The organism is Alistipes sp. ZOR0009 (assembly GCF_000798815.1).
In the GTDB taxonomy this organism is placed as follows: Bacteria; Bacteroidota; Bacteroidia; order Bacteroidales; family ZOR0009; genus Acetobacteroides.
In genome coordinates this window covers 1-49,993 of sequence record NZ_JTLD01000010.1, presented here as the reverse complement: position 1 = coordinate 49,993, position 49,993 = coordinate 1, and the positions used below count along the sequence as shown (strand labels likewise).

Genomic DNA, 49,993 nt, shown 5'->3' with positions numbered 1-49,993 from the left:
TCAAGAATTTGCTTACAAGAGCCAACTTATCGGTTCGCAAGAGCCAAGAATTCGCTTACAAGAGCCAACATATCGGCTCACAAGAGCCAGATATTTGCTTACAAGAGCCAACATATCGGCTTACAAGAGCAAAGGTATAGGCCTACAACGCACAACAAAATGCGCTGCAAGCGCTAGCTAACTGCTCGGATTGGGAGTAGTGCTCCGCTGCATTGAAGGTGGCGGCTCTTGCAGGCAGCTAAGCGTTGCTCGGCACGAGACTGCCAGTGGCGCCAATCAGCAGGGTGCTACTCGCTGGGGTTGGCGCTACGATGGCGATCTATTAGCCGCTTGCTCTTGCCTCTTACGGGAGTGGGGGCTAGGCTTTAATTTGGTTGGTGCTTTGGAGCGCTATTGGTACCACAACCTCTGTAGGCAAAGGGGGTAGTTTTATCTTCGTATTGGGCTCTTTATGTTTTGCGGACAGCATGGTGCTGCCTCTGCTGCGCAGGCAGGCGTGTGTGGCGGTAGTGGTCTGCAGCTCATTGTTTAACGTCTTTGGTATGCTTGCCTGTAGCTGCCTCTGCGAAACACCTTTTGTAAAACATAAAAAATAGTGGGGTAATCCTTTTCACTATTCAAAAAATATACCTTTATTGCAGTCGTAAATGAGGTTGCATTTTATCACTTTTAGTAGGGTTTCAGCTGAATTGTGTAACTTTTCTGCTGTATATTCTATCAAATTGATGTTTTAAGGTTGTTTTTTATTACAAAGAAGCATTTTTAGTCACATTATTAAGGAATAAACGAAATTCCCGATCAAATACAGCAGGTTTGCATCATTTGATCGGGTGCTTTTTTTTAGGGGCGGCCTACTTTTCGTCTCCCGAGGTAGGAGAACTCTTGTTGCCGAATTTGCCTGCTTCTTTTTTGCCTTGAGGCCGCTTAGCTTGCTGTGTAAACGGTAAGAAAAAGTTTGGGGGCGGGAGATATGACGGGATTTTTATTGTGTACGAATGGGCGCAGGCTAGGGCTGCAGGTATCGGTAACACCTGGCAATGGCTGGGCAGCAGGCCTCTTTGTTAGCCATCATCTATCCATATACACCTTGCCAGCTACAGTTGCCAGACCGCAGCTGCAATGAGCAGCAGCTCGCGTTTGTTTAAAAAAGTTACGCCCGCTCTGTTAAGCAATTTTAATTATACTTTTGCAGCATTAAAGGGTAAAATATTTATATATCATGGTTAATAATCGTTTTTTCTCTGCAATTATTCTTGCATTAGCCTTGTCGTCGTGCGTAAAGGAGGAGTACAACATGGATCGGATATCCTCGTCGGTTGATGTATCCACCTCTGTAGCCCTACCCGTAGCCAGCGGCTCGGTAAGCTTAGAGCAGCTGCTGCCTAAGAATAGCGACACCTCCAGCTTTATTTATGTAGATAACAGCAAGCTGCTGCACCTGGTGTACAACAGAACGCTCGATTCGCTTTCGTTTGGTAAATACGCCAACATCGTGAAGGATGTGCAGGGTAGCGTTTCTGCTGCTGCTCCTAGCGGAATCTCGTTCCCGAACACCACCATTACCGCACAAACCTCCTACAACCTGAACCTAAACTTAGAGCGCGCCGACCAGCAGATTGACGAGGCGCTGCTTAGCGATGGTACTCTTTCGGTAAGCAGTGCTGCCAACTTTTATGGTAGCTTTTCCTATACCATCGAGTCGCCCGATTTGGTAGATGCTGGTGGAAAAACGCTTTCACAAACTTTTCCACAGTGGCTCAACCTTAACCTTGCGGGGTATAAGGTTATACCCAATGGCGGAAAGCAGCTTCGCTTTACCATTAGGTATACCGTTACCAAGCAGGGCAGTAGCGCAACTCCCGATAAGATTACCTTTTCGTTGGGGCTAAGCTCACTAAAGGTAAAGGAGCTGGTAGGTAGCTTGGGGCAAATAAGCATTCCGCTTGGAGGTAACTCGCTTCCGCTCGATTTTAGCGATTACGTATTTAAGGTGGATAACTTTGATATTAAGGATCCCGAGGTAAAGCTGATATTTAAAAACCATGCGGTACTACCTTTCAGCTTTTCGCATAATGGGGTGGTGGCTAAAAAGGGAAAGGATACCTATCCTGTAACTGGACTTCCTTCATTAATTGATGTTTCGCCAGCAAATGTAGCCCAAAAACGAGCTATTAGTGAAGGGGTTATTAGCCGTATTTCTAACTTGGTAAATATTCTTGCTAAGTTTCCTAATACGCTCAGCTTTAACGGAACGCTGTTGGCTAACCCCAATACGCCACAAAATCCGGCGGTTAAAAATCGTATTAACGTAAACGATAAGCTTTACATTGGCGCTAAGGCCGATTTGCCGCTTAATATCTTGGCTAGCAACCTTGTTTTTACCGATACCTCCTCGTATAACTTTACCGATTTGGTGAAGGATAGCAAAAACGTGGAAAGAATGAAGCTGCAGCTGCAGCTTAAGAACGGCTTCCCTGTTAACATGGAGGTTAATGCCTACATTGTAGACGAGAAGGGTAATGTGCTAGATAAAATACTGGCCACGCCATTCATCATAAAGGCTGCGACAGTAAGCAATGGCAATATATTATCAACCGACTCGAAGGTGGATGCAGATTACGATCAGGTGCGCATTCAAAAGCTGAAGAATGGGAACCGAATTATTTTTGAGATAAAGGCCAGCACCGAGGGACACCAAAGCGGGCAGTTGATAAAGCTGCTTGCATCCTATAAGGTGGATATCAAGGTGATTGGTTTCGTTAAAGCAAATCTTAATAATCTGTAGCAACTGTACATATCGGTATAATGATGAAAAAATTAGCACTACTCGCCATACTTGCTGCCGCTAGCGTTGGCAGCTTCGCACAGGATAAAACCCTTTACTTTATGTCTAGGGTTCCGCAATCTACGTTTCTTAACCCTTCGGTAAACCCCGAGTTTACCACCTATGTTGGCTTTCCGCTTTTATCCAACTTCAGTATAGGCTACAACAACTCCTCGTTTGCCTTTACCGATGTGCTAAAAAAGGGAACCGGGCTGCGTAAGGATTCGTTGGTGTTTGATGTTAACGGCATTTCGAAGCAGCTGGGTAAGATTAACTTTATTCGTTTGGACAACCAGCTCGATATTATCTCGTTTGGATTTAGGGTGAGCTCGTTTTACGGCCACTTTAACATCACCTCTAAGACTTCAGCCGGATTTACCTATCCTAAAGGGCTTATCGACCTAAAGGATGGCAACTACGATTTCGAAACAGGCCGTCCGCGTACCATTGATCTTAACGACCTGGCCATTAATAGCGCTTCCTATGTGGAGACAGGCTTTGGGCTGTCGAAGGTTGTGAACGAGAAGCTTACTGCCGGTGCTCGAATTAAGGTTCTTAACGGGATAGCAGCCATAAAGACCAACCGCTTTAAGGCCAACATCGTTACCTCCGACGATTTTCAAAAATCGACCATTAATGTAGATGCCGAGGTCTTTATTTCTGCTCCACGGCTTAGCTTTACCTACGATGCAGAGGGTAAGATAGATGGCGTAAACTTTGAGAAAAGCGAAACTGGCACGTCGAACGATTACAAGTTTGGCTCTAACTTAGGCTTGGGGCTAGATCTTGGGGCCACCTACAAGCTAAACGATAAGTTTACCTTTTATGGTAGCGTAAACGACTTTGGTTTTATCCGTTGGTCGCAAAATGGCTACAAGCTGGTATCGAAGGGATCGTACGACTTTAACGGAGCAGACATTACTCCCGACGAAAACGGGAGCATCGACTTTGGTAAGGCGCTAGAGGCTATTGGCGATACGCTAAAAACAAAGTTTAAGCCAACCGACGAGCATGCCAAGTTTAGTACCATGCTAAAAACGAAACTTTACTTAGGCGGAACCTACCAAGCCTTAAGCTGGTTAAACTGTGGTGCCCTTCTACGTGGAGGCTTTTATGGTAGCTACTTCGATCCTGCCTTTACGCTTTCGGCTAATGCTACCCCTTTTAGGGCCTTGGCCTTTACGTTAACCTACTCCATCTACAACCGAAGCATGAATAACTTTGGTGCGGGGATTATTATAGGTGGTAAGCCTATTCAGTTCTATATTGTTACCGACAATATCCTCTCTAGGATGGTTAACCTGAAGTCTGATAGCGGTTCTTCGGTTGGTATTCCGGGTTACACCCGTAGCTTTAACTGCCAGTTTGGTATTAACCTTCAGTTTGGCTCTAGGGCTAAAAAGAAGGAGGTTGCTCCTCAGCTAGGCAGCTAGCTCGTATAGTTGAGGCGTTAGCCTAATAGCATATTTAAGCGCAGCCAGCATACGGCTGCGCTTGTTTTTTGTATACGCCGGTCCTTTAAAAGCGAGCTATGCCTTTGCAGGGGAGGGCTATTTTCTAAGAAAGATCTAATAGGGTATTAATTCTATTCTAATAGAATGAACCTATATTTGCTACTGCAAGCACGGTAAAGATGCTTGTAAAAACAATGGTAAATCTTTAAAATAAAAGTTATGAAGAAGATTTTTGCACTTGTAGCCATGGTGGCTTTTGCTGGTTCTCTATTTGCACAAACTCCAGCTGTAAAGACTGAAAAAGTAAAAGCTCCAGCAAAGAAGGAAGCTGCTAAGCCAGCAGAAAAGAAAGTTGCTCCAGCAGAAAAGAAGGTTGAAAAGCCAGCTCCTGTAAAGAAGTAGCTAGTTAGAAACCCGCATAGCTAGCTGCTACTAGCAGGCACAAATAATACTTGTTGTGCGGGTTTACATTGAACTGTACATTTTATTCAGATAAAGTAGTAGTTGTCATGAAGAAAGTTTTAGCACTTGTAGCCATGGTGGCTTTTGCTGGTTCTCTATTTGCACAAACTCCAGCTGTAAAGACCGAGAAAGTAAAAGCACCTGTAAAAAAGGAAGCTGCTAAGCCAGCAGAAAAGAAAGCGGCTCCAGCAGAAAAGAAGGCCGAAAAGCCCGTAGAAAAGAAAGCTCCAGCAAAGAAGTAACGTTGTGTAATTTTGCTGCTACTTTCATGGTTAAGGGAGATACCGAGGTGTCTCCCTTGCTGTTTTTTATGACGTCAGTCGTTGTTCGGTTAAAAGTGGATGGTCTTTGCCGTTTTCGATTTAGCCAGGTAGGCGTTTACTATTTTGATGGAGTTGCCGCTATCTAGTAGCGGGGTTGTTAGCTCGTGCAGCTCGTGTATGCCGCCACTTAGAAATTGGGTGCTGGCAAATCCGTACCCAACCAGCTTACCCTTTTCTACCTTTATAAAGGCTGTTTCGTCGGGGTTACGCCCTTGCTCCACCACAAAGAAGTTTCTGGAGATGTCGTTTAGGTATTCGATGGCTTGCTGTACGCGCTCATTGTAGAAATCGGGATCTTCATCGCCACGGCAAGCGCCCTTGCAGGAGCCTATTTGGTAGTGGAAGCACGCTCCTGATGTGTTGTATAGTCCGCAGATTTTTTGGCAAAGGGTAAACTTTTCGATTAGCTCGTAGAGCTTCTTCTTGGCGCGTTGTACCGACGGAAATTGGCTTACCAGTATTCCATTTTTCGACTTCTTTTCGATGGTAAGCGCCAGGTAGCCGTTTTCGTTGTACGCAGCGTATATGCCAAACTCGCTGCTTTTACGTCGTTGCACGCGGTTGTACTTTGGCTGGTGCCTTTTTATCTCGATATCTTCGAGTAGTAGGGCTAGGAGCTCGCTTCCGGTAATCTCGTAGCTGATATCGGCGGCGCGGAGGCACATCTCCATGCTTTTTTTGTCCTTATGGTTGGCAAAATGGGTGAGAACCCGTTTGGCAATGTTGCTGCTCTTGCCGATGTATATCACGTTGGCATCGGCGTCGTGAAGGAAGTAGACACCGGTCTCCTCGGGGAGAGTTTCGAACAGCATGCGGGCAATGTTGCTGCCAAAGAGGTGGGCTATCTCGGCGTTAGAGGGGATGTCCTCCTGGCTAATATGGTTTAACAGCAGCTTAAAGAGCTCGACGGTGGCGCGTGCATCTCCGGCTGCTCGGTGCCTATTTTCGATTTTGATGTTGAGGTCTTCGCAAAGGTTTCCCAAGCTGTAGCTTTTATGGCCGGGCAGGAGCTTGCGGCTCATTTTTACCGTATCAAAGGTCATTCGGCGGTAGCTGTAGCCGAGATTCTTAAACTCGTGCTGAATAAAGGAGTAGTCGTACCCCACGTTATGTCCTACAAAAACCGCATCTTGGGTAATCTCCACAATACGCTTAGCGACTTCGTAAAATTTGGGCGCATTTTCCACCATGGCATCGTCTATGCCGGTAAGCTTGGCAATGTAGCTGGGTATGTGGGTTTCTGGATTTATTAGCGAGGTAAATTCGTCAACTATCTCGCCCTTCTCGAGCAGGTAGATGGCAACTTCGGTTAGGCGTCCATTTTTTTTTGGATCGCCACCGGTGGTTTCTACATCAATAATGGCGTAGCGGTTGTCCGTTTGAGTGTTTGCTCGGATAGAGTCCATTTATTACGAAAGAGTTGACTAAATATACGACTTAATTGAAGACGATATTTAACTTGGATATGTATGGTTACAAAAAAACAGCAACCCACGCTTATATTCTCGTTTTGCATCTCGTATTAATATAGTCGATGTCGATGGTTATAAGCAGTAGGTTGCTGAGATTCTTTAGTATTGTTAGTTCAGGTCTACCTTTTCGCCCGATGCCTGCTTTTGCTCCCTATCTTCGAGCTCCTTTACGGCAGTAACATCTTTTACTAAAATGTATAACCCTTCAACCTTATCGTCCTTTTTAATAGGGAACTTACTTGTCGAAGTCCAAATTAGATCTCCATCTTTTCCTTCTATTTGCTCGAGCTTATCTACAACAGCAACGCCTGTTTGTAGAATCTCCAGCTCTTCCTCTGCCCAACTTGCTACAAATTTGCTGCCAAGAAGTTGCTCGTCGGTTTTTCCTATAATTTCGGCTTCGGAGGTAAAGCCGTGTATCAGGTACTTCGTCTTGTTTGCCTTGATTATCCTACGATCTACGTCTTTAAAGTAGATGAGCTCGCTCGAGGTGTCGAGCATGCTATTGAATAGGTTTTGGCTAAGCTGTAGCTCCATTACATCGGAAAAGTCTTTCGATACCCCAAAGGTACCAATAATGCTACCATTTGTATCACGTAGCGGCATTTTATTGGTAATAACCCAAGTTGTGTGGCCATCCTTGTGCTGCTCCTTTTCTATAAGGTTGAAAATGGGTTGGCCAGAGCGGATGATGTTTTGCTCATCGTTGTATGCCTTTTGCGAGTGTTCATCTACGCCAAATAGATCGAAATCAGTTTTGCCTAGAATTTCATTTTCGTTTTGCTTGCCATGAACCTTGAGCAGCGACTTGCTGATGCGGATTAGTCGGCTTTGCTCATCCTTAAAGTAAACCGCTTCGGGTACTGTTTCGAGGAAGTTGTTGAACAGCGCCTTTTCGAAATGAAGCGTTTCCTGGATATGCTTTTGCTCCTCCTGCACGCGGGCCATCTCTTCCTGAGTTGATTGTAGCTCCTCAAGATTTTGGCGCATCTCCTCTTCCTGTGCAGCCATCTCCTCGGCCTGCTGGCGGGTTTGGCTAAGCAGCTCGGCGGTATGCATGTTGATGCGTACGCTTGCAATGGTGGAGGCAATGCTTTCTGCAATTTTTTCTACAAACTTTACCTTGTAGTCATCTATTGGGGTTAGCGAGGCCAGCTCCAAAACGCCGTTAATCTCGTTGTTTATCTTAAGTGGAACTAACAGCAGGCATTTTGGGGTGGTATCTCCCAATCCGGAGGTGATGCTTATATAGTTATCTGGTATTTCGAGCAGGTAAATGGTTTCACCTTCAACAAAGCAGCGGCCAACGAGCCCTTCGCCAACCTCAAAGGTGCGCTCAACCATCTTTCGACGATTGTAGGCAAAGCAGGCGGTCATTTCGAGCTGCTGCTCCGAACTTTTATCTGCATCGGTTAGGACAAACATTCCCCCTTGGTTGATGTCAAGGTATTTAACCAGGTTGCTAACAATGCTGTGAGAAAGTTCCTTGATGTTGTCGTTGTTTTGGCGAAGCAGCTCCGAGAATAGGGCGTAGCACTGGTTGGCCCACATGGTTTTTTCTTCCTCCTTCTTGCGGTCTAGCTCCTTCTCGTTTGCCTTTACTAGGCTCGACTGCATCTCGCGAAGCGAAATGCCCAGCGTATCCTTCTCGCTTAGCAGCTGATGGTCGGCTTTTAGATTCCCATTGCCAATCTCCTGCGCAAACTGGGCTGTTTTGTTTAGCCCATCAACCAGCACGTTTAACGAGTTGGCTATTTCCTCCATCTCATCACCCGTTTTAATCTCGAGCTTTTCCTTGTCGCTTACCTCTCCTTTAGAGAGCTTTCTTATTGATGCGGTTAGATCGTGTAGCGGTTTGGTTACAAGCTTAGCAATGTAGTTGGTAACAAAGGTCATAACGAGTAGCCCAAGCAGACATACAAAAATTGCTATCAAAACGCTTTTTCTCGATTCTGCAAATATTTCGCTGGTTGGTATGGATACGCCTAGCATCCATTTGGTATGGCTACCAACGGTAAGCGGTACAAAAACGGTAAAGTAGTCTTCGTCGTTTATAGCGTTGTACAGCTTGGTTGGGTTAGCATCTGAAAGTATTTTTGGAAGATCTAGCTTGTTGTCGTCTCCAAATAGCTGGCTAAAGTTTTTACCAACCATCTTTTTATCGGTATGGCAGGCTATAAAGCCATTTTGAGAAACAAGGTAGGCTTGCGTTCCTGGATATATGTTAATTTCATCTACGAGTTTCTGAAAGTCTGACATTGGAATATCGACACCAGCCACCCCTACGGTTTGTGCATCATGTTTTATAGGGTAGGCAACCGTGGTAATTAGCTCCTCTTTATCCGAATTGTTGTAGTAGTTGTAAAAGTAAGGTTCCTTGATGTCGGGTTTTCCGCTGTTCTTTACAATGTAGTAGTGTCCTTTGGCGTCGTAACTCTCCATATCCTTATCCATCTCCATGTACGGAATGTTGGTAGAGGGGACAGTTAGGAAGGAGCGGCGCCCACTACTTTTTGTGTAGCCTGGTGTGATTGCCGAGTGCTCTAGCGACACCCAAATACATTTGAAGTTAGTGTTATTTTTAGCGCTATTGGTTAGCTGCTCCTTTATAAGCTCCGAACGGTTGGTTAGCTGCTGGTTAAACATGTACACAATAGAAGAGGCTAGCGATTCGCTAAAACCGTACGCCTGATTGGTGATTCCTACCATCTCGTTGGAGTATCCTTTTACGAGCTCTTCAGCCATCTTCGTGGCATTCTCTCGCGTATTGCTCCTTAACGTAAAGATGTAGAACGAAAAAGATATTACCATTATTAGCGCAACCGATATCCCAATATAAAGGTGCATCTTCGATTTAATCGATGTGGACTTCATCCAGTACAGCCAGTTCATACTATAAACATTATGTTATCACGTTGCAGCAAACTTATAAAAAAAAGAGGTTCCTATTAACGTTTATAAAATAATAAGGATCAAACTTAACATTGCGTGTAAATGAAGACGCAAAAAGTTGCATCTAATTAGGTGCAACTTTCAGGGATCGTGTGTTATAGGACTATTTTACGGTTGTTAAGGATTTACTTGGCTGCCTTTGGCAGCTTCCAGCTCTTGGGTTAGCTTCTCAATTTTTCTTAGATGCTCCTCGTTCTGCTGTTTTTCGGCGGCGAGCGTTTCCTCTAGCGCTTTTACCTTGGTAATGTTTCTAGTTATTCCAAATGTTCCTATGATGTTTCCATCCAAATCTCTAAGAGGCATCTTACTGGTTGATACCCACGATATGGAACCATCCCTCATTACCTCTTTCTCCTCCATATTCGAAAATCCTAGGCCCGTTTTTATAATCTCCTGCTCATCCTTATAGGCTTGCATCGAATGTTCTTCGGAGAAAAGGTCAAAATCTGTTTTACCAATTAGGTCTTGCTCGCTGCTAACCTTGTGTAGGCCAACTAGCGACTTACTAACCTTAATGAATCTGCTTTGCAGGTCTTTGTAGTAGATGGCGTCTGGGACTGCTGCCAAGAAGTTGGCAAATAGCGACTTCTCCTTTGATAGCTCCTCCTGTATAATTCTTTGTTCGTTTTGAATTCGTGCCATTTCTTCCTGGGTGGATGTTAACTCCTCTAGATTTTGCCGCATCTCTTCCTCTTGTGCAGCCATCTCTTCGGCCTGCTGTTGGGTTCTTGATAGTAGCTCGGCGGTTCGCACGTTTATTTTTACGTTGGATATTGTGGAGGCGATGCTTTCTGCTACTTTTTCTACAAAAAGGACCTTATACTCTTCTATGGGGGTTAGGGCTGCGAGCTCAATAACTCCGCTTACTGTTTCGTTCAGCTTTAGGGGCACTAGCACCAGGCAGCTTGGGCGGCTATCACCTAGTCCAGAGGTGATGTGTATATAATCTTGAGGGATTTCTAGCAGATAAACTGTTTCTTTTTCCGAAAAACATCGGCCAACTAATCCTTCTGTTGTTTCAAATATAGTATGATGTAACTTCCTGCGGTCGTAAGCAAAACAAGCTGTCATCTCAAGATGTACATCATTTTCATCATTGTCGTTAATAATGAAAATTCCTCCTTGGTTAATGTTTAGATATTTTACCAGCTGGCTTATAATACTAAACGAGAGCTCTTTTATGCTGTTGTTGTTTTCGCGTAGTAGCTCCGAGAATTGAGCAACACCAAGGGTAGCCCATGTTTGCTTCTCCTCTTCACCTCTCCTCTTCACCTCTTCCTCTTTACTTTTAACTAGGTTTTGGCGCATTTCTATTAACGATAGTCCTAGATGATCTTTATCGCTAAGCGGTTCGAATTCCGATGATAGATTACCAGCTCCAATTTCTTCAGCAAAGGTTGATGTTTTATTAAGGCCATCAATGAGGCTATTTACCGAGTTGGCCATCTCACCAATTTCGTCTTCGCTAAAGTTGCTCATTCGTGTTGTTTCGGATATTTCTCCCTTTGCTAACCTTTTTATGGAATTTGTTAATTTAATGAGTGGTATGGTTAGTCTATTCGAGAATATGTTTACCGAAATAATTACCACTACTAAGCCAATTAGGCATAGGAGTGCAGCCACCATGGAAACCCGATTTGCCTGTTGGTATATCTCCTTTTTGGGGATTGATAATCCGAAGGCCCAGCTTTTACTCCCTTCTGTTATGGTTATGGGGATGATGTAGGTGTAGTATGCTTTTCCGTCTATTGCTTCGTCGCTCGAGTAGCTTTTCCCATTGGTGATTTTGTCGAGTATGGTTGCTTGTTTTTTGGGATCTTCTCCAACTTGCTCGAAATTTTTGCCGACTAAAGAGTTGTCGGTGTGCGATAGAATATATCCGTTTGATGCAGCAAGAAAAGCTTTGCTGTTTTTGTAAATACCGATGTTGCTGGTTAGCTCGGTGTAGGAGTTAAGGTTAAAGTCCACGCCTGCAATTCCTGCAAAACGTCCATTTATAAATATTGGGGCAATTACGCTGGTTACAAGCTGGTTGTTTCCGGTAGAACTCTGGTCGATATACGGATCTAGTATCGTTATTTTCGGATTTTGGCGGAGCTGATTGTATAAGTTTTCTGTTTCATTTTCGTCTATCTTCTTATAGTCTACCGTGTAAACCATTTTCCCATTAATCTGCTCGGCCGAAAATAGCTTTCTTTCTAAGTTTTGGTTATTTTTAGGATCGAAAGCGCTGGCTTCGAGTGTTAGCCAAACCGCTTTGTAGTTGGGATGGTCTTGTTGTAGGCTTGTTAGCATTATTCTCATCAAAGAATCTTTATCTGCTTTCAGGTTATGGCAGTAAAATTTGGCCGAAGATGCTACTGATGAAGCAAAAGAAATGTCTTTGTTGATGTTTTTATTTATGTCTTTTGCGTGGTTTAGTACCATCTCGTTGGTGAGTTCTATTGCCGAACGTTTCGAGATCTCATTGATCGAAAAAACAAGGTAGGTGGAGACTGCAAGCAAAACTAGTCCTGTTATTGATAGTACGTAGAATCTAATTTTTGCTTTTAGGCTCAGCTTTTGAAAGGTGTGTCGAATTTTAGCCATTAGTTTTTAGAATTTGGTAGTATTAGTTTGAAAGGAACCGAAATATAATATAAAAAGACTTAATAATGTTAATAAACACAAAACAAAAATGGGCAAATGGGATTGCATTGTCGATCTTTTTGCTTGTTGGTGCAGGTGTTGCTGTTGTTGCTCAGCCAAAACCTGTGGAAAAGCTGTTTTTAGCCGGTCCATATACGGTAAACATGCCTGCGTTTGCAAACGTTGCTAATGTAAAGGGCGATGTATTTGATGTTGGCAAAGTGCTTGATGCAGGGTTAGGTAAGGATACTTACGCTCTTGTAGATGGAAAGGTATTTGCCTTTAATGGTAAGGCCGCTTCTCAGTGGAATGCTGCCGATGTTAAGGATGGGAAAATAGAACTTTCCTCAAAGCCAGAACAACCTCAGCTGGGCTATGCTCTTTTCTTTTTAGATGCAACCTCTTTTGTTAAAGGTTCAGTTAAGGTAACTTCTCCTTTAAGGCTTGAAGTTTATGTAGATGGAGTTAAGCAAGCTACTAAATCTACCCAAGAGGGTAAAGCTGCAGAGGCTAAGTCGGCAACTGCGCAGCTAAAGCTTACCCGTATGCAGCATCAGGTATTGGTAAAGTACTTGATCCCTAAAGGTGGGCTCGATTCTGCTTATGTAGCCGTTACGCTCGATGCGCCAAAAACAGGCGTTGAGTTGGCTGGTGGTAAACGAATCCTCACCATTAACGATGTGCTGGAGGGAACTAAGGTTGCAGGAACTTCAATTTCCCCTTCTGGTAAATTTGTGAAAATCACCTACTCTAAGGTCGACCCATCTACAGGTCGTGCTGCTTACTCTTCAAAAATGTATGAGGTTGCTACTGGCCGTGAGGTTACGGTGCCTAGCGATGCGGCTAAAGGGAGCTGGATGCCAAATGGTAGCCGTCTATTTTGGGTTGATACGGCTAACGATAATTCGTTGCTAGTTCTCGACTTGGAGAGCGGTGTTCAAAAGGTGTTGTGCTCAAATTCTCCCGCAAAGAGTGGCATTGAGTGGGCTCCAAACGAAAGCTACTTTGTTTATTCTGTTGAGGATGACGAGAAGGTGGAGGAGAAGGGGCCTATGGTGCAGATTGTTTCTCCCGAAGATAGACAACCTGGATGGAGAAGTAGATCTTTCCTATATAAGTACGATATATCAACTGGCGTTAACTCACGTATAACATACGGAAATAAGTCTACCTACTTAAATGGTATATCTAATGATTCGAAGTCGATTTTTGTTGGCGTTCAAACCGAGATTTATACCGAGCGTCCTTTTTCGACTTCTAGCTTTTACAGGATAGATGCCGATACCTATAAGGTCGATACGATTTGGAAGAACCAAAAATTTGTAGGCGCCGTTTCGCTATCGCCCGACGGTAAGACAATTCTTGCATTAGGCGGGCCCGAAGCCTTCAGCAAGGTGGGGCTGAATCTAAAGAAATCTCCTATTGCCAACAGCTACGATAATCAGGCCTTTTTGTACAACGTTGCAAGTGGTGCCGTAGAACCTATTTCTAAAGATTTTAATCCTTCGATAGACAATGCAGTTTGGAGTGGCGATGGCCAGACTATCGTAATGATGGTAAGTGAAGGCGATCGAAACCTTTTGTACGCTTACTCTGTGAAGGGGAAAAAGTATACGCTTATTCCAACCAGCTGCGATGTGGTTACTAGCTTTGATCTTCCTAAGGTTGGCTCGTCTTTGGTTTACTTCGGACAAAAGTCGAATGCACCTGCTTCTGCTTATGCCTACGATTTTGCCGCCAACAAGACCCTGCTGCTGGCTAACCCTTCGGAAAGTAAGATGGCCCAAATAAGCTTGGGCGAGATGAAGGATTGGAACTTTAAGGCAAAGGATGGTAGCGTTATTGAAGGCCGCTTCTACTTACCACCTAACTTCGATCCTAGTAAGAAATATCCGCTTATCGTTAACTACTATGGCGGTACAACTCCAGTGGAGCGTACTTTCGAAAGTCGCTATCCGCTCCACCTATATGCTGCAATGGGCTATGTGGTGTACGTGCTTCAGCCTAGCGGTGCCATTGGCTATGGGCAGGAGTTTTCTGCTCGCCACGTGAATGCATGGGGAAAGAAAACTGCTGACGAGATTATAGAGGGAACGCAGAAGTTTATTAAGGAGCACTCTTTTGTCGATGCCGCAAAAGTTGGCTGTATTGGGGCTTCGTATGGTGGATTTATGACCATGTACCTGCAAACGCGTACGGATATCTTTGCTGCGGCCATTTCGCATGCCGGCATTAGCGATGTTACGAGCTACTGGGGCGAAGGCTACTGGGGCTATACCTACAGCGCGGGAGCTAGCGCCAACAGCTATCCCTGGAATAATCCAGAGATGTATATCAAGCAGAGTCCGCTGTTTAGCGCCGATAAGATTAAAACGCCGATTCTGTTTCTACATGGACAGGTGGATACCAACGTGCCCATCGGCGAGAGCATACAGATGTTTACCGCAATGAAGATACTTGGTAAAACGGCCGAATTTGTGACCGTGGAGGGCGAAAATCACACCATTGCAGGGTATAAGGCCCGCATTGCTTGGAATAACACCATTTTTGCTTGGTTCGATAAGTACCTCAAGGGCGAAGATGGCTGGTGGCTTGATCTCTATCCAAAGAAAAACCTATAAACCAGAAGAGAGGCGAAAGCCTCTCTTTTTTATTAGTTAAAACTACGGTATTTACGTTTACGGGGGTTGATGCAGATGAACGGCATCTCTGCAAACATCGGGTTCTTGCGGTAGTCGTGGTAGTTTAGCGTGGTGGACATTATGTAGTTTGCCTCAATCTTGTTGGCAAAATCGTAAATGTCGTCGATGAAGCTCTTCATCTTGCTGGCCGTTTTTATTCCGTACACGATGTCGTTATTGTCTAGCACCTGCTTGGTGAAGTAGATGTTGTTGATAAGCTCCTTTTTGGGCTGCGCATCGCTTAGTATGGGTTTCACAAAGTCGAAGTTGCAGTGGTATTTGCGCGAGAATAGTATCACCCAGTCGATGGTATCCTTGAATTCGGGGTGGTACTCCATGGGCACAACAACCTCCAGCGTTTCGTGCTCCTGTCGTGGCGCATTGTTGGCTATGATAATCGGAATGTCAATTTCGCCGTAGCTCGAAAACTCGTTTAGGATGTTAACCTTTAACCCCTTGTGGATGCTGATATGCTCGGGGCATACGATTAGCGAGCAGTGATGCTCGTCCAGAAGCTTTTTAACTGCCGATTTGAAGTTCCCCAAGGCAATGGTCGTTTTGGGCAAAAGGCCAAACTTAGCCTCTAGCTCTAGGGCCTTCCTATTAAGACACTCACGCTCCTCTACCACCTCCTTCTCGAAGGTTTCTCGTGATTCGAATAACTTTCTTTTCTTTAGAATTCTTGCAATTAGAATTTCGAACTTAGACTTTTCAGCAAGCATGAGGGCATGCTGAAAGGAGGTTACCGCCTCGTTCGAATGATCCCAAAGCACAAGAATGTAGCCATTATTACTATTCATAGATCTAAAATATATGCTTGCAAACCGGGGCTAATATAGTTAATTAAGAAAATTAACACAAATAAATAACTTGTTTTTTAATTTATGTGATCTATTGTTTTGATCATCGGCCAAATTGTAAAGCAATACGCTTAATGTGGCTTAAATGTGCTGGCGGCAGCAGCCCTCTAAAAGACTGCTGCATCAACCTTTGAGCCTTTTTTAGGCCTGTTTGCCTTTAATGTTTTGCCGCTGAATAGCTAACGCGTAGCCTGCTGTTGCTTTACATATTATTTGTGTTTGTTATGATTCTTGGCAACTCTGCCAAGGGCGTTTGTCAAATATCCATAATGGGTGGGCGGATTAAGGCTTCTTATTTTTACTTTTACGGTATAAATACCACTACCATGAAGCTTGTTTTTGCCACCAACAACCAGCATAAGGTTGATGAAGTTCAAAAGATGCTGCCCGAGGCCATTCAGCTCTTAACGCTATCGCAGGTTAACATCAACGAGGAGATTCCCGAAGACTATCCAACCCTAGAGGGGAACGCCCTGCAGAAGGCCCGCTATATCTACGAAAAGTACGGTCATAGCTGCTTTGCCGACGATACCGGGCTGGAGATTGCGGCGCTTAACAACGAGCCCGGTGTTTACTCGGCGCGTTACGCTGGCGAGCAGAAAAATTCGGAGGATAATATCGACAAGGTGCTGGCCAACCTGGGCGCTACAGCTAACCGTAAGGCCTGCTTCCGTACCGTTATTGCGCTTATCATCGAAGGCAAGGAGTATCTTTTCGAGGGTCGCGTAGATGGAGACATCCTTACCGAACGCCACGGGGAGAAAGGTTTTGGCTACGACCCCATATTTCGTCCCGAGGGTTTTGCCGAGAGTTTTGCCCAAATGCCGCTCGATGCCAAGAACGCCATCAGCCACCGAGGACGCGCGGTTGCCAAGCTGGTAGATTTCCTAGCAACCCTTTAATCGAACTGGCAGATGGAGCACAAAGTCAAGGGCATCATACTAAATACCTTTCCGTTTAAGGAGACTAGCCTCATCTGCCATATTTATACCAACGAGTTTGGGCGAAAGTCGTACCTCATAAACGGGGTGCGCAAGGAGAAGAGCAGGGGCAAGTCGGCCATATTGCAGCCCCTCTTTCTTTTAGACATGAACGTTTACCAAAACAACAAGGCCGAAATCCAGAAGGTGAAGGAGTTTCGGCTATCCTACCCCTACCAAAGCATCCCGTTTAACCCCATAAAAAGCTCGCTGGCCTTTTTTATTAGCGAGCTGCTGTATAAAATTTTGCGCGAGGAGCATCCCAACCGCGAGCTGTTTGCCTACCTCGAGCAGGCCTTCTTGGCCTTGGATGTGATGGAGGAGGGGGTGTACAACTTTCACCTCTACCTCATGGTGCAGCTAACCAAGTACCTTGGGCTTCAGCCCACGCTTTTGGTGGAGGGAACCCCCTCGTTCTTCGATCTCAAGACGGGCCATTTTACCCCCATCGAGCCCAAGCACCCCTTTTACATGAAGCGCCACCTTTCGCGCTGCTTCGAGCAGCTCTACTACTCGAGCCTCCTGGAGCTAAGCCGTATAAAAATGAGCCGCGACGAGCGGCGCGAGTTTATTGGTAAAATGCTCGAATTCTACTCCCACCACTTTGGCGGCACCATCGAAATAAAGTCGCTAGCCGTGGTGCACGAGCTGTTCGATTAGGCTACCCGCTTTTTCCTCGCAATAGACGCGGCAGATACGCTTCAAAGCACGGAGCTGCGCAGCCACCATGCGGCAGCGTTTTGCTTTTCACTCGCCAATTGAATCTCCAACTCGAAAGGTTTTAGCATTCACTTGCCAACTGAATGGCAAGGTGCTTCGTTTAGTCAAACCGACCATCGCCGCACGTTCGGCGGTCGGCTGTGCCGCCGTGGGGCTATGGTAGCAGATTTTGCCTGCATTTAAACGGTAAGCTTGCACCGCCACATAAAAGCGCAGCGCCTAACAGCTGCGCTTTGCTTTTTTGCTACTTTTGGATGGCGCGCTGGTGGCTGACACTTAGCAAGGTCGAAGTCTTAGACTTCGCCCAGCCTCGTGCGCTGATGTAGGCTGCGGCAAGCGGGGGGAAATGGATAAATTTATAATGATAAAGATTATGAGAACCAATTGTATTAGGTGCAATTATTTTGTTACTATTTTTTTAGCGTGTATAGTTGCTGGATGCCATCCAAAGCAGCATCCAATCACTAAGGTACAAATGAAGGAAGACGTGACCTACTTCTTTAAGCGCTTCCTAGCAACCCACCCCAACCCTTACTGCCGGGCCACGCCCAAGCAGGTGGACTCCATTAAAACAGCTTTGCTTCAAAAGATCGACAAGGGGCTATCGAAGGAGAATTTTCTCAACGAGTTGGGCAAACTTAACGGGCTGCTCGATGGGCACTCCGCAATTGAAACATCCTACTTAATTACCAGAGAAAGTGACACGCTTCTTCTTCCTCCAATAGTAAGGGTTAACAGCAACCATACGCTGAGCATAAACAATACCGTACTCCCCGCAACAAATACTGTAACCAGCATAAATGGCTATCCAACCAATAAGCTTATCAGTATGATGAACCATATGCTTAATGCCGATCCAGATGTTGTGAGTAGGGGTAATGTTGAGCGGTTCTTTCCTATCCTGCTGGTACGCCTTGGTATACTGCCTCCCTACGTCATAAGGGCTAGGCTTTCCCATGCCGATACAACCTTTACCATCAAAGGGTATAAATACGGCCCCAACGAGCAAGATAATCTCTTCCGCCAGTGCCGTAACATCCCCTTAAATAACAAAAAGGAGGAGGTCGGTTGCGATATCTACCCTAAATCAGGCATTGCAATAGTCTACTTCAACACCTGTAGTCCCCAAAATTACGACACCTTTAAGGGGAAAATAGACAGTATCTTCATCCAAATTGAGAAGAGAAATGCCAAGCATCTCTTTATAGACAACTCTAGGAACGAAGGTGGCAGCAGCATTTGGGGCAGATACTTGGTTGATAAGCTTAGCCACAGGGCATATACGTACTCTTTTTACTCCCGCATCAACGTTACACCTACAACCTACAAAGCTCTTTGCGATTTAACCACTAAGTTTCTGAAGACGGGAAATGGCAAGCATCCCTCAAAGGAACTTTCTGACGCTGTAAAAGAGTACCGACAATTAAAGGTAGGAGCAGTGCACATCGATAGCAGCACCACAAGAATACCAGCCGTGACCAACGGCTACAGCGGCAAGGTGTACATGCTGCTAAGCAGTTGCTGCGGCTCATCAGGATCGGATGCCGCATGGCAATTTCGATTTGCCAAGGTGGGAAAGATTCTTGGCGATAAGAGCGGATCTGCCAACCCCATGTACGTTTATCCAGCCGAGTTTGCCCTCCCCAACAGCAAGGTTAAGTTTAGGATTTCTGTAAGAGAAGGAGGCTATGTAACCTTTCAGGGCAAAAATATGGCGTTCCTCAAGGAGCCCGAGCCCGACGTACCTTTCAACATCAACCCCTTTAAGACATCGTATAGCGAGCAGGAACTGCTGGCTTTGTTAAGGTTGGCCAATAGAAAGTGAATTTTTGTATTTTCTTAGTTTTATTTCATTTTTCAAAGGGTAAAGGAGTCGTAAACCTTGCAAATGAATAGATAACAATAAAACGCCCGACTGCTACATGGAAATTTGTTAAGCGGAGCGATTTTACACTTCCAACTCAGCATGCTGCCGGATTCCCGTTTTTTTTGAATGGTTGCCGATGCAAAAAGGGTCGATGGGTATGCAAATTTGGTCGATGCCGATACTTTTTTGGTCGATGGGGATACTAAAAGCATCGACGACCCCGCTCGAAGATGCGCCATAGCCACCAGCTTGGTCGACGCTTTCCGTTATAAATACAAAATCGGGCGGGATTAGCTCCCGCCCGATTGGGTGTATGGTCGTAGCGTGCGGCTATCAAATGAGTCCTACAATAAGTCCAGGTGCTAGCCCAAGCACGATGGTTAGGATGGCCGAGGCCACCAGCACCAGCTTCATGCTGCCGCTAACCACGATGGGAGCGGCATCGCCTTCCCTCAAAAATACGCGGTTCAGTACGCGGAAGAAGTAGTAGATGCCCAGCAGCGCTGCCGCAACGGCGGCAACGGTAATCCATACAAACCCGCTGTTGATGGCGGTTAGGAAGATGAAGTACTTGCCGAAGAAGCCGCCGGTGATGGGGATTCCTGCCAGCGAGAGTAGCGCTACGGCAAAGGTAAAGGCCACCAGCGGGCTGCGCCTTACCAGCCCGTTAAAGGCGTCGAGCGAGTCGTCGCCGTTGCTGGTTTTGCGGATGGCCGTAAGCACGGCAAACGCGGGAATGGCCGCTAGGGCGTAGGTTACCAGGTAGTAGAGTAGGGCCGAGGCCGAAAGTCCGTTGCCGGCCAGTATGGGCAGCAGCAAAAATCCGGAGCTCGATATGCTGGCGTAGGCCAATAGGCGCTTTACGCTGCTTTGGTTTAGAGCAATTACGTTGCTGCCAACGAGCGTTAGCAGCGCTGCTCCCCAGATGATGGGCTGCCATAGGCCAGCCATCATGATAAGCGCCCTATCGAACAGCAGGTAGAAGGCGGCAAACACGGCCATCTTAACTACGGTTGCCATAAAGGCGGTTACCAGCGTTGGCGAGCCGTCGTATACGTCGGGCGCCCAGAAGTGGAACGGCATGGCGGCCACCTTAAATAGGAATCCAATGAGGATTAGCACCACCCCCATTGGTAGGATGGAGGGGATGGAGGCGCTCGTAAGCAGGTAGGCGTTGATGGCCTCTAGGCTGAAGGAGCCTGCAGCTCCGTACACGAGGGCAACGCCCAGCAGCAGCAGCGCCGAGGCAAATCCACCCATAACAAAGTACTTAAACGATGCCTCGTTGGATCGGTACGACAGCTTGCGGCTACCGGCCAGCACGTACAGCGGTATGGAGAGCGTTTCGATGCCGAGGTACAGCATGATGAGGCTCGAGTAGCCTGTAATGAGGTATCCTCCGAATATCGCGAAGAGCATCAGCCCGTAAATTTCGCCCACATGCTCCTCTACGTCGTTGTAGTAGTAGCAGCCTACGCCTAAAATGAGCACCATGCTGCCCAGCATGGCCAGGTTAAACGCGGTGGCAAAATCGTGCACCACGCAAAGCTGGTTGAAGTAGGTGGTGGGGTGGCCCCAGCTCATGGCGGTGAGGCCAAGCGTTACCAGCAGGCCTACGAGGGCAATTGGTGCCTGCAGCCTCTTTTTATTTTTCGCAACTTCGGTATAGATAAGCGCTATGCCGAATATGGTAAGGGAAATTAGTGGTTCCATTTTGTTTGGTTTTGGGTTAGATGTTAAGGAAGGATAGGATGCCGCCTACTGCCGATGCGGTGGCATCGAGCGCTGGCTGGGGCATCACGCCCATTACCACAATAAGGAGGGCGATGGCCGATAGCGCCACCATCGAGCATCCCTTAATATCTACCACCTTTGCCGAAAGCGGCCCAGCGGCGCCAAGCATGGTTTTTTGGAACAGGTATAGCATGTAGATTGCCCCCATAATGATGGATAGCCCACCAATGGCAGCCATCCAGATGCTGTACTTAAAGATTCCGGATATCAGCAAAAACTCGCCTACAAAGCCGTTGGTTAGCGGAAGCGCTACCACCCCAAAGGTGACAATCATGAAGAGCGAGGATAGGCGAGGCGCTGCGCTTCGGATACCTCCAAAGTCGCTGGTAAGGCGGCTTCCTCCCTCCGTTTCCATGATGTTGATGATGTACAGCAGCCCCACCACGTTTATCCCGTGGGCAACCATCTGAAACATTACGCCCTGCATGCCAACCAGGTTAAAGGCAAATAGTCCGGCCACAATCATGGCGATGTGGGCCATGGAGGTGTAGGCCGAAAAGGTTTTCAGATCCTTTTGCTTAAGGGTGATGATGGAGGCGTACACAACGCCTATAATGGCGAGCACCATTACCGTGCTACCCCACTGTGCGGCTCCCTGCGGAACAAGGGGCAGCAGCCAGCGCATCATACCGTAAATTCCCATCTTAGACATGATGGCCGATAGCAGCATGGTGGCCTTCATGGGGGCCTTGGTGTAGGTGGCGGGCATCCAGGTGTGCAGCGGAAATACGGGGGCCTTTATGGCGAAGGCCACAAAGATCATCCAGAATAGCCAGCTTTGGTCGGCTAGCGGCAGGTGCTGGTTGTACATTCCTGCTAGGTCGAACGAGTGGCTCGATGAGTAGAGGAATATGTAGATGTTGGCAACCAGCATTAGCAAGCTTCCTGCTGCGGTGTAGATAAAGAACTTGAGGGTTACCTTGCGGCTGCCCTCGCCGCCCCATAGCAGCACCAGGAAGTAAACGGGAATGAGCGATAGCTCCCAGAAGATGTAGAAGAGGAAGCTGTCTAGGGCGGTGAATACCCCCAGTATGGCTCCCTGTGCAAAGAAGAGCAGCGCGTAGAATACGTTTGCCCGCTTCAGCTCGCCATCTTTGGCCGAGAGGATAAAGGGCATAAGCCCGGTGGTAAGCAGCACCATTGTAGCGCTGATGCCATCCATCCCCAAGTGTAGGTGGGCGTTGATGGCCGCAATCCATACCTTGTTGATGCTAAGCATCGGGGTGCCGTAGTAGAGGGCCAGCGTTGCGGCCGTTACTGCCAGTATGGCTACCGACATGGCCAGCGATGCTCTTTTTACCTTCATTTCGTCCTTTAAGCCTAAGGCTACCGCCCCAGCAACAAAAGGAAGAAGTATGAGTAGTACTGTTAGCATATATCTTTTTTAAATAAATTTTACATCAGGTTAGCCTACCAACAAAAAGAGGAAGATGGCGATAATGCCAGCCACCATCAGGTAGAGGTAGAGGCTTACGCTTCCGCTCTGCACCCTACGCACCAGCGCACCGCAGCGTACCATCATTGCCCCAACTCCGTTGACAATGCCGTCTATTACGTTGCCATCGAACCATGCAAGGGCTGTTTCGGAAAGCCAATTGTAAGGTTTTACGAACAGGTAGCTGTACACCTCGTCGAAGTAGTACTTGTGGTACATTAGCTTGGCAATGCCTCTTCGAGGTGTGGTATCGTCGGCAGGAATCTCTTTTTTGCCAACGTAAACCTTGTAGGCAATAAGGATGATGGCAGCCAGTATCAGCACCGGAAGAAACATGGTGAGCAGCTCGGTGGTGTGCTCAACCGCTGCTGGTTCGAAGTTTTGTCCTCCTAGCGACGGTTTAAGGTAGCTGGTAAATTTTTCGCTACCACCGAATATGGCGGGTATATCCAAAAATCCGCCAGCCACCGATAGGGCTGCAAGCACCATTAGCGGAACGGTCATCACCTTGGGCGACTCGTGCAGGTGGTGCTTCTGCTCAGCGGTTCCTCTAAACTCTCCAAAGAAGGTAAGGAACAGCAGGCGGAACATGTAGAAGCAGGTTACAAAAGCCGTGGCAACGCCTAACCCCCAAAGGAGCGGGCTGTGCTCGAATGCGGCCGCAAGTATGGCATCTTTGGAGAAGAATCCGGCCAAAGGCGGAATTCCGGAGATGGCCAACGTACCAATAAGGAAGGTGATGTAGGTGGCAGGGATACCTTTCCTTAAGCCACCCATTTTGCGAATATCCTGCTCGCCACCCAGCGCATGGATTACGCTACCAGCACCAAGGAATAGCAGCGCCTTAAAGAAGGCGTGGGTGGTTACATGGAACATGGCTGCCGAGAAGGCACCCAATCCTAAGGCAAAGAACATATATCCCAGCTGGCTAACGGTGGAGTAGGCCAGCACCTTCTTGATGTCGTTTTGGAAGATGCCGATGGTTGCTGCAATAACGGCGGTGGTTAAACCGACAATCATTACAATATCCATGGTTATTGGGGCTAGCGAGTAGAGGATGCTGCTGCGCGCAATGAGGTAGATACCGGCTGTTACCATGGTTGCGGCATGGATGAGCGCCGAAACCGGGGTGGGACCAGCCATTGCATCGGGTAGCCAGGTGAAGAGCGGAATTTGCGCACTTTTACCCATGGCACCAATCAGAAGAAGGATGGTGATAAGGGTAATGGTGGTGCTTCCTGCTCCCAGTGTGCTGGCGTTGGCAAACACCTCGGTGAAGGTTGCGGTGCCAAAGGTGAAAAATAGCAGTATGATGCCTAGCAGAAAACCGAGGTCTCCAATGCGGTTCATCACAAATGCCTTGCGGGCAGCGTTGTTGTACTCGGTGTTTTTATGCCAGAATCCGATAAGCAGGTACGAGCAGAGGCCTACGCCTTCCCAGCCAATGAATAGAATTACGTAGTTGGCACCCATAACCAGCATCAGCATAAAGAAGATGAACAGGTTGAGGTATGAGAAGAAGGTATTCGCATTCTCGTCGTGGCCCATGTAGCCAATGGAGTAGACGTGGATCAGGAATCCAACGCCCGTTACAATGAGCATCATGGCGATCGATAGCGGGTCGATAAAGAAGTCGAAAGGAACGCTGATTGAGCCAGCTTTAATCCAGTCGAACAGGTGGACGGTTACCTTTCCATCAACGCTAAAGAATAGCCCAAGGCTGATGAGGAAGGGGATGAGCACCATTGCCGAGGCAATGGAACCAGCCACTTTGGATGATAGCTTAAACCTGAATAGGTATATGCCTAAAAATCCAAGCAGCGGGAGGACGGGAATAATCCAAGCAATACTTTGTGCCATAGCTTCTGTTCCGATTTTTAGTTTAACCTTTTAGGCGTTTAAGCAGATCAATGTCTACCGAGTTGTTGTTGCGGCTCATCGTTACAAGTATCGATAGCCCCACGGCCACTTCGGCTGCTGCCACCACCATAATGAAGAATACGAATATCTGTCCGCTTGGGTCGGCATGGTAGGCCGAAAATGCCGCAAGCAGCAGGTTGATGGAGTTGAGCATAAGCTCTATGCTCATAAGAATGACGATGGCATTCTTACGGAATAGAACGCCCATAACCCCAATGCAGAAAAGGGCAAGGCTTAAGATGATGTAATGCCCTATTGGTATTAGCTGTATTGCGCTTGTTATCTTATCCATTATTAAGCCTGTTTAGGTTCACGTTTACCCAGTACGACTGCACCAACCATTGCCGAAAGGAATAGTACGGAGGCGGTTTCGAATGGGAATAGGTAGTCGCGGAATAGCACCAGGCCAAGGTTGCGAACTAGCCCCATGTCTCCAGAAAGCGGAGCGGCTGGTGCCGTAAGCATCACCTTGGATGCGGCGGCAAGCATCACCAAAAAGAGCATGCCCGCCGAGAGCGTTGCGGCTACTTTTATCATTAGCTTGTGGAAGTGCTCCTTGCTCTTATTGAGGTTTAGCAGCATGATGACAAAGACGAATAGCACCATTATGGCTCCCATGTATACGATGATGTGTACCACCGCCAAGAACTGCGCGTTGAGCAGAATGTACTGGCCTGCGATTGTTAGAAAGGTAACTATCAGCATCAGCACGCTGTTTATCGGGTTTTTGGCCACAACGACTCCCACTCCCGATAGCACTGCAATGGCGGCTAAGATGTAAAATATATAGTTCATGCGTTTAAGTTTTTTATATGAGGCGTGCGTACGGTGGTATGCGTGCTGCGATTTTGAATTTCGCCGGTTCCATACCTCATTCGGCACCGCTTATCTCTCACTGGTTATGCTTAAATCGTTTATCCATCTTAAACTTTCGTACCGCCTCGGTTTGGCGCTTCGACACGTCGACGCGCTGATCGGGCTTTTCGACAAGAATGTCTTTGCCGTACACAAACGACTTGCGCTTGTATTCGGAGGGAACGATGCGGTCGGTAAGGAAGATGGCCTCCTTGGGGCAGGCGTCTTCGCATAGGCCGCAGTAGATGCATCGCAGCATGTTGATTTCGTAAACGGCCGCATACTTTTCTTCTCGGTACTGCTTTTCTTCGCCCGGTTTGCGCTCTGCCGCGGTCATGGTAATAGCCTCGGCGGGGCAGGCCAATGCGCATAGCCCGCAGGCGGTGCAGCGTTCGCGGCCTTGGTCATCGAGCTTAAGCACGTGCATCCCTCGGTAAACAGGGCTAAACTCTCTCTCCTGTTCGGGGTAGCAGATGGTGGCCTTTTTCTTAAAGATGTGCCCGAAGGTTATTCCCAACCCTTTGATGATGGCAGGGAGGTATATCTTTTCGGCGAAGGTCATTTTTTTGTTGGATACCTGCTTGCTCCTATTTGTCAATTTCTCCATAGTAGATCTCCTGAATTAAAAGTAGGTGATAACCAACCCTGTTATTAGCATGTTGAGGACTGCCAGCGGAACCAGCACCTTCCAGCCCAAGCTCAGGAGCTGGTCGTAGCGGAAGCGGGGGAGCGTCCATCTAATCCACATAAAAAAGAATATGAAGAATAGTATTTTGGCAAACAGGAAGGCCGTTCCCAGCAGGGTTAGCAGGTTGCCCGATAGGCCCAAGCTCTCGGCGAAGGGGATATCGTAGCCTCCAAAGTAGAGGGTGGCTATTACCGCAGAGCTTACAAACATGTTGATGTACTCCGCAAATAGGTAGAAGCCCAACTTCATGGAGCTGTACTCGGTATGGTAGCCGCCGATGAGTTCCGATTCGCACTCGGGCAGGTCGAAGGGCGCGCGGTTACACTCCGCAAGGGCGGTAGTCATAAAGATGATGAAGCCCAACGGCTGGTAGAATACGTTCCAGTGGAAGTTTTTTTGGTGGTTGACAATATCGGTTAGGCTGAGCGAGTCGTTGAGCATGATGACGGCAACGATGGCTAGCCCCATGGCCAGCTCGTAGCTAATCATCTGCGACGCGGCGCGGATAGAGCCCAGCAGCGAGAACTTGTTGTTCGACGCCCATCCTCCAATCATAATACCGTAAACCCCAATGGAGACCATGGCAAAGATGTATAGGATCCCGATGTTGAGGTCGGCAACCTGCAGGGTGTAGGTTCTTCCCATAATCTCGAGGTTGCCTCCCCATGGAATTACGGCGCTGGTCATACACGCGGTAAACATGGCAATACCAGGGCCAAGGATAAAGAGCCACTTGTTGGCCATAAGGGGGATGATCTCCTCCTTCATAAACATCTTTACCCCATCGGCAACGGGCTGTAGCAGGCCAAACGGGCCAGCGCGGTTTGGTCCGCGGCGGTCTTGCATTACGGCAGCCACCTTGCGCTCGCCGTAGGTAGCGTACATGGCAACAACGAGCGATATCAGGAAGATAATCACCACCAGGGCTGCCTTAAATATGAGTTCGTATAGTTCCATCGCAGCTCTATTTTTTCAGTTTGTCGATGTTTACGTACAGGTTTGTGGATATTACGGAAGAGCGCTCTACGTTTCGAGGTCCTTCTATGGTCCAGTCGGCCACATCCTTCTTTTCGAATCGGCATTCGTTGCAGATGAAGTGCTCCGTTTCGCCGAACTGATCCTTCGGAGCGCTGACGCGAAGCACCTCCTGGCCTTTCATCCACAGCACTACCTTTCCCGAGCAGGTAGGGCAGGCGCGGTGTGCGTCGTATGGCTTGGTAAACCACACGCGGCTTTTAAAGCGGAAGGTTTTGTCGGTAAGCGCACCTACCGGGCACACATCGATGATGTTCCCAATAAATTCGTTATCCAGCGCCATGTTTACGTAGGTCGATATTTCTGCATGGTCGCCGCGGAAGAGCACGCCATGGCTGCGCTGATCGGTAATTTGGTTGGCCAAATGTACGCAGCGGTAGCACAGGATGCAGCGGTTCTTGTTAAGCTTGATGTAGGGGCCGAGGTCGGTTTCGTGGTGGGTGTTGCGGGTCTCCTCGGTACGAGTCTCGGCCGATCCGTAGCCCATCGCCAAATCCTGCAGGTCGCACTCGCCGGCTTGGTCGCATATCGGACAGTCGAGCGGGTGGTTTAGCAGCAGAAATTCCACGATCCCTTTACGGGCTTCCACCACCTCGGGCGAGGTGATGTTCTCCACCACCATCCCGTCTTGCGCCGCGGTGGAGCACGAGGCTACCAGCTTTGGCATGGGGCGCGGATCGGCGGCGCTGCCCTTGGTTACCTTTACGAGGCACACGCGGCATTTGCCTCCGGTACAGCTTATTTTTGAGTTGTAGCACATCGCAGGAGGTACTACCTTCCCCCCAATCTTGCGGGCAGCGTTCAGGATGGTTGTTCCTGGCTCCACCTCTACCTCGATGTTGTCTATGGTTAGCTTTATCATCTTCGTCTACCTTCTAGTGGTTATGGAATGTGCATCCGTTGTTACGGACGTGCTCCTCAAACTCGTGCCTAAAGTGGCGGATGGCGCTGGCTACGGGCCACGCGGCGGCATCGCCAAGCGGGCATATAGTCTTTCCTTCTATATTCTTAGCCACGCTAACGAGCAGGTCGATATCCTTCATTGTTCCCCCTCCGTACTCGAGGCGGTGCAGTATTTTTTCGAGCCAGCTGGTACCCTCGCGGCATGGGCTGCATTGCCCGCACGATTCGTGGTGGTAGAACCTGGCAAAGTTGAGCGTGTTGCGCACGATGCACGAGGTTTCGTCCATTACAATGAAGCCGCCCGATCCGAGCATCGTCCCCGTTTCGAAGCCTCCCTCGGCCAACGATTCGTAGGACATCAGGCGGGGTTCGCCGCTGGCCGTTTTCAGCATGAGCTCCTTGGGGAGGATGGGCACCGACGAGCCGCCTGGAATGACGGCCTTGATATCGTGACCAGGGAGTACGCCACCGCAGTACTGGTCGGAGTAGATGAACTCCTCGACCGGCAATCCTAGGGCTATTTCGTAAACGCCGGGGTTGTTGATGTGCCCGCTGGCCGAAATCAGCTTAGTTCCGGTGCTGCGACCCACCCCTATCTTGGCGTACTCGTCGCCGCCGTGGTTGACAATCCAAGGTACCGAAGCCAGCGTCTCCACGTTGTTTACAACGGTGGGGCAGCTGTACAGGCCCGATACCGCAGGGAATGGCGGCTTAAGGCGCGGGTTTCCGCGCTTGCCCTCAAGGCTTTCGATAAGCGCCGTTTCTTCTCCGCAGATGTAGGCACCGCCTCCGGGTTGGCAGTACAGGTCGAGGTCGTAGCCCCTTCCCATTATATTCTTGCCCAAGAAGCCTTTGGCGTAGGCCTCCTCTATGGCTTTCTCCAAGATTCGAATTACGTAGTAGAGCTCTCCTCTGATGTAGATGTAGGCGGTGTTGGCGCCAAGCGCGTAGCTCGATGCGATCATCCCCTCGATTAGCGCGTGGGGGTTCCGCTGCATCAGGTAGCGGTCCTTAAAGGTTCCGGGTTCGCCCTCGTCGGCATTGCAAACCAGGTAGCGTGGGTTGCCCGACTTCTTGTCGATGAAGCTCCACTTCATTCCTGTGGGGAATCCGGCGCCGCCACGTCCGCGTAAGCCCGATTTCTTAACCTCCTCCACCACTTCGTCGGGCGACATGGTGGTAATCGCCTTCTCCACCGAGCGGTATCCGCCAAGGCGCATGTACTCGTCTATCTGGTGGAGGTTGGGGTTGCTGATATGCTCCGTTAGTATTTTTACCATGTTCCCTTTATTGATATGGATTAACATGCGATGATTGGCCCGATTGCAGCTGCTCGGCGAGGAACTCGTCAACCTTTTCGGTCGATAAGTTTTCGTGGTAGGTCCAGCCCACTTTCATAACGGGGGCCGTCCCGCAGGCGGCAAGGCACTCCACGCCGCGTAGGGTAAACTTCCCGTCGGGGGTGGTTTCGCCCACTTTTATTCCGAGCTTGCTTTCGAAGTGTCGGATGATCTCCCCGGCTCCTTTGAGCTGGCAGGGACCCGTTTGGCACACCTCGATGACGCAGTTGCCCACCGGTTCGAGGTTGTACATGGTGTAAAAGGTGGCTACCTCATACACCTCTATTGGCTTAAGGTCGAGCAGAGAGGCTACGTAGTCCATTACCTCGGCGCTGAGCCAGCCCCCAAACTCGGCTTGGGCTATATGCAGCACGGGCAGAAGCGCCGAGCGCTGCTTGCCCTCGGGGTAGCGCTTTTTGATTTTCTCGACCAGCTCCAACGACTCTGCCGAGAACCTTGGTTGTTGTATATCGCTCATTTTTGTCTGTTTTATCTTTATTTCGTTCTATACTTCCGGCTTACGATGCCTGCTCTACCTGCCAACCGATGGCGGCGCGCTGCTGCTGCGGCTGATTGCTCCGCTGCGCCGTGCTGCTACGCCAGGTGCAGGGCGCTCCGCTTTTGGGCTGGGGGATACCGCTCCGGCTTTAGCCTTGGCTATGCCTGCGCTAGCGCCCACCGCGCTTGTTTTGGCGCTCATCCCGTTTACTTTGGCATTCACCGCATTCGTTTTAGCGGGCATCCCATTCGTTTTAGCACCCACCGCATTAGCTTTCGTTCCGATCCCATTCGCTTTAGCAGCCACCCCATTTGTTTTAGTGGCAATCCCATTAGCTTTAGCACTCGCCCCATTAGCTTTTGTTGTGACCCCATTAGCTTTAGCGTCCACCGTATTAGCTTTAGCTATGATCCCGCTTACTTTAGCGTCCACCATTTTTGGTTTAGCGGCCATCGCGGTCGTTTCAGAAGGAATCGCGCTGGCTTTGGGGCGCTCCGGTTTTGCTTTCGAAGCCATTGCGCCTGCCTTAGCGGGCATCTTATCTGTTTTAGCGTCCATCGTTTTCATTTTAGCATGCGGGGCATTTGCTTTAACGTTGGTTTCGCGAGCGCTGGCTCCTCTTGTTTTGCGGCCGAGGCTCGTTGCAGAGGCCTTGGGGTGCATTGCTTGGGGGTTGCCTTTGGCGGTGGCCGAGCAAGGAATCTGCGTAGGGAGCTTGCTTGGCAGGCCTAACGGCTTGGGTTGGCTGGAGCGGCGCCTCGAGGGCTAGGCGTCCAGCTCGCCGGCAATTACGTTCATGCTGCTCATCGTAATGATGGCATCCGATAGCAATCCTCCCTTAACCATCTCAGGGTATGCCTGGTAGTAGATGAAGCAGGGGCGGCGGAAGTGTAGCCGGTAGGGGGTGCGCGTACCGTCGGCGATGAGGTAGAAGCCCAGCTCGCCGTTGCCACCCTCTACCGAATGGTAGATTTCGGTGGTGGGTACCTGTATTTCGCCCATCACGTTTTTAAAGTGGTAAATCAGCGCCTCCATGTTGTTGTACACCTTCTCTTTGGGAGGCATCACAAACTGGGGTACATCCACGCGGAAGGTTTCCTTGTCGCTCATGGCGTTGAGCTTATCGATGGCCTGCCGAATGATGCTTAGGCTTTGCCACATCTCCTCCTCGCGCACCATAAAGCGGTCGTAGGTGTCTCCCGACTGTCCTACCGGTACCACGAAGTCGAAATCTTGGTACGAGGAGTAGGGATTCATCACGCGGACGTCGTAGTCAACGCCTGTGGCTCGTAGGTTTGGTCCCGTGAAGCCGTAGCTGATGGCGCGTTCGGCGGTTATGGCGCCAGTGCCAATGGTTCTATCCATAAAGATGCGGTTGCGCATCAGCAGCTTTTCGAACTCTTTGAGCATGGGCGGAAAGTTTTCCATAAAGAAGCTGATCTTTGCCCAAGCGCGGTCGCTAAAGTTGCGCTCAAATCCGCCAATACGGCCGAGGTGGGTGGTCATACGGGCGCCGCCAATCTCCTCAAACACCTCGTAGGCCCACTCGCGAGCTTGGTAGATGTAGGTAAAGGGGGTAAGGGCGCCGGTATCTACGCCGATAACCGAGTTGCACACCAGGTGGTCGGCAATGCGCGATATCTCCATGATGATGACGCGGAGGTACTCTATTCTTTTAGGAAGCTCAATGCCCAGCAGCTTCTCAACGGTCATGTGCCAGCCCATGTTGTTGATGGGGGCCGAGCAGTAGTTGAGGCGGTCGGTGAGCGGGGTTATCTGGTAGAAGGTACGTCGCTCGGCAATCTTTTCGAAGGCACGATGGATGTAGCCAACGGTTTGCTTAGCGTCCACAATGTACTCGCCATCCATGGTAAGCACGTTTTGGAAGATGCCGTGCGTGGCGGGGTGGGTGGGGCCTAGGTTCAGCGTATTGAAGTCGTGCTGTTCGGCCTGCACCTTGTCGTCCAGCAGCGGGTTGCTGTGTGTATCTTGTTTCATCTTTGCTCCTTTCTTAGTGGTTGATGGCTAGCGGCCAAACATGGCGTCATCCTTATCGGTGCGGGTGTCGTCCTCTAGCGGGTACTCCTTGCGCATGGGGTGGTAGTCCATATCCTCCATATTTAGTATCCGGGTAAGGTTGGGATGGCCCACGAATCGGATGCCGTAAAAGTCGAAGGTTTCGCGCTCCATCCAGTTGGCGGCGCTAAACACGGAGGTAGCCGATGGAACTTCGATATCGGCATCGCTGGCAAACACCTTAAGGCGGATGCGCAGGTTTTTTGCGAAGTTGTGCAGATGGTATACAACGGCAAACGACTGCTCCTGGTTGGGGTAGTGCACGCCGCACAGGTCGGTTAAAAAGCAAAATCCTTCTCTATCTTTTAGGAAGGATAAGACATCGGCAATTTTACTTTTGGCAATAACAAGCTGGGGCATGTCGCCTACAATTTCCATCGAGATGGCTGCTTCCCCAAACGCCTTTGTAAGGTTGTCGTTAACCGTATTCAGAAGGTTTTTATCTACTGTGTACATTATTCTATTCCGTATTTAGCCAGCAGCTCTTGGTATTCGGGAAGATTTCGGCGGCGAAGAGGCTCGTGCTTGTGCGCCAGCTCCTGTATTTTCATCACCCCATCGATAATTTGCTCTGGGCGAGGAGGGCATCCGGGCACGTAAACGTCTACCGGAATAACCTTATCTATCCCCTGAAGCACGCTGTAGGTGTCAAATATTCCACCGCTAGAGGCGCAGGCGCCAACGGCTAGGACCCATCTGGGTTCGGCCATCTGCGAGTATACCTCTTGTAGCACTGGGCCCATCTTTTTGGCGATGGTTCCCATTACCATTAGCATGTCGCTTTGGCGCGGCGAAAAGCTCAGGCGCTCCATCCCAAAGCGGGCAAGGTCGTAATGTGCCGCCATCGTCGACATAAATTCGATGCCGCAGCACGAGGTGGCAAAGGGAAGAGGCCAAAGCGAATTTTTACGAGCTAGCCCAACCAGCTGATCTAGTCGGGTGGTCATAAAGCCTCTACCAGTTATATCCTCGCTGGTGTCGAGGGTATAAAGCGGCGACTTGTTGTCTTTCTCTGACATGGTATTTTATTCTTTAATTGTTGCAGGTTGATCGGGATTGGCATCCTTATCCCAGCTGAAGGCTCCACGGAGCAGCACGTAGTAAAAGCCGGCTAGGAAAATGATGATGAAGGTGACCATCTCCCATAGTCCGTAGGCACCTAGCTCCCTGAAGTTAACGGCCCAAGGGTACATAAAGATCACTTCTACATCGAATAGCACGAATAGTATTGCCACCAAGAAGTACTTAACCGAGTAGCGGTTGCGGGCGTTGCCAACCTGATCGATACCGCACTCAAAGTTGTTGAGCTTGCGTTCGGTTTTTCGGCGAGGCCCTAAGTAGTGGGTTACAAAAAGAGTTGTTAAAACGAATCCAAGCGCAACAACCGCTTGAATGACCACCGGAAGGTAGTCGTGAGGTGTATGTACGACAGCCTGTTCCATCTATTGATAGAGTTTAATTTGTTTCAATAAAATCTGGACGGGCTTATATATACTTTATTATTGAGTCTAAAGATGAATAATTTTTTTCACTTAAAAGCTCTACGAGCTCTTTTTGTACTTCTGCTGTTAAAAGTTTAACAAGTTTTAATGTTAACCAGATAACAGTGCAGGAGCGTAAGATTTCTGCTTGTCTGCAAACAAGCTGGCTTTTTAGACTCGGCTCTTTAACAGCAGTTGGAGGGAAAATGTTCAACAGAAACGAATAGTATGGCGTATAATTAAAAAAATAACCCGATCGAAGCGTAGCAGCGCTGCTATATTCGACCGGGAGTTTCGTTTATTCCTTATAAATGTGACTATTTTAAATGCGGGAAGAAGGTGATGTAGAGACCGGCTATGATTGCTGTCGTAATCACCCCCGAAATGTTGGCCCCGATTGCTTCGGGTAGTATCATCGACGAAGGATTTTCCTTAGAAACGATCTTTTGGGCAACTTTGGCAGTTGTTGGTACGCAGCTAACTGCTGCAATCCCTATCACAGGGTTGAAGTTTCCTTTTTTGATAAAGTACATGATGTATCCACCCATGATTCCGCCTATCCCCGAAATAAGTAGCGCAAGGATACCAAGTATGAGTAGCTTAAATACGATTGGATCGGTAAGTAGCTTCGCATCGCAAAGTACTCCTAGCAGCATACCTAATAGAAAGGTAGAGCCGTAAAGGAGCGTGTTGGTAATAAACTCCTGAAAGTGCGTTAGTCCAGACTCTCTAATTACAATTCCCATAAAGAGGGAAAAGAATAAAGGAGCTGCAACAGGGAAGAGTAGGCAAAGGATGAGGCAAAGGACAACCGCCAACGAAAGTTTGGTGGTTGCGCTGTAGTTTTTAGCCTTCTTAGTTTCCCTTTTCATTTTTATGGCCCTTAGTCGCTGCGGTATTAGCAGCTTTACCAAGTAGGGATAACCTCCGTAGGTTAGGCCTAGGTATAGGTAGGCAACTACCGTTATGGGAACAAAAAGATGCTTTGCTAGCGATAGGGATGTGAATAGTACCATTGGCCCATCGGCTCCACCAACCATTGCTATCGAGGCACTCTCGTTTAAGGTAAGCCCCATTGCTCTTGCTATTGGGACGGTAAGGAATGTGCCAAGCTCTCCGCAAAGAGCTAGAAACATTGCGGTGTAAGGGCGTTGAAGGAGGTAGCCGATATCAAGGAGTGCTCCAATGCCCATAAATATGAAGCAGGCAATAAGACCGTTGCTGAATGTAAGCGTGTAGATTGGCTGAAGAAAATCTATTTGCATGACATTCATCAGCTGATCGGTATCAGAAAGCATGGGGTCGAGAAAAAGATTGCCGATTTGCCCATTGGGCATGTATAGCATGCCTGTGTTAATGGCTATCATTCCAAGTCCCATCGGTATCATAACCAGGGGTTCAAGCACATTTTTTCGGCCAAGGTAAATGACGGTTATTCCTAACCCTATTAAAATAAAGCGGGCTAGGGTTATGATGAATGGCGAGGAAAAAAACGTTCCAATACCAGGAAATAATGAAGTTAAATTTAAAGCATCCATGGTGTTGGTTAGTGATGTTTGGGATAGAAGTGGTTGAGTAGCTCCGATTCGGAACTTTGAGGATCTTGGTAGTTATCCCCATAGTAATGGTTTATAAGGCTTACCTTACATTTCTGTTCGTAGGCCGTTTTAATTCTTCTTCGTTCCCTTTTTGCAATGCTCTTAATGTGCTTTGCGCGTAAAATTTCTTCAGTTTCTCCTACTCTTCGATTCATGTGATCGATAGCAGCCGTTGTTTTTTTGATAGCAAAAGCCACAGCCATTCCTATTCCGAATGACAAGGCCATCATTGCTGAAATGATGCCAAATATGTGCAACATGGTAATTAAATAAAAAAGGTGTGTGAAATAAGTGTTGGTAAGATGTGATGGTGGTGCCGATGGCGATTAAATCCTTAGCATTCCCATTTGGTGTATGTTAACAGACGGAACAGCCGATTGCTGCTCTCGAATTTGATAGTTACAAACGAAAGCGCTGCTTGGTTTCGGAAGGTTTTCTTTTGCTAAGCATGTCCAAAGCAGCTCATAGTTTACATTAGAATATTCTTGCTCCTCTGCTCTCCATTTTGAACTTTCTTCTTTGCTGTTTTGGATAAACAGCTCGAAGTAAAGGTCTTCTACTCGGTCGGTATCAATGTCTGAACTTGCCTCAGAAGACTCTGGCGTCAGTACTAGCTGAGTTGTTTTAGTAGCATAAGCCGATTTTTCGAGCTTGGCGGCATTTACGGTAATGATCTTACATATCCCAATTAAAACTAGGAAACCTATTACGGAATACAGCTTGTTTTTGATTTTTACCTTCAAAATGCTACTGGTTTTGTACGATGCAATATTAAATCATTTTTAAATACCAATGCTTTTTTGTACGCCTGTTTTTTTATGTTTTACAATAGATATTTTTATGCTTAACAGCACATTAATCGCCAGCGTACCATTGATATGGGGAGTCCACACTTTGTCGAATCTGATAAATGTCGAGGGACTCTTTCTGTTCTTTTCTAGTCTGCATTTTTTCGAATTTTGGGGCGTTTTATGTTTTTTTCATGGCCTCAAGGTGTTCTGTATTTAAGTGCTCCAAGCGGCTGTTCTTTTACAGAATGATTTCATCAATTAATATGCTTTTGTGAGAAATTTGATGTTTTTGAGCGATCTGGTTTTCTAAAAATGGCTATTTGATGGCTGCATTTTTTGATAATGTAGTATAAAATAGTCTTAAAAATGAGCTGCTAAGTTGTTGATAATCATTTTTGTGAAAAAATTAACACGGTTGGTGCAAAAAAAAAATATCGTAAAGAATCGTCGATTTGATTTTAATATATATTTGAGCCCTGTAAAGCACGTTAAAAACGAGGCATCGCGTAAGAGTTTTACTTAACAGGTTAGATGATTAAAGTTTTGAGAAATATAGCCCTAATATTACTGTTCGCAACACAAGTTTTTTTGCTTGTTGAGCGAAAGCAAAACAGTAGTACTGCTGAGTCGCCAGTGGCGACTCAGGTGGTTTGTCTCGAAACGTTGTCTGCCGATCCCAATGTAGATGCGGGTGATGTGATGTTGGATGTAAACAATATTCCAGAGCCAGAGGAGCAAAGCCCTTTGCTTTTCAATAAAATTGAAACTCGCTTGGTTGAGTTTAATCATTACCGCGAAATTTCGTCCAACTTTTCATTAGTCGAAAAAATTAATGGTACGGTGGCTAGCCTCGTAATAAGGTGCTATGCTACGAAATATCCTTTTTCCGAATCGGGAATAGAGGATGGGCATTTCTGCCACTTTAAGCAATTCCGAATTTAGTCAATTCTGTAAAATCTTAAGAGTTAGGAGGCTTTGGCTTCTTATGTAATGGATATTTGTGTCCTCTTTTAAGATTCTTGCGTCATTTTCTTGTGCCTGCTGATGCGCAAGGGTATGAGCACATCTTCCTACGTCACTTTTTTATTAATTTCAATTACATAACAACCATGAAAAATTCAGAGCAAAAGAAGGGCTTCGGCTCTTTGTTTACCGCAATTGTAATTCCACTTCTTCTGGTAATTGCAATTCTTCTTTTCAAGTTCGTATTCGGAGATCCTAGCCACTTCCAAGGCGGAAATCCAGAGAATGCTCCAATCCCAGGTGACTTCTTTGGTATTATCTACAAAGGGGGATTCATCGTACCTATCCTTATGACCCTTTTGATGATGGTGCTAACCTTCACTATGGAGCGTTTCTTTACCATCACTCGTGCTAAGGGTAAGGGTTCTGCTGTAAACTTCCTAAAGAGCTTCAAGCAAAACCTTGCTGCTGGTAACCTAGATGCTGCAAACGCTGATTGCGCTAAGCAACGTGGTGCTCTTGCTAACGTTTGTGCTTCTGTTCTTAGAACTTACCGTGTAGTAGAAGCTGATAAGGTGATGACTAAGGAGCAAAAGATGGTTGCTCTTCAAAAAGATGTTGAAGAAGCTACTTCTCTTGAACTTCCTACTCTTGAGCAAAACCTAGTAATTCTAGCAACTATTTCGTCTATTGCAACTCTTATGGGTCTTCTTGGTACCGTAATCGGTATGATCCGTGCGTTCGCAGCGTTGGCAAATGCTGGTGCTCCAGACTCTGTTGCTCTTTCTTCAGGTATCTCTGAAGCGCTTATCAATACCGCATTTGGTATCGGTACTGCTGCTCTAGCGATCATTTTCTACAACTTCTTTACAACTCAAATCGACAAGATTACTTACAATATCGACGAAGCTGGCTACTCAATCGTACAAACATTCAACGAAAAGCACTAATAGCTGCATTTTATTGGATAATAACTTAAAAAGTACATTGACATGCCAAAAGTAAAAGTCGCGAGAAAAAGTACCTGGGTCGATATGACCGCGATGTGCGACGTGGCATTCCTACTGCTTACCTTCTTCATTTTGACATCAAACTTTATTCAAAAGGAGCTGGTACAAGTAGTAACCCCAACGTCTATCTCGGAGATTAAGGTCCCAGAAGTTAATGTAATGAACATTCTTGTTGGTAAAGACGGCAAGGTGGTTTTAGGCATTGACAACGAAAAGTACCGTAGGGAGCTTTTGGATAAAATCGCTAAGGCTTATAGCCTTACCTTTACCCCAAAGCAAATAGAAGCCTTCGGTCTATCAAACACCTTTGGTGTACCTGTAAACTATTTAGGTTCGGTTTTGGATATGAATCCAGAGAAACGTTATCATCCAGAAAACGTGATTGGAATTCCATCCGATTCAACCAACAATCAGTTTAAGGAGTGGGTAAGATATGCTCGTCAGGTGAATCCTCAGATTAAGATTGTAATCAAGGCTGACAAGGATACCCCATATAAGAAAATTAAAGATGTTCTTGGTACACTTCAAGGGTTAAACGAGAATAGGTACCAGCTAATTACGGGAATGGAAGAGGCTCCTAAATTGCCAAAATCCTAACCATAAACTACCGATAAAAAATGGCAGAAGTAAATACTGACAAAGGCGGTCATGAGAAAGGGAAACCCAAAAAGTTATCCACTCGAATTGACTTTACGCCTATGGTAGACTTAGGATTCCTTCTCATTACCTTCTTTATGTTGGCAACTTCTATGGCTAAACCTCAGACGATGGAAATTATGATGCCATCGAAGGAGAAAGTTAAAGATGACCAGCAAAATCAGGTTAAATCATCGAGGGCAATGACCATCCTTCTTGGTAAGGATAACAAGATCTACTACTACTTCGGAACAACCGAAAAGGGTGTTGATCCAAAGGTTGAGCAAACCACCTTCGATCCAGACGGAATTCGTAAGATTCTACTAGACCGCAACAAGGAAGTAAATAAGGCTATTGATAGCTTAAAGCAAGTAAAGGCAGAGAAGAAGATCACCGCTGAAGAGTACAAGGCTAAATTCTCTGAAATTAAGGGAAGCAAAAAGTCTGTAGTTGTGCTTATTAAGCCTAGCGATGTGTCGAAATACGATAACCTTGTAGGTATTCTAGACGAAATGAATATTACCAACATTGGTACTTATGCTATTGTTCCTATCACAGGATACGATACGGACCTTGTAGGTAAGACTTTTCCAGATGCATTTACCGAATCAACTCAAACTAAGTAGCCATGGCATCAAAAATTAACTTATACGCAAGGGAATGGTGCGAAATGGTCTTTGCCAATAAGAACAAAGAGTATGGCGCCTATGTATTGAGAAAAGAAGCGGATCACAGGCATCGTCGCTCATTCATTATCGTTGCAATAGGCTTTTCGCTAGCTACTGGTCTTCCTACTTTTATTAACAAGGCCATCAATGGTGTTCGCGAGCAAAATGTGGAAGTTAACGTGCTTAAGGATGTTAAAATTGAGCAAGTTAAGCAGCCCGAAGCTCCAAAAGAGGAACAGCAGCAGGTTAAGCAGCAAATCAAGTTTGTGCCACCTGTAATTAAGCCTGATGATGAGGTGAAAGAGGGGCAGGAAATGATGAGCAACGCTGTTTTGAGCGAAAATCTATCTGATGATCTTGCAGGTACGGAAGTAGTTGCTGAGAAAATCGAAGTGAAGGAAATTGCTCAGGAAGAGGAGCAAGTTTTCCAAGCGGTAGAGCAGATGCCTACCTTCCCAGGAGGTAATGAAGAGCTAGGAAAGTACCTAGGAAAGAACGTTGTTTATCCAGCATCAGCACAAGAGAATGGTATTCAGGGAACTGTTTATGTTTCTTTTGTTGTTGACAAGAATGGTAGAATTAGCGACGTTAAGGTACTACGTAGCGTAGATACAGAGTTGGACAAGGAAGCTATTCGCGTAATTAAGAGCATGCCAGCTTGGATTGCTGGAAAGCAGAATGGTGTTCCTGTAAGAGTTGCATTTACAGTTCCAGTAAAGTTCGTCTTACAATAACTTCTCAATAATGAAGAACACAGGCAATAGAAGGAAGTTTTGGTTTATGTTTGTCGGGTACTTCGGCTATGTAATGGTGCTGTTTTACCTTGTTTTAGGATTAGGTTTCTTGCTTACTTCGGTTTTCGAGGAGTTTATTTCTACGGGTATTGCACGCATTGTTCTCGGCATCCTTCTGGTTCTTTACTCTTTTTTTAGGGCTTTTAGAATATTTAAACAGGTAAAGACACAAAAAGATGAATAAGAGAAACATTGCCGTTGCCCTTATATTTTCGACAATTGCCGTGTTGCTTCAGAGCTGCGGGGGGTCTTCCAATAAAACGGGAGACACCCCTACTAGCGGCTCTGCAACAATCTTTGTAGATCAAACGTTTGAGCCCATAATTTCTCAGGAGGTTGCTGTGTTTGAAGGTATTTATACCAACGCAGAATTGAAGGCCAACTACGTTTCGGAAACAAGGGCGTTAAATGCGCTGCTAAAGGATTCAACTAGACTCATTGTTACTTCGAGAATGCTGACTTCCAAAGAGACAGAATTCTTTAAAAGCAAGAAGCTTTTTCCTCGAATTTCGAGAATTGCGACTGACGGTATTGCTCTTATCGTTAATAGTCAGAATAAGGACACCTTAATATCTGTCGATCAGCTAAGGAAACTTCTTATTGGAGAAGTTGACAGTTGGAGCCAGATTGGAACTGGAGCCGGTTCTGGTAAGGTGAAGATTATTTTTGATAATCAAACATCGAGCACCGTTCGTTACCTGCTAGATTCTCTTTGTCAGGGAAAAGACCTATCCGCTCAGGTTTCGGCTTTGACCAAAAATGAGGATGTGATAGATTACATTTCGAAAACATCGAATGCCATTGGTATTATAGGTGTTAGCTGGATTAGCAACCGAAAGGATTCGACATGCATGTCGTTCCTTGATAAGATTAGGGTGATGGCCGTTTCGTATGCTAGCAAGCCTTCATCTAACAATAGCTACCAGCCATACCAAGCATACCTAGCAACAAGGGATTACCCGCTTTGCAGGAATATTTATACAATTACTACAGACCCTAGTTCTGGTTTACCTACTGGTTTTGCCTCTTTTGTTTCAGGCGAAAAGGGTCAGAGAATTATTCTTAGAGCAGGAGTATTTCCCGCAACACAACCTGTTAGGGTGATACAGGTAAATAATGAATACCCACAGTAAACAAACAACCATGAAAACAAAAGGATATTTGCTAGTACTAATCGCTATGCTTGCCACCATAAGTGGTAATGTTTTAGCACAAGACTTTACGAAAGGTTTACTTTACTATAACGACGGTAACCATGTTTTGGCTAAAAAGTATCTTTTAAAGGAGCTAAACGGTTCTAACAAAGATCAAGCCTACTACTTGTTAGGGCGCACCTACCAGAAGCAGGAAATGCCAGACTCGGCAACTTACTACTTTCAAAAGGGAGTAGAAGTTAATCCTGAGAATGCATTTGCTTATGTTGGTCTTGGAGAGGTTGCCCTTTCTGCAGGTAACGTGAAGGCTGCTGAAGCTGCCTTTAGCAAGGCAAAATCAATTAGTAAGGAGAAAAAAAATCCAGCGCTTTGGGTAGCTCTTTACTCGGCATATGTTAATCAAAAAAATCCTGATTTAGAAACCGCTACCGAGTATCTGAATAAGGCAAAGAACATCAATAAATCTTTCCCTGGCATTTACATGGCAGAGGGAGACTACATGATGAACCAAGGTAAAATTGGCGATGCCGCTACAAAGTATGAAAACGCTATTTACTACGATAATGCAAGTAAGGATGCTCTTCTTAAGTTAGGACGAATTTATGTTAAGAGCGGAAACTACGAGCAATCATTGGAAACTTTCAATAAGCTTTACCAGCTAGACTCTACCTACTTCCCTGTTCACAAGGAAAGAGGTGAGGTATACTACGCTCAAGGAAAATTCGGAGAGGCAGCAAAATCTTACGCAAAGTTTTTTGCCGCTGCAGAGCCATCCTATAACGACCTAGTTCGTTATGCTTTAATCATGTTCTTCAATAGAGACTATGCCAACTCTCTAACTATTTTAAAGCAAGCTCAGGCTATTAATCCAAACAACCCTGTAGCAAATCGAGTTTTGGCTTACAACATGTACCAAACTGACGATTTTGCCAATGGCGTTAAGGTGATGGAAAAGTTCATGGCTACTACTAAGCCAGAGGATATCCTTCAAAGCGATAACGAATACTACGGACGCCTACTATCGAAGGTGGGGAACGATTCTCTGGCAATCAACTACTTCGAAAAGGCGGTGACACCTAAGAATAAGGTTTCTATGTATAAGGAAATCCAGTCGTCATACGAAAAAATGAAGCAGTATGATAAAGTGGTTGGTATTTACGACATGCTTTATTCTGAAAAATCGAATGTTTCGGCACAAACATATTTGGATTGGGCAAAAGCGAACTATTATGCAGGAACTAAAGAAGGTGTAGATACGCTAACTAAGTCAAAGTATCTGCATGCTGCAGATAGCCTATACGGAGTGTTTACAGAAAAGATGCCAGATAGCTATCTAGGTTATTTCTGGAGAGCTCGTATCAATGCTTCTTTTGACCCAGAGACTATACAAGCGCTAGCAAAGCCTTACTACGAAAAGGTGGTTGCTATTCTTGAGCCAAAAGCAGAAAGAAAGAAAGAGCTGATTGAGGCCTACCTATATTTAGGTTATCAAGCCTACTTGGCAAAAGATAAAGAAAACTCAAAGAACCTGTTCAACAAGGTACTTACGCTTGATCCTACGAATGTAACGGCTAAGGCCGCACTAGGAATTAAGTAATGTTTTCATGGTTGCACAGGCCATGCATCTGTATGGCCTGTGCTTTGTTTAAAGAATCAAATTTTAAAGTTAGTAATGCAAAGTCTCTTGGTGGCACAAATGCCAACAGCCGTAGTAAACGAAAACTACTTTGATATTATCATCAAAGGGGGCTGGATTCTTATTCCTATCGCTTTCCTATCGCTGATTGCCATTTTTGTTATTGTTGATCGCTATATCGTTTTGCACAAGGCAGCAAGTGAGGATGAGCGAGTTATTGCTCAGGTTAAGGATTATATTCTTAACGGAAAAACCGATTCGGCACTAGCTACGTGCGAACGATCTAACCAGCCCATTGGAATGGTGGTGGCTGAAGGAATACGCAGCATGGATTACTCTATAGAGGATATCCGTGAGGCAATGGAGGGGAAATCGCGCGAGGTGTTGAACATGTTGGAGACACGGATGAATATTCTTTCGCTAGTAGCATCTATTGCGCCTATGTTGGGCTTTTTGGGTACTATTATGGGGGTTATCAAGATATTTTATACCATATCGCTAACCGATAATTTGAGTATTGGATCCATTTCAGATGGTCTATATCAAAAAATGATTTGTTCCGCTGCAGGTTTATTGGTGGGTATCGTTGCTTTTATTGGATACCAGCTGCTTAATGGCAGAATTGATAAAATTGCAGCGAAGATGGAAAAACAGGGTAACGACTTTATTTTCTTCTTGAAAAGAGGAAAGTAGCTTCTATAAAATTGAGAGATGAAGGTCGAAAGAAAAAAGAAAGGAAACGCAATTGAGGTTTATACGTCCTCTTTAAGCGATATCATGTTCTTCTTACTGTTGTTTTTTCTTATTATTTCAACGCTGGTAAACCCTTCGGTAATTAAGCTTTTGCTGCCTAAAACGCAGTACGCCGAGCAGGTAACCGCGGAGAAAAATGTCAATATCAGCATAACAAAGGACTTGCAGTACTATTTTAACGACAAGCCAGTTCCTTTTCAAGACATCGAGCCTTTGCTCGTTGAAAGCATGAATGGGAATGTTAAGCTGACTGTAATACTACAGGCCGATAACAGTATTCCGCTTCAAAACGTGGTAGATATTGTTGGTATTGGCAACAAGTTAAAGGTAAAAGTAGTGCTTTCAGCACTCAAAGGATAAGGGCTTATAAATACTTTAGTTATTCAAGAATTAGTAAACTTTTACATGCTACAGAAAGGGAAAGCTGCAACTTTCCCTTTTTTTTATTTTTACAATATAGCAAATAATTTTAATCGCACTTAGATACTCCAGAAAGTAGCTTCTAGCAACAATCGTATGTTTGAAAGATATTGACGTGCTTGTTCACTTTTGGCATGCATTTAGCAGTACGTTTGTACTGCCGATACTCAAGTTTTATTGGCTTAGAACATAACGCTACAATTTTGTTGAAAATGACGCAAAGTAGGAGGAGACTATATTTTAGTTTTCTCCTATTTAATTAGATCTATGCTATAATAATTGCTTGTTATTTTAATAATTTGCAGTTTTGTTAAGCAGGGTGGTTTCCTGATTAGAATAGCACAGCATATTGGAATGCCAAATGTTATAATATATTTTGCGATACTATGCTGTTGGATATATTGCAAATGTTTTAAATAGGCGCTATTTATTTGTTAAATCTGAATATATGAGAAAAAGCGGAGTGATGGTTGCTGCAGTGGTTGTGATGCTCGCGTTAATGAGCAATGAAGGGAATGCGAAAGAAGCTCAAAACAGAGGTTTATTTAATGAGAATCTGGGGGATTGTTTTTCTTGTACACCCGAAAAGTGCGACGATCTGACATTAGATTGTCTTCCAGATAGTGTTCAGCGTGCGTTTAAGTATTCTATTTACGGAAGCTGGACTGTTGTAAAAGTTTCTATAGAAGAAGGCGATAAAGGGTTAGTCGAGTATCGAATAGAGGTAAAAAAATTTGAGGAGCGGAATCGCCTGCTCATCTATAATTCGGAAGGAAAGCTGCTTAAAAATTTGGAGCTAAAAAAGCGCCGTTAGCAGAACTTAGCGTATTAGTCTAATGAAGAAATAGTAAAAGGCTGTGGTTTATCTCCAGCCTTTTTTAGTGTCCGTGCTTTTCTACACACAAATAGGCAGAGTGTGGAAAAATATCCACATTGTTCGCATGGGCTAGGAGCAAATCACGTCCCTTAAAATTTTTTATGATCCTCTTTTTTTTAAAATCTATACAATTTTGAATGGGAAGCTACTGCCGATTTTGTTTTAAAGCATCTATAGGGTTCTTTTTTATGTGCTAGAGTTGGTTTATTGTTAAAGTTGCTATTAAATAGAGGTTTAACACTAGTTGGCACGACCTTCGTTTGTAAAATATAGACTAAACAAGGTTACTAATTTAAAATCGTAGTTATGAGAAAAGCAGGTGTGCTTGGTGCTGCTATTGTTGGACTTCTATTTATGTCCTGCAGCAAAGGTGAAGATGTTGGATCTCAAGATAGCAACACAAGTAATGAGATGGCGGTTAAGGCTGCATTTACCACACAGTTTCCTTCCGCAGCGAATGTAAGTTGGGGTAAGGTTCAGGAGTTTGATGTGGCAAAGTTTGTTCTTCCTTCTAAGTTGAAAAGCACATCGGGTGGAAGTCACAGCTGTGCTGCTTGGTATAAAGGCAACGGGAAATGGGAAATGACGGAAGTCGAGTTTACTTTTGATCAGCTCTCTGACACCATTAAAAAGGCCTTTACGGCTTCGGAATATGGCGATGGTACTTGGACTACCGTAAAGATTGTTCAGCTTAAAAAAAGCGACGGCACCGAGTTTTATAAGTTCGAGGTTAAGAAGAGTGGAGAGAATAACCGCCTTCTATACTTTAAGGCCGATGGAACCCTTGCTAAAGTAAAGGAGGTTAGTAGCCAATATCCCGATTGTGGCAACTACCCAACGGTTGTTCCTACCGAAATACAAGCTTACATTACAGCAAACTATCCAAATGCTACCGTAAAGGAGGTGATGAAAAGTTTCTGGGGGTATTGGGTTGAAGTTAAAGATGGAGCAATTGAGCGCAATTTATTTTTCAGTCCTACCTACGAGTTGATTATGCAGATGAGTAAGCTGGCGCTTGCCGATATGCCCAAAGCCGTGCAGGATGCTTTTCAGGCGAGCACCTATGCAACATGGACTGTAAAGTCGATTGAGAATTTTGAGTTTAAGGGAATGCCTTCGTACTACATTTTGAAGGTCAGGTTAGACAAGAAGAAGGCTACGCTAGTTTATACCGCTGATGGAAAACTTGTACAGGAACAAGCAAGCAAGTATCCATTCTAAAAAGACAATCCTAAAATAAAAGGGTCCATTTAACGGACCCTTTTTTTGTTTTAAGGGAGTCGGTCGCCAGGGAAACTTTTGCATGGATGCATTTCAAAGACAAAGATGCCTTCCTGTATGGCTGGATCATCTTTCATTAAACTTTCCGTGGTGGCCTCGTCTGTAGTAAAAATAGCAACCCCATTCAGCTCCGACTCGTCAAAAATGGGGCAGATAATAGGCATTAGCCCTTCGTTCTGGAGTTGTAGATTTCTAGCACCATGTTCCCAGATTTTTTGTTGGGCATTATCGTTCTCGATATTTGGCCCTGCCTTTAGGAGAACGAGCGTGTACTCTTTCATGGTGGCAAACTTTTGCTGCAGTCTTTCGCTTGTATTCTTATCCATATCAGACAGGTTTTAATACCTTCTTTTACGAAAAGAATTGGCTTAAGTTTATGAGCCAGCGGTACTGTAACGTAAAGTAAGAATGCGGCTACTCTATGCTAGCCTGTCGGCTACATGTCTATTTTGAAGCGGTTCACCTTGCGTCGGCGGATGGCCAGCAGGGGAAGAAGGGGAAGAAGCAGGAGCGGGATGGAGGCATGCTTGAGCACGACTACCTGCAAAATAACCGAGGTTGCTGCGAGCATTGCTACCAAGCTGTACGTGATGGTGTTTCTAACTGCTGGAAGTATGCACATAACCTTCCGTTGCCCAACCGTTAGCATAATTCGCTTTACGGCAATCTCCTCTTCGTTCTCGATTTCTACCATATAGTTTCCGGTAGGCAGCTCAAATACGGCCTTGTTGTTTGTGTAGGTTACGATTTGCTCCTTATATCCTCTTATTCTCACCAGATACCGTGCCGATTTATACAGGATGTTTTTGGGGAGTTTAATAATTAACTTATTCTCCATTTTACGTCACATTTTAGCAGCAGCCGCTACGTGAATTGCAATTCTGAGATTAATGGTAGTAGAAAAAAATCCAACAGGCAGCGCCAATTTCCTGCGTAAGGAATTAATCGCCACAATTTAAAAACAATCCCAATTCGTTGTTCTTTTATGGACAACTTTTTTGCGAAAGATTGGTTTTTATTGATATTTCCAACGCTTATGCTACTCCGATTTTTAAAATACCGAATTTTAAAGATGAAACGGCAAGGGAAGCAGTATCAACCTGCACCTGCGCCCTACACGCATTGCAAAAATTGTGGGAACGAGCTGCATGGCCATTTTTGCTCTGTATGCGGCCAGTATGCCATGGTCGCCAACCAGCCTTTTCGCGAATCGGTGGTGTCCTATCTGGAGAATAACTACTCGTTCGATCATAAGCTCGGCCATACGCTAAAGCTGCTAATCTTTCGGCCGGGGTTTCTCTCCCGCGAGTACGTTAACGGTAGGATTGCCCGCTACGTTCATCCTTTTAAGCTCTACTTTTTTTCGAGCATTCTGCTCTTTGGGGTGGCCATGCCGCTGCATGGCCCTACCGATAAGAAGGAGATTGCAGAGGGGCAAAGACCAGTTCTCGACACCTTAAAAACGCCAGTTGTTGTGCTACAAAACGGTATTACGGTGGGTAGCAGTAAGGATACGGTAGCTGCTGAACATAAGGCATCACCTCGGAAGGAAACAGCCTTGGAGAGGAGGTTTATCAAAAATTTGACAGGAGTTTCGAAAGATGAGCTTAACCAACGAATTCTGCGTTACATATCCTTTGCCGTTCTTTTTCTGATGCCCCTGTTTGGAGGGCTGCTTATGCTGATGTTCCGAAAAAGGGAGCGCTACTACCTCGGGCATCTGCTGCTCTCGGTGCATTTGCATGTGGTTCTATTCTTATCCATCATTGTCTCGCTGCTGTGGGATATGCTAATTGGGGGTGAGGGGAACTTCGATCTTTTTCTTTTTTTGGCGATGCTGATTTACTTTGTGCTAAGCCTATCTAACTTTTACCGCCTAGGGCTGCTTAAGTCTATTCTGAAAAGTTTTTTGCTTTTGCTTATCTATACCCTAATTTGCGGTTTTGCGGTGCTGGCTGTTGCCTTGGCTGCTTTTTTGGTTTAGTTAGCAATTTTTCCTCCTTTAACGTAAACAAATTAGCTATATTCACCAGCTTGTTAACGTTAATATAAACCTATGCCTTTCAGATCTCTTAAATACTACTACATCAGGCGGAAGCGTAAGCATCGCTATGTGCCCGTTACGCCACCCTACTCGCATTGTAAGAACTGTGGACACGAGCTTACGGGCATGTACTGCTCGGTTTGTGGCCAGTATGCGCATATGGAAAACCGCCCCTTTGGCGAATCGCTCATGCTTTACTTGGAGCACCACTATGCGCTCGACCATAAGTTGGGCAGCTCGCTATTCAACCTGTTCTTTAAGCCAGGGATGCTGGCTAAGGAGTACATGAAGGGACGTATTGAGAGCCACGTGCACCCTTTTAAGCTCTACTTTTTTTCGAGTCTCCTGTTGTTCGGATTGGTAATTGGCCTTTCTAAAAGCGAGATGATCTCGCATGAGGGGGAGAAGCCCATTATGGATACGACCTCCAATCCCACCAATCGTATGCTGGTAAACAGGCTCACCGACTCGCTCAAAACCCATAAAAAGGATCTTACCAAATCGCAGGTTGTGGCTATTCGCAACTCTATAGATAGCCTTGAGGAGGACATTAACGAAGTAAATGTTGGCATGGGTGATGGTTCTGTCTCGTTTGAGAAGAAGGTGGAGTCGGCGCTTACCAAAATGTCGAAGAATGAACTTTACGAAAAGTTTTTCCACTACCTATCGCTTTCCATACTGGTGCTGATGCCCATCTTTGCCCTGCTGCTGCTGCTGTTCTACCGAAAGAAGCAGAAGTACTATACCGCTCATGTTGTCCATTCCATCCATATCCATGTTACGCTATTCTTGCTTGTTTCGCTAAGCATCCTTTGGGATCATTTCTTCCCCAATGTGTTTTCGATAGAAGGATGGGTGATGCTGGCCTGGCTGATCTACTTTGTGCTTAGCTTATCTCGGTTTTATGGAGAGAAGAAGCGCAAGTCGGTGCTAAAGGGTGGTTTTATCCTTTTTATATACTTTTTTATAGCCATGTTTGCCGTGGTTGGGGTTTCGATAGCCGCGATTGTGTACTAAGTGATATAGCGCAAAAAAAGGCCCGCTAATGAGCATCTCGTTAGCGGGCCTTTTGCATTGTGGGGGCTATTTTTTGTACGATAGCGTCGATATTACGGGGTAGTGATCGGAAATAATAATGCCGTTACGCTTTACCTTCTCAACCTTATAGGTTAGCGCCTTAAGGTTGGGGCTAACAAAAATGTAGTCGATAATGTAATTCGAGGTGATTTTTCCGAAGTCGTTAAAGGTGCACTCCTTGTCGCCTGCTTGCGACTGGTCGGTTGCGCTGGTGCGGCTATCAATTAGGGTAGGCATTCCGCTCACCTTCTCGATGGCTACCTTGTAGGGCTCCTCGGTGGGCTGTAGGTTAAAGTCGCCGGTTACGATGTAGCGCTTGGCTCCCTGCTCCTTGATGAGCTTTTTGATGAGCTTTACCGATTCGGCTCTGGCCTTTTGTCCCATATGGTCGAAGTGGGTATTTACAAATAGCAGCTCCTGCTTAGCCTTTTTGTCGTAAAGCACGGCGTAGGTGGCAATACGGGTTAGGGCGGCATCCCAGCCAACGCTGCCCACTACGGTAGGCGTTTCGGATAGCCAGATGGTGCTGCTGCGTTTTAGGCTAAAGCGCTCCTTGTTGAAGAAGATAGGGGCGTACTCTCCCTGCATCTTTCCATCTTCGCGGCCAACTCCAACGTGGCTGTATCCCCGTAGGGCGCTATCAAGAAAGGCGATTTGCAGGTGTAGCACCTCCTGCATTCCAATAATGTCGGGTTTGGAGGTATTAAAAAAGTCGGCAACAATGGCCTTTCGGTTGGGCCAAGCGTTGGAGCCGTCGTTGGCCGTACCGTAACGGATGTTGAAGGTGGCTACCTTAACCTCCTTGCTGCTTGCCGATAGCGATACCAGCGCGCAGATGGCTAGTAGTAAAATATTACGCATGTGTTGTAGATTAATTTGCCCAGCAAGGTAGTAAAAAGGTGCCCTAGCGTGGTTGAAATAAAAGTTAAATAGACTACCAGTGCGCTTTCCCGAGTCTCAGTTTTTCGTACTGGAACTCCGGTGAGCTTTCCCGAGGCTTGGTTTTACGTACTGGAACTCCGGTGAGCTTTCCCGAGGCTTG

At 46.3% G+C, this 49,993-nt stretch carries 47 protein-coding genes; 22 read left to right on the top strand and 25 right to left on the bottom strand.

Features of this window, described 5'->3' with window-relative positions:
- Nucleotides 1–1,219: 1,219 nt before the first annotated feature.
- From L990_RS03445 to L990_RS03430, 4 genes are all read left to right on the top strand, one after another.
- Entirely contained in the window at nucleotides 1,220–2,785 is a 1,566-nt protein-coding gene (locus tag L990_RS03445; protein ID WP_047445569.1) for a hypothetical protein, read from the top strand.
- Nucleotides 2,786–2,805: 20 nt separating this feature from the next.
- Nucleotides 2,806–4,257 (top strand): DUF5723 family protein, encoded by a 1,452-nt coding sequence (locus L990_RS03440; RefSeq protein WP_156121317.1) that lies wholly within the window; start codon nucleotides 2,806–2,808, stop codon nucleotides 4,255–4,257.
- 240 nt (nucleotides 4,258–4,497) lie between these two features.
- Nucleotides 4,498–4,680, top strand: a complete 183-nt coding sequence (locus L990_RS03435; RefSeq protein WP_047445564.1) for a hypothetical protein — start codon at nucleotides 4,498–4,500, stop codon at nucleotides 4,678–4,680.
- A gap of 107 nt (nucleotides 4,681–4,787) precedes the next feature.
- Complete coding sequence (locus L990_RS03430; RefSeq protein WP_047445562.1) at nucleotides 4,788–4,982, top strand: hypothetical protein; 195 nt, start codon at nucleotides 4,788–4,790, stop codon at nucleotides 4,980–4,982.
- 89 nt (nucleotides 4,983–5,071) lie between these two features.
- Here L990_RS03430 and L990_RS03425 read toward each other — a convergent pair whose 3' ends face one another.
- The 3 genes from L990_RS03425 to L990_RS19060 all read right to left on the bottom strand — a co-directional run bounded on the left by L990_RS03425 (nucleotide 5,072) and on the right by L990_RS19060 (nucleotide 12,076).
- On the bottom strand, nucleotides 5,072–6,469 hold the full coding sequence (locus tag L990_RS03425) for an exonuclease domain-containing protein (RefSeq protein ID WP_052180687.1): 1,398 nt from the start codon (nucleotides 6,467–6,469) through the stop codon (nucleotides 5,072–5,074).
- Between the two features lie 174 nt (nucleotides 6,470–6,643).
- Nucleotides 6,644–9,427: a PAS domain S-box protein gene (locus L990_RS19065; protein ID WP_052180686.1), complete on the bottom strand. Its 2,784-nt coding sequence runs from the start codon at nucleotides 9,425–9,427 to the stop codon at nucleotides 6,644–6,646.
- 177 nt (nucleotides 9,428–9,604) lie between these two features.
- Nucleotides 9,605–12,076: a PAS domain S-box protein gene (locus L990_RS19060; protein ID WP_052180685.1), complete on the bottom strand. Its 2,472-nt coding sequence runs from the start codon at nucleotides 12,074–12,076 to the stop codon at nucleotides 9,605–9,607.
- A gap of 65 nt (nucleotides 12,077–12,141) precedes the next feature.
- Here L990_RS19060 and L990_RS03410 point away from each other — a divergent pair, with 65 nt between their 5' ends.
- Nucleotides 12,142–14,736: an alpha/beta hydrolase family protein gene (locus tag L990_RS03410; protein WP_052180684.1), complete on the top strand. Its 2,595-nt coding sequence runs from the start codon at nucleotides 12,142–12,144 to the stop codon at nucleotides 14,734–14,736.
- A 32-nt stretch (nucleotides 14,737–14,768) separates the two neighbouring features.
- On the opposite strand, the gene L990_RS03405 is transcribed toward L990_RS03410, so the two are convergent.
- The gene (locus L990_RS03405; RefSeq protein WP_047445560.1) at nucleotides 14,769–15,596 is read right to left on the bottom strand and encodes a universal stress protein; all 828 of its coding nucleotides are present in this window, start codon (nucleotides 15,594–15,596) and stop codon (nucleotides 14,769–14,771) included.
- A 386-nt stretch (nucleotides 15,597–15,982) separates the two neighbouring features.
- Between L990_RS03405 and L990_RS03400 the strand changes: the two genes are divergently transcribed.
- The 3 genes from L990_RS03400 to L990_RS03390 all read left to right on the top strand — a co-directional run bounded on the left by L990_RS03400 (nucleotide 15,983) and on the right by L990_RS03390 (nucleotide 19,181).
- Nucleotides 15,983–16,558: a non-canonical purine NTP diphosphatase gene (locus tag L990_RS03400; protein ID WP_047445578.1), complete on the top strand. Its 576-nt coding sequence runs from the start codon at nucleotides 15,983–15,985 to the stop codon at nucleotides 16,556–16,558.
- Nucleotides 16,559–16,570: 12 nt separating this feature from the next.
- Complete coding sequence (recO, locus tag L990_RS03395) at nucleotides 16,571–17,296, top strand: DNA repair protein RecO (protein WP_047445558.1); 726 nt, start codon at nucleotides 16,571–16,573, stop codon at nucleotides 17,294–17,296.
- A 535-nt stretch (nucleotides 17,297–17,831) separates the two neighbouring features.
- Complete coding sequence (locus L990_RS03390; protein ID WP_197057224.1) at nucleotides 17,832–19,181, top strand: S41 family peptidase; 1,350 nt, start codon at nucleotides 17,832–17,834, stop codon at nucleotides 19,179–19,181.
- Between the two features lie 375 nt (nucleotides 19,182–19,556).
- Here the strand turns inward: L990_RS03390 and L990_RS03385 are convergent, their stop codons facing one another.
- The 18 genes from L990_RS03385 to L990_RS03300 form a co-directional block, all read right to left on the bottom strand.
- The gene (locus L990_RS03385; RefSeq protein ID WP_047445555.1) at nucleotides 19,557–20,936 is read right to left on the bottom strand and encodes an NADH-quinone oxidoreductase subunit N; all 1,380 of its coding nucleotides are present in this window, start codon (nucleotides 20,934–20,936) and stop codon (nucleotides 19,557–19,559) included.
- A 16-nt stretch (nucleotides 20,937–20,952) separates the two neighbouring features.
- Nucleotides 20,953–22,392 (bottom strand): NuoM family protein, encoded by a 1,440-nt coding sequence (locus L990_RS03380; RefSeq protein ID WP_047445553.1) that lies wholly within the window; start codon nucleotides 22,390–22,392, stop codon nucleotides 20,953–20,955.
- A 30-nt stretch (nucleotides 22,393–22,422) separates the two neighbouring features.
- Nucleotides 22,423–24,312: an NADH-quinone oxidoreductase subunit L gene (nuoL, locus tag L990_RS03375; protein ID WP_047445551.1), complete on the bottom strand. Its 1,890-nt coding sequence runs from the start codon at nucleotides 24,310–24,312 to the stop codon at nucleotides 22,423–22,425.
- Between the two features lie 22 nt (nucleotides 24,313–24,334).
- The gene (gene nuoK / locus L990_RS03370) at nucleotides 24,335–24,664 is read right to left on the bottom strand and encodes an NADH-quinone oxidoreductase subunit NuoK (RefSeq protein WP_047445549.1); all 330 of its coding nucleotides are present in this window, start codon (nucleotides 24,662–24,664) and stop codon (nucleotides 24,335–24,337) included.
- A 2-nt stretch (nucleotides 24,665–24,666) separates the two neighbouring features.
- Nucleotides 24,667–25,167 (bottom strand): NADH-quinone oxidoreductase subunit J, encoded by a 501-nt coding sequence (locus L990_RS03365; RefSeq protein WP_047445547.1) that lies wholly within the window; start codon nucleotides 25,165–25,167, stop codon nucleotides 24,667–24,669.
- Nucleotides 25,168–25,264: 97 nt separating this feature from the next.
- Nucleotides 25,265–25,834 carry a NuoI/complex I 23 kDa subunit family protein gene (locus tag L990_RS03360; protein ID WP_047445544.1) on the bottom strand — a complete coding sequence of 190 codons (570 nt, stop codon included), beginning with the start codon at nucleotides 25,832–25,834 and terminating at the stop codon, nucleotides 25,265–25,267.
- Between the two features lie 15 nt (nucleotides 25,835–25,849).
- Nucleotides 25,850–26,872: an NADH-quinone oxidoreductase subunit NuoH gene (nuoH, locus tag L990_RS03355; RefSeq protein ID WP_047445542.1), complete on the bottom strand. Its 1,023-nt coding sequence runs from the start codon at nucleotides 26,870–26,872 to the stop codon at nucleotides 25,850–25,852.
- A gap of 7 nt (nucleotides 26,873–26,879) precedes the next feature.
- Complete coding sequence (locus tag L990_RS03350; protein WP_047445540.1) at nucleotides 26,880–27,812, bottom strand: 2Fe-2S iron-sulfur cluster-binding protein; 933 nt, start codon at nucleotides 27,810–27,812, stop codon at nucleotides 26,880–26,882.
- 13 nt (nucleotides 27,813–27,825) lie between these two features.
- Nucleotides 27,826–29,160, bottom strand: a complete 1,335-nt coding sequence (gene nuoF, locus L990_RS03345; RefSeq protein ID WP_231562241.1) for an NADH-quinone oxidoreductase subunit NuoF — start codon at nucleotides 29,158–29,160, stop codon at nucleotides 27,826–27,828.
- Entirely contained in the window at nucleotides 29,141–29,671 is a 531-nt protein-coding gene (nuoE, locus tag L990_RS03340) for a complex I 24 kDa subunit family protein (RefSeq protein WP_047445538.1), read from the bottom strand. Before nuoE ends, nuoF begins: the two co-directional genes overlap by 20 nt.
- A 54-nt stretch (nucleotides 29,672–29,725) precedes the next feature.
- Nucleotides 29,726–30,250 (bottom strand): hypothetical protein, encoded by a 525-nt coding sequence (locus L990_RS03335; protein ID WP_156121315.1) that lies wholly within the window; start codon nucleotides 30,248–30,250, stop codon nucleotides 29,726–29,728.
- Nucleotides 30,251–30,457: 207 nt separating this feature from the next.
- Entirely contained in the window at nucleotides 30,458–31,690 is a 1,233-nt protein-coding gene (locus L990_RS03330; protein ID WP_047445535.1) for an NADH-quinone oxidoreductase subunit D, read from the bottom strand.
- A 27-nt stretch (nucleotides 31,691–31,717) separates the two neighbouring features.
- Nucleotides 31,718–32,224: an NADH-quinone oxidoreductase subunit C gene (locus tag L990_RS03325; protein WP_047445534.1), complete on the bottom strand. Its 507-nt coding sequence runs from the start codon at nucleotides 32,222–32,224 to the stop codon at nucleotides 31,718–31,720.
- Nucleotides 32,224–32,715, bottom strand: coding sequence for an NADH-quinone oxidoreductase subunit B (locus tag L990_RS03320; RefSeq protein ID WP_410488757.1), 492 nt, complete (start codon nucleotides 32,713–32,715; stop codon nucleotides 32,224–32,226). Before L990_RS03320 ends, L990_RS03325 begins: the two co-directional genes overlap by 1 nt.
- Before the next feature lie 78 nt (nucleotides 32,716–32,793).
- Complete coding sequence (locus L990_RS03315) at nucleotides 32,794–33,210, bottom strand: NADH-quinone oxidoreductase subunit A (RefSeq protein ID WP_052180683.1); 417 nt, start codon at nucleotides 33,208–33,210, stop codon at nucleotides 32,794–32,796.
- Between the two features lie 356 nt (nucleotides 33,211–33,566).
- A complete protein-coding gene (locus L990_RS03310; RefSeq protein ID WP_047445529.1) occupies nucleotides 33,567–34,787 on the bottom strand; it encodes a sodium ion-translocating decarboxylase subunit beta in 1,221 nt (406 codons plus the stop codon).
- Nucleotides 34,788–34,795: 8 nt separating this feature from the next.
- Nucleotides 34,796–35,107 (bottom strand): hypothetical protein, encoded by a 312-nt coding sequence (locus tag L990_RS03305; protein ID WP_047445527.1) that lies wholly within the window; start codon nucleotides 35,105–35,107, stop codon nucleotides 34,796–34,798.
- A gap of 66 nt (nucleotides 35,108–35,173) precedes the next feature.
- Nucleotides 35,174–35,590: a hypothetical protein gene (locus L990_RS03300; protein ID WP_047445525.1), complete on the bottom strand. Its 417-nt coding sequence runs from the start codon at nucleotides 35,588–35,590 to the stop codon at nucleotides 35,174–35,176.
- Between the two features lie 579 nt (nucleotides 35,591–36,169).
- Here L990_RS03300 and L990_RS03295 point away from each other — a divergent pair.
- From L990_RS03295 to L990_RS03240, 12 genes are all read left to right on the top strand, one after another.
- Nucleotides 36,170–36,580, top strand: a complete 411-nt coding sequence (locus L990_RS03295; protein WP_047445523.1) for a hypothetical protein — start codon at nucleotides 36,170–36,172, stop codon at nucleotides 36,578–36,580.
- Between the two features lie 167 nt (nucleotides 36,581–36,747).
- Nucleotides 36,748–37,551 carry a MotA/TolQ/ExbB proton channel family protein gene (locus L990_RS03290; RefSeq protein ID WP_047445573.1) on the top strand — a complete coding sequence of 268 codons (804 nt, stop codon included), beginning with the start codon at nucleotides 36,748–36,750 and terminating at the stop codon, nucleotides 37,549–37,551.
- Between the two features lie 42 nt (nucleotides 37,552–37,593).
- Complete coding sequence (locus L990_RS03285) at nucleotides 37,594–38,208, top strand: ExbD/TolR family protein (protein WP_047445521.1); 615 nt, start codon at nucleotides 37,594–37,596, stop codon at nucleotides 38,206–38,208.
- 20 nt (nucleotides 38,209–38,228) lie between these two features.
- Entirely contained in the window at nucleotides 38,229–38,873 is a 645-nt protein-coding gene (locus tag L990_RS03280; protein ID WP_047445519.1) for an ExbD/TolR family protein, read from the top strand.
- A gap of 2 nt (nucleotides 38,874–38,875) precedes the next feature.
- Nucleotides 38,876–39,649 carry an energy transducer TonB gene (locus L990_RS03275; RefSeq protein WP_047445518.1) on the top strand — a complete coding sequence of 258 codons (774 nt, stop codon included), beginning with the start codon at nucleotides 38,876–38,878 and terminating at the stop codon, nucleotides 39,647–39,649.
- Nucleotides 39,650–39,659: 10 nt separating this feature from the next.
- Nucleotides 39,660–39,893 carry a hypothetical protein gene (locus L990_RS03270; RefSeq protein ID WP_156121313.1) on the top strand — a complete coding sequence of 78 codons (234 nt, stop codon included), beginning with the start codon at nucleotides 39,660–39,662 and terminating at the stop codon, nucleotides 39,891–39,893.
- A complete protein-coding gene (locus L990_RS03265; protein ID WP_047445514.1) occupies nucleotides 39,886–40,842 on the top strand; it encodes a PstS family phosphate ABC transporter substrate-binding protein in 957 nt (318 codons plus the stop codon). Before L990_RS03270 ends, L990_RS03265 begins: the two co-directional genes overlap by 8 nt.
- Nucleotides 40,843–40,852: 10 nt before the next feature.
- Nucleotides 40,853–42,460, top strand: coding sequence for a tetratricopeptide repeat protein (locus L990_RS03260; RefSeq protein ID WP_197057223.1), 1,608 nt, complete (start codon nucleotides 40,853–40,855; stop codon nucleotides 42,458–42,460).
- Between the two features lie 75 nt (nucleotides 42,461–42,535).
- Complete coding sequence (locus L990_RS03255; RefSeq protein ID WP_052180682.1) at nucleotides 42,536–43,192, top strand: MotA/TolQ/ExbB proton channel family protein; 657 nt, start codon at nucleotides 42,536–42,538, stop codon at nucleotides 43,190–43,192.
- Between the two features lie 18 nt (nucleotides 43,193–43,210).
- Nucleotides 43,211–43,612, top strand: a complete 402-nt coding sequence (locus L990_RS03250; RefSeq protein WP_047445510.1) for an ExbD/TolR family protein — start codon at nucleotides 43,211–43,213, stop codon at nucleotides 43,610–43,612.
- A gap of 508 nt (nucleotides 43,613–44,120) precedes the next feature.
- On the top strand, nucleotides 44,121–44,486 hold the full coding sequence (locus tag L990_RS03245; RefSeq protein WP_047445508.1) for a hypothetical protein: 366 nt from the start codon (nucleotides 44,121–44,123) through the stop codon (nucleotides 44,484–44,486).
- A 369-nt stretch (nucleotides 44,487–44,855) separates the two neighbouring features.
- Entirely contained in the window at nucleotides 44,856–45,770 is a 915-nt protein-coding gene (locus L990_RS03240; protein WP_047445506.1) for a PepSY-like domain-containing protein, read from the top strand.
- A 50-nt stretch (nucleotides 45,771–45,820) separates the two neighbouring features.
- On the opposite strand, the gene L990_RS03235 is transcribed toward L990_RS03240, so the two are convergent.
- Complete coding sequence (locus L990_RS03235) at nucleotides 45,821–46,156, bottom strand: hypothetical protein (protein ID WP_047445504.1); 336 nt, start codon at nucleotides 46,154–46,156, stop codon at nucleotides 45,821–45,823.
- A gap of 110 nt (nucleotides 46,157–46,266) precedes the next feature.
- The gene (locus L990_RS03230; RefSeq protein ID WP_047445503.1) at nucleotides 46,267–46,668 is read right to left on the bottom strand and encodes a GlyGly-CTERM sorting domain-containing protein; all 402 of its coding nucleotides are present in this window, start codon (nucleotides 46,666–46,668) and stop codon (nucleotides 46,267–46,269) included.
- A gap of 234 nt (nucleotides 46,669–46,902) precedes the next feature.
- Between L990_RS03230 and L990_RS03225 the strand changes: the two genes are divergently transcribed.
- Together L990_RS03225 and L990_RS03220 are read left to right on the top strand one after the other, a co-directional pair.
- On the top strand, nucleotides 46,903–47,814 hold the full coding sequence (locus L990_RS03225) for a DUF3667 domain-containing protein (RefSeq protein WP_197057222.1): 912 nt from the start codon (nucleotides 46,903–46,905) through the stop codon (nucleotides 47,812–47,814).
- Nucleotides 47,815–47,886: 72 nt separating this feature from the next.
- Nucleotides 47,887–48,891 carry a DUF3667 domain-containing protein gene (locus L990_RS03220; protein ID WP_081981586.1) on the top strand — a complete coding sequence of 335 codons (1,005 nt, stop codon included), beginning with the start codon at nucleotides 47,887–47,889 and terminating at the stop codon, nucleotides 48,889–48,891.
- A gap of 66 nt (nucleotides 48,892–48,957) precedes the next feature.
- Here the strand turns inward: L990_RS03220 and L990_RS03215 are convergent, their stop codons facing one another.
- Nucleotides 48,958–49,812 carry an endonuclease/exonuclease/phosphatase family protein gene (locus tag L990_RS03215; protein WP_047445496.1) on the bottom strand — a complete coding sequence of 285 codons (855 nt, stop codon included), beginning with the start codon at nucleotides 49,810–49,812 and terminating at the stop codon, nucleotides 48,958–48,960.
- Nucleotides 49,813–49,993 lie beyond the last annotated feature (181 nt).

Bases quoted from the DNA above. Each gene is read 5' to 3' on its own strand.
- L990_RS03445 (WP_047445569.1), top strand. From the start codon at position 1,220: ATGGTTAATAATCGTTTTTTCTCTGCAATTATTCTTGCATTAGCCTTG.
- L990_RS03440 (WP_156121317.1), top strand. From the start codon at position 2,806: ATGATGAAAAAATTAGCACTACTCGCCATACTTGCTGCCGCTAGCGTT.
- L990_RS03435 (WP_047445564.1), top strand. From the start codon at position 4,498: ATGAAGAAGATTTTTGCACTTGTAGCCATGGTGGCTTTTGCTGGTTCT.
- L990_RS03430 (WP_047445562.1), top strand. From the start codon at position 4,788: ATGAAGAAAGTTTTAGCACTTGTAGCCATGGTGGCTTTTGCTGGTTCT.
- L990_RS03425 (WP_052180687.1), bottom strand. From the start codon at position 6,469: ATGGACTCTATCCGAGCAAACACTCAAACGGACAACCGCTACGCCATT.
- L990_RS19065 (WP_052180686.1), bottom strand. From the start codon at position 9,427: ATGAACTGGCTGTACTGGATGAAGTCCACATCGATTAAATCGAAGATG.
- L990_RS19060 (WP_052180685.1), bottom strand. From the start codon at position 12,076: ATGGCTAAAATTCGACACACCTTTCAAAAGCTGAGCCTAAAAGCAAAA.
- L990_RS03410 (WP_052180684.1), top strand. From the start codon at position 12,142: ATGTTAATAAACACAAAACAAAAATGGGCAAATGGGATTGCATTGTCG.
- L990_RS03405 (WP_047445560.1), bottom strand. From the start codon at position 15,596: ATGAATAGTAATAATGGCTACATTCTTGTGCTTTGGGATCATTCGAAC.
- L990_RS03400 (WP_047445578.1), top strand. From the start codon at position 15,983: ATGAAGCTTGTTTTTGCCACCAACAACCAGCATAAGGTTGATGAAGTT.
- recO (WP_047445558.1), top strand. From the start codon at position 16,571: ATGGAGCACAAAGTCAAGGGCATCATACTAAATACCTTTCCGTTTAAG.
- L990_RS03390 (WP_197057224.1), top strand. From the start codon at position 17,832: ATGAAGGAAGACGTGACCTACTTCTTTAAGCGCTTCCTAGCAACCCAC.
- L990_RS03385 (WP_047445555.1), bottom strand. From the start codon at position 20,936: ATGGAACCACTAATTTCCCTTACCATATTCGGCATAGCGCTTATCTAT.
- L990_RS03380 (WP_047445553.1), bottom strand. From the start codon at position 22,392: ATGCTAACAGTACTACTCATACTTCTTCCTTTTGTTGCTGGGGCGGTA.
- nuoL (WP_047445551.1), bottom strand. From the start codon at position 24,312: ATGGCACAAAGTATTGCTTGGATTATTCCCGTCCTCCCGCTGCTTGGA.
- nuoK (WP_047445549.1), bottom strand. From the start codon at position 24,664: ATGGATAAGATAACAAGCGCAATACAGCTAATACCAATAGGGCATTAC.
- L990_RS03365 (WP_047445547.1), bottom strand. From the start codon at position 25,167: ATGAACTATATATTTTACATCTTAGCCGCCATTGCAGTGCTATCGGGA.
- L990_RS03360 (WP_047445544.1), bottom strand. From the start codon at position 25,834: ATGGAGAAATTGACAAATAGGAGCAAGCAGGTATCCAACAAAAAAATG.
- nuoH (WP_047445542.1), bottom strand. From the start codon at position 26,872: ATGGAACTATACGAACTCATATTTAAGGCAGCCCTGGTGGTGATTATC.
- L990_RS03350 (WP_047445540.1), bottom strand. From the start codon at position 27,812: ATGATAAAGCTAACCATAGACAACATCGAGGTAGAGGTGGAGCCAGGA.
- nuoF (WP_231562241.1), bottom strand. From the start codon at position 29,160: ATGTTAATCCATATCAATAAAGGGAACATGGTAAAAATACTAACGGAG.
- nuoE (WP_047445538.1), bottom strand. From the start codon at position 29,671: ATGAGCGATATACAACAACCAAGGTTCTCGGCAGAGTCGTTGGAGCTG.
- L990_RS03335 (WP_156121315.1), bottom strand. From the start codon at position 30,250: ATGGACGCTAAAACAGATAAGATGCCCGCTAAGGCAGGCGCAATGGCT.
- L990_RS03330 (WP_047445535.1), bottom strand. From the start codon at position 31,690: ATGAAACAAGATACACACAGCAACCCGCTGCTGGACGACAAGGTGCAG.
- L990_RS03325 (WP_047445534.1), bottom strand. From the start codon at position 32,224: ATGTACACAGTAGATAAAAACCTTCTGAATACGGTTAACGACAACCTT.
- L990_RS03320 (WP_410488757.1), bottom strand. From the start codon at position 32,715: ATGACCACCCGACTAGATCAGCTGGTTGGGCTAGCTCGTAAAAATTCG.
- L990_RS03315 (WP_052180683.1), bottom strand. From the start codon at position 33,210: ATGGAACAGGCTGTCGTACATACACCTCACGACTACCTTCCGGTGGTC.
- L990_RS03310 (WP_047445529.1), bottom strand. From the start codon at position 34,787: ATGGATGCTTTAAATTTAACTTCATTATTTCCTGGTATTGGAACGTTT.
- L990_RS03305 (WP_047445527.1), bottom strand. From the start codon at position 35,107: ATGTTGCACATATTTGGCATCATTTCAGCAATGATGGCCTTGTCATTC.
- L990_RS03295 (WP_047445523.1), top strand. From the start codon at position 36,170: ATGATTAAAGTTTTGAGAAATATAGCCCTAATATTACTGTTCGCAACA.
- L990_RS03290 (WP_047445573.1), top strand. From the start codon at position 36,748: ATGAAAAATTCAGAGCAAAAGAAGGGCTTCGGCTCTTTGTTTACCGCA.
- L990_RS03285 (WP_047445521.1), top strand. From the start codon at position 37,594: ATGCCAAAAGTAAAAGTCGCGAGAAAAAGTACCTGGGTCGATATGACC.
- L990_RS03280 (WP_047445519.1), top strand. From the start codon at position 38,229: ATGGCAGAAGTAAATACTGACAAAGGCGGTCATGAGAAAGGGAAACCC.
- L990_RS03275 (WP_047445518.1), top strand. From the start codon at position 38,876: ATGGCATCAAAAATTAACTTATACGCAAGGGAATGGTGCGAAATGGTC.
- L990_RS03270 (WP_156121313.1), top strand. From the start codon at position 39,660: ATGAAGAACACAGGCAATAGAAGGAAGTTTTGGTTTATGTTTGTCGGG.
- L990_RS03265 (WP_047445514.1), top strand. From the start codon at position 39,886: ATGAATAAGAGAAACATTGCCGTTGCCCTTATATTTTCGACAATTGCC.
- L990_RS03260 (WP_197057223.1), top strand. From the start codon at position 40,853: ATGAAAACAAAAGGATATTTGCTAGTACTAATCGCTATGCTTGCCACC.
- L990_RS03255 (WP_052180682.1), top strand. From the start codon at position 42,536: ATGCAAAGTCTCTTGGTGGCACAAATGCCAACAGCCGTAGTAAACGAA.
- L990_RS03250 (WP_047445510.1), top strand. From the start codon at position 43,211: ATGAAGGTCGAAAGAAAAAAGAAAGGAAACGCAATTGAGGTTTATACG.
- L990_RS03245 (WP_047445508.1), top strand. From the start codon at position 44,121: ATGAGAAAAAGCGGAGTGATGGTTGCTGCAGTGGTTGTGATGCTCGCG.
- L990_RS03240 (WP_047445506.1), top strand. From the start codon at position 44,856: ATGAGAAAAGCAGGTGTGCTTGGTGCTGCTATTGTTGGACTTCTATTT.
- L990_RS03235 (WP_047445504.1), bottom strand. From the start codon at position 46,156: ATGGATAAGAATACAAGCGAAAGACTGCAGCAAAAGTTTGCCACCATG.
- L990_RS03230 (WP_047445503.1), bottom strand. From the start codon at position 46,668: ATGGAGAATAAGTTAATTATTAAACTCCCCAAAAACATCCTGTATAAA.
- L990_RS03225 (WP_197057222.1), top strand. From the start codon at position 46,903: ATGAAACGGCAAGGGAAGCAGTATCAACCTGCACCTGCGCCCTACACG.
- L990_RS03220 (WP_081981586.1), top strand. From the start codon at position 47,887: ATGCCTTTCAGATCTCTTAAATACTACTACATCAGGCGGAAGCGTAAG.
- L990_RS03215 (WP_047445496.1), bottom strand. From the start codon at position 49,812: ATGCGTAATATTTTACTACTAGCCATCTGCGCGCTGGTATCGCTATCG.